Annotated in this window: 50 protein-coding genes; 30 read left to right on the forward strand and 20 right to left on the reverse strand. The window is 38.9% G+C overall.

Going from position 1 to position 57671, the window contains the following annotated elements:
- Positions 1-480: 480 nt before the first annotated feature.
- The 3 genes from prfA to HCG49_RS06540 all read left to right on the forward strand — a co-directional run bounded on the left by prfA (position 481) and on the right by HCG49_RS06540 (position 3308).
- Positions 481-1557: a peptide chain release factor 1 gene (gene prfA / locus HCG49_RS06530; RefSeq protein WP_168468738.1), complete on the forward strand. Its 1077-nt coding sequence runs from the start codon at positions 481-483 to the stop codon at positions 1555-1557.
- 7 nt (positions 1558-1564) lie between these two features.
- Complete coding sequence (gene pyrF / locus HCG49_RS06535; RefSeq protein ID WP_168468739.1) at positions 1565-2386, forward strand: orotidine-5'-phosphate decarboxylase; 822 nt, start codon at positions 1565-1567, stop codon at positions 2384-2386.
- A 145-nt stretch (positions 2387-2531) separates the two neighbouring features.
- Entirely contained in the window at positions 2532-3308 is a 777-nt protein-coding gene (locus HCG49_RS06540) for an alpha/beta fold hydrolase (RefSeq protein WP_168468740.1), read from the forward strand.
- A gap of 366 nt (positions 3309-3674) precedes the next feature.
- On the opposite strand, the gene HCG49_RS06545 is transcribed toward HCG49_RS06540, so the two are convergent.
- The 5 genes from HCG49_RS06545 to purU all read right to left on the reverse strand — a co-directional run bounded on the left by HCG49_RS06545 (position 3675) and on the right by purU (position 12514).
- Positions 3675-5159 carry a RagB/SusD family nutrient uptake outer membrane protein gene (locus HCG49_RS06545; protein ID WP_168468741.1) on the reverse strand — a complete coding sequence of 495 codons (1485 nt, stop codon included), beginning with the start codon at positions 5157-5159 and terminating at the stop codon, positions 3675-3677.
- Between the two features lie 21 nt (positions 5160-5180).
- The gene (locus HCG49_RS06550; protein ID WP_168468742.1) at positions 5181-8387 is read right to left on the reverse strand and encodes a SusC/RagA family TonB-linked outer membrane protein; all 3207 of its coding nucleotides are present in this window, start codon (positions 8385-8387) and stop codon (positions 5181-5183) included.
- Between the two features lie 543 nt (positions 8388-8930).
- Complete coding sequence (locus HCG49_RS06555; RefSeq protein ID WP_168468743.1) at positions 8931-10469, reverse strand: helix-turn-helix domain-containing protein; 1539 nt, start codon at positions 10467-10469, stop codon at positions 8931-8933.
- A 437-nt stretch (positions 10470-10906) separates the two neighbouring features.
- On the reverse strand, positions 10907-11608 hold the full coding sequence (locus HCG49_RS06560; protein WP_168468744.1) for a DUF4197 domain-containing protein: 702 nt from the start codon (positions 11606-11608) through the stop codon (positions 10907-10909).
- Positions 11609-11662: 54 nt separating this feature from the next.
- Entirely contained in the window at positions 11663-12514 is an 852-nt protein-coding gene (purU, locus tag HCG49_RS06565; RefSeq protein ID WP_168468745.1) for a formyltetrahydrofolate deformylase, read from the reverse strand.
- Positions 12515-12658: 144 nt separating this feature from the next.
- Between purU and HCG49_RS06570 the strand changes: the two genes are divergently transcribed.
- Complete coding sequence (locus HCG49_RS06570) at positions 12659-16117, forward strand: methylmalonyl-CoA mutase family protein (protein WP_168468746.1); 3459 nt, start codon at positions 12659-12661, stop codon at positions 16115-16117.
- Positions 16118-16592: 475 nt separating this feature from the next.
- On the opposite strand, the gene HCG49_RS06575 is transcribed toward HCG49_RS06570, so the two are convergent.
- Positions 16593-16985, reverse strand: coding sequence for a hypothetical protein (locus HCG49_RS06575; protein ID WP_168468747.1), 393 nt, complete (start codon positions 16983-16985; stop codon positions 16593-16595).
- Between the two features lie 116 nt (positions 16986-17101).
- Between HCG49_RS06575 and HCG49_RS06580 the strand changes: the two genes are divergently transcribed.
- On the forward strand, positions 17102-17560 hold the full coding sequence (locus tag HCG49_RS06580) for an Lrp/AsnC family transcriptional regulator (RefSeq protein ID WP_168468748.1): 459 nt from the start codon (positions 17102-17104) through the stop codon (positions 17558-17560).
- A gap of 248 nt (positions 17561-17808) precedes the next feature.
- Positions 17809-19224, forward strand: a complete 1416-nt coding sequence (locus HCG49_RS06585) for an alpha/beta hydrolase (protein WP_168468749.1) — start codon at positions 17809-17811, stop codon at positions 19222-19224.
- A gap of 82 nt (positions 19225-19306) precedes the next feature.
- On the opposite strand, the gene HCG49_RS06590 is transcribed toward HCG49_RS06585, so the two are convergent.
- On the reverse strand, positions 19307-20503 hold the full coding sequence (locus HCG49_RS06590; RefSeq protein ID WP_168468750.1) for an MDR family MFS transporter: 1197 nt from the start codon (positions 20501-20503) through the stop codon (positions 19307-19309).
- Between the two features lie 121 nt (positions 20504-20624).
- On the opposite strand from HCG49_RS06590, the gene HCG49_RS06595 reads away from it, so the two are divergent.
- Complete coding sequence (locus tag HCG49_RS06595) at positions 20625-21269, forward strand: DUF1684 domain-containing protein (RefSeq protein ID WP_168468751.1); 645 nt, start codon at positions 20625-20627, stop codon at positions 21267-21269.
- 48 nt (positions 21270-21317) lie between these two features.
- On the opposite strand, the gene HCG49_RS06600 is transcribed toward HCG49_RS06595, so the two are convergent.
- The 3 genes from HCG49_RS06600 to HCG49_RS06610 form a co-directional block, all read right to left on the reverse strand.
- A complete protein-coding gene (locus HCG49_RS06600; protein WP_168468752.1) occupies positions 21318-22340 on the reverse strand; it encodes an outer membrane beta-barrel protein in 1023 nt (340 codons plus the stop codon).
- Positions 22341-22462: 122 nt separating this feature from the next.
- Positions 22463-23713 carry an ammonium transporter gene (locus HCG49_RS06605; RefSeq protein ID WP_168468753.1) on the reverse strand — a complete coding sequence of 417 codons (1251 nt, stop codon included), beginning with the start codon at positions 23711-23713 and terminating at the stop codon, positions 22463-22465.
- A gap of 33 nt (positions 23714-23746) precedes the next feature.
- Entirely contained in the window at positions 23747-24085 is a 339-nt protein-coding gene (locus tag HCG49_RS06610) for a P-II family nitrogen regulator (protein ID WP_168468754.1), read from the reverse strand.
- 1163 nt (positions 24086-25248) lie between these two features.
- Here HCG49_RS06610 and HCG49_RS06615 point away from each other — a divergent pair.
- The gene (locus HCG49_RS06615) at positions 25249-25635 is read left to right on the forward strand and encodes a nucleoside triphosphate pyrophosphohydrolase family protein (RefSeq protein ID WP_168468755.1); all 387 of its coding nucleotides are present in this window, start codon (positions 25249-25251) and stop codon (positions 25633-25635) included.
- Between the two features lie 213 nt (positions 25636-25848).
- Here the strand turns inward: HCG49_RS06615 and HCG49_RS06620 are convergent, their stop codons facing one another.
- Positions 25849-26913, reverse strand: coding sequence for a branched-chain amino acid aminotransferase (locus tag HCG49_RS06620; RefSeq protein WP_205764354.1), 1065 nt, complete (start codon positions 26911-26913; stop codon positions 25849-25851).
- Between the two features lie 105 nt (positions 26914-27018).
- Between HCG49_RS06620 and HCG49_RS06625 the strand changes: the two genes are divergently transcribed.
- The 10 genes from HCG49_RS06625 (at position 27019) to HCG49_RS06670 (ending at position 36626) form a co-directional block, all read left to right on the forward strand.
- Complete coding sequence (locus HCG49_RS06625; RefSeq protein ID WP_168468756.1) at positions 27019-27522, forward strand: DUF4920 domain-containing protein; 504 nt, start codon at positions 27019-27021, stop codon at positions 27520-27522.
- A 1-nt stretch (position 27523) separates the two neighbouring features.
- Positions 27524-28189: a tRNA (5-methylaminomethyl-2-thiouridine)(34)-methyltransferase MnmD gene (gene mnmD, locus HCG49_RS06630; RefSeq protein WP_168468757.1), complete on the forward strand. Its 666-nt coding sequence runs from the start codon at positions 27524-27526 to the stop codon at positions 28187-28189.
- 113 nt (positions 28190-28302) lie between these two features.
- Complete coding sequence (locus HCG49_RS06635; protein ID WP_168468758.1) at positions 28303-29265, forward strand: TIGR01777 family oxidoreductase; 963 nt, start codon at positions 28303-28305, stop codon at positions 29263-29265.
- A 137-nt stretch (positions 29266-29402) separates the two neighbouring features.
- Complete coding sequence (locus tag HCG49_RS06640; protein ID WP_168468759.1) at positions 29403-29975, forward strand: nucleotide exchange factor GrpE; 573 nt, start codon at positions 29403-29405, stop codon at positions 29973-29975.
- A gap of 9 nt (positions 29976-29984) precedes the next feature.
- Positions 29985-31112, forward strand: coding sequence for a molecular chaperone DnaJ (dnaJ, locus tag HCG49_RS06645; RefSeq protein ID WP_168468760.1), 1128 nt, complete (start codon positions 29985-29987; stop codon positions 31110-31112).
- Between the two features lie 307 nt (positions 31113-31419).
- Positions 31420-32355 (forward strand): ABC transporter ATP-binding protein, encoded by a 936-nt coding sequence (locus HCG49_RS06650; protein WP_168468761.1) that lies wholly within the window; start codon positions 31420-31422, stop codon positions 32353-32355.
- Positions 32348-33685: an ABC transporter permease gene (locus tag HCG49_RS06655; protein WP_168468762.1), complete on the forward strand. Its 1338-nt coding sequence runs from the start codon at positions 32348-32350 to the stop codon at positions 33683-33685. Before HCG49_RS06650 ends, HCG49_RS06655 begins: the two co-directional genes overlap by 8 nt.
- Before the next feature lies 1 nt (position 33686).
- The gene (locus HCG49_RS06660) at positions 33687-34583 is read left to right on the forward strand and encodes a mechanosensitive ion channel family protein (RefSeq protein ID WP_168468763.1); all 897 of its coding nucleotides are present in this window, start codon (positions 33687-33689) and stop codon (positions 34581-34583) included.
- Entirely contained in the window at positions 34573-35451 is an 879-nt protein-coding gene (locus HCG49_RS06665) for a DUF6268 family outer membrane beta-barrel protein (protein WP_168468764.1), read from the forward strand. The genes HCG49_RS06660 and HCG49_RS06665 overlap by 11 nt, the downstream gene beginning before the upstream one ends.
- Positions 35452-35462: 11 nt before the next feature.
- Entirely contained in the window at positions 35463-36626 is a 1164-nt protein-coding gene (locus tag HCG49_RS06670; protein ID WP_168468765.1) for a sigma-54-dependent transcriptional regulator, read from the forward strand.
- A 54-nt stretch (positions 36627-36680) separates the two neighbouring features.
- On the opposite strand, the gene HCG49_RS06675 is transcribed toward HCG49_RS06670, so the two are convergent.
- A complete protein-coding gene (locus tag HCG49_RS06675) occupies positions 36681-37373 on the reverse strand; it encodes a hypothetical protein (RefSeq protein ID WP_168468766.1) in 693 nt (230 codons plus the stop codon).
- A gap of 296 nt (positions 37374-37669) precedes the next feature.
- Between HCG49_RS06675 and HCG49_RS06680 the strand changes: the two genes are divergently transcribed.
- From HCG49_RS06680 to HCG49_RS06690, 3 genes are all read left to right on the forward strand, one after another.
- Positions 37670-38548 carry a PPK2 family polyphosphate kinase gene (locus HCG49_RS06680; protein WP_168468767.1) on the forward strand — a complete coding sequence of 293 codons (879 nt, stop codon included), beginning with the start codon at positions 37670-37672 and terminating at the stop codon, positions 38546-38548.
- A complete protein-coding gene (locus HCG49_RS06685; protein ID WP_168468768.1) occupies positions 38545-39918 on the forward strand; it encodes a M20/M25/M40 family metallo-hydrolase in 1374 nt (457 codons plus the stop codon). Before HCG49_RS06680 ends, HCG49_RS06685 begins: the two co-directional genes overlap by 4 nt.
- 189 nt (positions 39919-40107) lie before the next feature.
- Positions 40108-41040: a peptidylprolyl isomerase gene (locus HCG49_RS06690; protein WP_168468769.1), complete on the forward strand. Its 933-nt coding sequence runs from the start codon at positions 40108-40110 to the stop codon at positions 41038-41040.
- An 883-nt stretch (positions 41041-41923) separates the two neighbouring features.
- Here the strand turns inward: HCG49_RS06690 and HCG49_RS06695 are convergent.
- From HCG49_RS06695 to HCG49_RS06705, 3 genes are all read right to left on the reverse strand, one after another.
- Positions 41924-42115 (reverse strand): cold-shock protein, encoded by a 192-nt coding sequence (locus tag HCG49_RS06695; RefSeq protein WP_026812084.1) that lies wholly within the window; start codon positions 42113-42115, stop codon positions 41924-41926.
- A gap of 419 nt (positions 42116-42534) precedes the next feature.
- A complete protein-coding gene (locus tag HCG49_RS06700; RefSeq protein ID WP_072763013.1) occupies positions 42535-43173 on the reverse strand; it encodes a peroxiredoxin in 639 nt (212 codons plus the stop codon).
- 139 nt (positions 43174-43312) lie between these two features.
- Positions 43313-43876 carry a thioredoxin family protein gene (locus HCG49_RS06705; RefSeq protein WP_168468770.1) on the reverse strand — a complete coding sequence of 188 codons (564 nt, stop codon included), beginning with the start codon at positions 43874-43876 and terminating at the stop codon, positions 43313-43315.
- Between the two features lie 200 nt (positions 43877-44076).
- Between HCG49_RS06705 and HCG49_RS06710 the strand changes: the two genes are divergently transcribed.
- Positions 44077-44382 carry a phosphoribosylpyrophosphate synthetase gene (locus HCG49_RS06710; protein ID WP_168468771.1) on the forward strand — a complete coding sequence of 102 codons (306 nt, stop codon included), beginning with the start codon at positions 44077-44079 and terminating at the stop codon, positions 44380-44382.
- Positions 44379-44717: a tRNA-binding protein gene (locus tag HCG49_RS06715; protein ID WP_168468772.1), complete on the forward strand. Its 339-nt coding sequence runs from the start codon at positions 44379-44381 to the stop codon at positions 44715-44717. The genes HCG49_RS06710 and HCG49_RS06715 overlap by 4 nt, the downstream gene beginning before the upstream one ends.
- A 116-nt stretch (positions 44718-44833) precedes the next feature.
- On the opposite strand, the gene HCG49_RS06720 is transcribed toward HCG49_RS06715, so the two are convergent.
- From HCG49_RS06720 to HCG49_RS06730, 3 genes are all read right to left on the reverse strand, one after another.
- Complete coding sequence (locus HCG49_RS06720; RefSeq protein ID WP_168468773.1) at positions 44834-47359, reverse strand: M14 family zinc carboxypeptidase; 2526 nt, start codon at positions 47357-47359, stop codon at positions 44834-44836.
- Between the two features lie 769 nt (positions 47360-48128).
- Entirely contained in the window at positions 48129-48500 is a 372-nt protein-coding gene (locus HCG49_RS06725) for a PUR family DNA/RNA-binding protein (protein ID WP_168468774.1), read from the reverse strand.
- Positions 48501-48579: 79 nt separating this feature from the next.
- Positions 48580-50334: an ABC transporter ATP-binding protein gene (locus HCG49_RS06730; RefSeq protein WP_168468775.1), complete on the reverse strand. Its 1755-nt coding sequence runs from the start codon at positions 50332-50334 to the stop codon at positions 48580-48582.
- Positions 50335-50516: 182 nt separating this feature from the next.
- Between HCG49_RS06730 and nusB the strand changes: the two genes are divergently transcribed.
- From nusB to yajC, 3 genes are read left to right on the forward strand one after another with little or no spacing between them, the layout of a single operon-like run.
- A complete protein-coding gene (gene nusB / locus HCG49_RS06735; RefSeq protein WP_168468776.1) occupies positions 50517-51464 on the forward strand; it encodes a transcription antitermination factor NusB in 948 nt (315 codons plus the stop codon).
- Between the two features lie 42 nt (positions 51465-51506).
- Positions 51507-51980: a DUF1573 domain-containing protein gene (locus HCG49_RS06740; protein WP_168468777.1), complete on the forward strand. Its 474-nt coding sequence runs from the start codon at positions 51507-51509 to the stop codon at positions 51978-51980.
- Between the two features lie 9 nt (positions 51981-51989).
- The gene (gene yajC / locus HCG49_RS06745; RefSeq protein WP_168468778.1) at positions 51990-52277 is read left to right on the forward strand and encodes a preprotein translocase subunit YajC; all 288 of its coding nucleotides are present in this window, start codon (positions 51990-51992) and stop codon (positions 52275-52277) included.
- Between the two features lie 173 nt (positions 52278-52450).
- Here yajC and HCG49_RS06750 read toward each other — a convergent pair whose 3' ends face one another.
- Positions 52451-53047 (reverse strand): YdeI/OmpD-associated family protein, encoded by a 597-nt coding sequence (locus tag HCG49_RS06750; protein WP_168468779.1) that lies wholly within the window; start codon positions 53045-53047, stop codon positions 52451-52453.
- A gap of 12 nt (positions 53048-53059) precedes the next feature.
- Complete coding sequence (gene pepT, locus HCG49_RS06755; RefSeq protein WP_168468780.1) at positions 53060-54286, reverse strand: peptidase T; 1227 nt, start codon at positions 54284-54286, stop codon at positions 53060-53062.
- 73 nt (positions 54287-54359) lie between these two features.
- Between pepT and HCG49_RS06760 the strand changes: the two genes are divergently transcribed.
- The 4 genes from HCG49_RS06760 to HCG49_RS06775 all read left to right on the forward strand — a co-directional run bounded on the left by HCG49_RS06760 (position 54360) and on the right by HCG49_RS06775 (position 57563).
- Entirely contained in the window at positions 54360-54776 is a 417-nt protein-coding gene (locus HCG49_RS06760; RefSeq protein ID WP_168468781.1) for a hypothetical protein, read from the forward strand.
- Positions 54777-54859: 83 nt separating this feature from the next.
- A complete protein-coding gene (locus HCG49_RS06765) occupies positions 54860-55900 on the forward strand; it encodes a quinone-dependent dihydroorotate dehydrogenase (protein WP_168468782.1) in 1041 nt (346 codons plus the stop codon).
- A gap of 136 nt (positions 55901-56036) precedes the next feature.
- A complete protein-coding gene (locus tag HCG49_RS06770) occupies positions 56037-56663 on the forward strand; it encodes a LysE family translocator (protein ID WP_168468783.1) in 627 nt (208 codons plus the stop codon).
- A 33-nt stretch (positions 56664-56696) separates the two neighbouring features.
- Positions 56697-57563, forward strand: coding sequence for a hydroxymethylglutaryl-CoA lyase (locus HCG49_RS06775; RefSeq protein ID WP_168468784.1), 867 nt, complete (start codon positions 56697-56699; stop codon positions 57561-57563).
- The last annotated feature ends 108 nt before the right edge of the window (positions 57564-57671 follow it).

Genomic DNA, 57671 nt, shown 5'->3' on the forward strand with positions numbered 1-57671 from the left:
ACTTATCTCCTGCCTTAAGCATCCCTACATCCCCCTTAGGCCCCCTTCAAAGGGGGAATACACGTTTTTAAACCAGAACGAGTCAACCTAAATCAGGGACGTACACTATTGTTAACTGCTAATTGATTATTGTTAATTGAAAAGCGTTAGGGATCGCAGCGGCATCCCCGCAGCAGCGCAAGGGATATAGCGTAGAGCCCGCCCGACGAAGGAGGGAACGCCCAAATCATTGTAAAATTTAACCTGTCTATTTGGTATGTAAAGCCAAAAGTGAAAATTTCCCTTTACGAGATAAGTTGTTGCTTTCTTGAGCCTTCCCTTGCCGTAAGAATCGAAAAAAAAACTATGCTTGTGCCAAGTTTACAAGAATAAAACACCTCTTAAACTTGGTCGTGTAAAAAAATTGAATCCATCTGCTCAATCAGATATGTTGAGTTGTTCAAATTTATCGTAAATTCGCAGACCAAGTGTAGATTGCATATGATAGATAAATTAAACATAGTAAAACAACGTTTCGATGAGATTTCAGATCTTATTATTCAGCCTGATATTATTGCTGATCAGAAGCGGTATGTTGCCCTTAATAAGGAATACAAGGATCTAAAAGAACTGAACGACAAAAGAGATCTTTATTTAGAGTTTACCAATAATATTGCGGAGGCAGAGGAGATTATTGCCGATGGTAGTGATGCCGAAATGGTAGAAATGGCCAAAATGCAATTGGAAGAAGCTAAGCAAGGCTTGCCCAAGTTAGAAGAGGAAATTAAACTTCTATTAATCCCTAAGGATCCGGAAGACGCTAAAAACGTCGTGGTAGAGATCCGCGCGGGTACTGGAGGAGATGAGGCCAGTATTTTTGCGGGAGACCTTTATAGAATGTATACCAAATATTGTGAGTCTAAAGGTTGGAAAACCAACGTGATAGATTTAAGTGAAGGAACCAGTGGAGGGTATAAGGAGATTCAATTCGAGGTCAACGGAGAAGATGTCTATGGTACCCTAAAATTTGAAGCAGGCGTACACCGTGTGCAAAGGGTTCCCCAAACAGAAACCCAAGGAAGGGTACATACCAGTGCCGCAACGGTAATGGTGTTGCCAGAAGCCGAAGATTTTGATGTTCATATTGAGCCTAAAGATGTGCGAATAGATTTTTTCTGTTCCTCAGGACCAGGTGGGCAATCGGTGAACACAACCTATTCTGCCGTGCGTTTAACACACGTCCCGACCGGATTGGTAGCCCAGTGCCAGGATCAGAAATCACAGCATAAAAACAAAGAAAAGGCATTTAGAGTATTGCGTTCGCGCTTGTACGATCAGGAATTGGCCAAAAAACAAGAAGAAGATGCTGCAAAACGTAACTCCCAGGTAAGTAGTGGTGACCGTTCTGCGAAAATTAGAACCTATAACTATCCGCAAGGAAGGGTGACGGATCACAGGATTGGACTTACCCTATACGATTTGCAAAATATTATTAATGGCGATATTCAACGTATTATAGACGAATTGAGTTTAGTAGAAAATACCGAGAAATTAAAAGAGGCCTCAGAATTATTCTAATTTATATATGACGGCGCAGTTTTTAACAGAAGAAATTCGTAGAAAGGAATCATTCCTTTGTATCGGATTAGATACCGATTTAGATAAAATACCAGCATATCTTTTAAAAGAAGAAGATCCTATATTTGCCTTTAACAAGGCAATTATAGATGCTACCCATCATTTATGCGTGGCCTATAAGCCCAATACTGCATTTTATGAGGCGTACGGTATTAAAGGCTGGCAAGCCTTGGAAAAGACTATAAATTACCTAAATGAAAAGTATCCGGAGATCTTTACCATTGCCGATGCAAAACGTGGCGATATAGGCAATACCTCTACCAGATATGCAAAAGCCTTTTTTGAAAACCTAGGGTTCGATTCCGTGACCATAGCACCTTATATGGGGAAGGATTCGGTAGAACCATTTTTGGCCTTTAAGGATAAACATACCATACTATTGGCATTGACGTCCAATATGGGAGCTTTCGATTTTCAGACCAAACAATTAGAAGATCAAGAGTTGTACAAAAAAGTGTTGCAGACCTCCCTGACCTATGAAAATTCGGAGAATTTAATGTATGTGGTCGGAGCTACCAAAGCAAGTTTCTTGACAGATATACGAAAAATAGTTCCTCAAAGTTTTCTGTTGGTTCCCGGTGTTGGGGCGCAAGGTGGCAGTTTGCAAGAAGTATGTAAATACGGCATGAGTGATAATGTTGGCTTATTGGTAAATTCTTCCAGAGGAATTATTTATGCCTCTAACCAAGAAGATTTCGCAGCGGCAGCAGCTAAAAAAGCTTTGGAATTACAAAAAGAAATGAGCGAAGAATTAAAAAATAGGAACTAGTTTAGGTTTTCTATTGTAATTCTCCAAAAATTCGGGCTTTCCCGCTTCCCTTTATATGGGGCATGGGAAAGCTCGAAAATTTTTTATATTAACCATCCCTACTGGGTGTCATATAGTTTTCTTAGATCAAAATGAAACCTAGCTATTGTTAAGTTATACGATACATAAACATCAAACCCAAACGCAATGGGTAACCTTTGTGCACGGGGCTGGAGGTAGCTCTACTATTTGGTACAAGCAGCTGCGAGAGTTTAGAAAACACTTTAATGTGTTGCTTTTAGATTTAAGGGGGCACGGGAATTCTAAAGTGCACCTAAAAGATGCTTTTAAGGACAAGTATACTTTTGACAATATTACCCACGATATCATAGAGGTCATCGATTTTGAAAATATTTCAAAGTCACATTTTATAGGGATTTCACTAGGGACAATTTTAATACGGAATTTGGCCGAAAAACACCCCCATAGGGTAGACCGAATGGTGATGGGAGGGGCTATCATGAAATTAAATTTCAGATCCCAAGTATTAATGCGATTGGGAATCATCTTTAAATCGGTCATTCCATATCTGTGGTTGTACAAGTTTTTTGCTTTTATGATTATGCCCAACAAAAATCATAAAGAATCGCGATTGCTGTTTGTGCGCGAGGCGAAAAAACTATATCAAAAAGAATTTATCCGATGGTTTAAACTCACCTCGGAAATAAACCCATTACTTCATTTCTTTAGAACGGTAGATATCAAAATCCCAACCTTGTACGTTATGGGTGCAGAGGACTATATGTTCTTGCCTACCGTAAAACAAGTAGTGCAATCCCATCGCGCATCTTCTCTTGTGGTGGTCGAAAAATGTGGGCATGTGGTCAATGTAGAACAGCCGCTGTTCTTTAATGATACCGTTATTCAATACCTACGGTCTTAAACCAAAGACGATAACTTTTATTTTATATAATTAGTCCTTGTATCTTGTAAGTAATAGGAGAAAGCTGATACATTCTTTATAACCCCTGTTAGGATGTCATATACAATGCTTAAAGGAATTGTTATAAAGTTGATCTAAACAGCGTTAGAACTTTTCTAAATAGCTTGGTTAGCGTAGTAATAGGTTTTCAAGCAATGTATAATAAGTCTTATGACTTCTTTCAAGATGATCAAGTATCCCAATCATAAGAATTAGGTAATAAGAATACTGCTTTTTTGGGAAAGAGTTTTAGGAAAGACAATAAAAAACGCCCATCAAAATAATATTCTGATGGGCGTTTGTATGGCTACAATAACCTTTTAATGCTTATTGGCTAATGTTAGGGTTGTTTTGGATTTCACTCTGTGGAATATCAAAACTTAAACGGTCGTCGTTGTAAGGAATGCTGGTTCCGGCAGAAGAAAGATGGTTAGGGCCACGCGTAATGGTAGCCTTATTTCTCTTCATCGCCAAATAGCTTTTTCCTTCACCCCAAAGTTCAATTCTTGTTTGTAGGTAAATTTCATCCAATAAAGCTTGTCCGCTTAATAGGTCTACATAAGCTGTTTCTAGCTCAGAGTCTAAACGCTCCTTAAGTAAAGTCTTAAGTGACGCTCTTGCACCAGCTTCGTCTCCAGATTTTGCGGCAGTTTCTGCATGTAGCAAATACATTTCTGCAATTCTCATATAAACGTAATCCGTAGTAACACTTCTTTGACCTCCAATTTTACGCTCAGGAGCATAGAATTTACCAGTTGGATATAAACGGCTAATATCTTCAGTAGCATCTTGGTCCTCAAACTGTGCCTTTCTAACATCATTCGAAGGGATCGCTGCATAAAGGTTCTCATCGATTACCTTAGGATCTCCTGCCCAAGTATAACTATAGGTAAAAAGGTCCATTTGTCCCCACCAAGAAACAAGATCTAAATCGTTGTCCAAGGTTAGGTCAACTCCCCACATCCATCCAGAAGTAATTACATCGTTAAAACCGCCAGTAACTTCTTCCTTGCTCATAAGGGTGTAGTTCCCATCTGTAATAACTTTATTGGCTACTACGGCAGCTTCGGCATTCTTGCCAATAGCGGCATAGGCATAGGCCAAAAGACCACGGGCAACATCTTGGTTGACTTCATTCTTGGCAGTTCTAGAAAAGCCTTCAAGAAGGGTTACCGCTTCGTTTAGGTCTGTAATGATCAAATCATATACCTCTTGCGCAGTGCTTAACGGCTGGTTAGGAGTGTTGGTGTCTGTATAAATAGGTAAGATTGCATCTGAAGCTTGGTAACCCTGTGAGAAATAGTTAGCCAAATAGAAATATGCATAAGCCCTCATTGCTTTGGCTTGTCCCATAGTTTGCTCTTCATCAGTAGTTGCAAGCTCTGCGTCGTTGCCACCTAAACCATCTATAACAATGTTAGCGGAAAGGATAATTCTGTAATAGAACCTCCAAACCTTATAATTGTTAATGTTGGTGTAGTCTACTGTAGAAGTCATGTCGGCCAATGTACTGTACCATCCGTAGGTAGTTCCTCCTAAAACCATGTCGGAAGACAACATATCACCATAGATATCATACCCCTTTTGACCAAAATCGTCATGATTTAAGTCAGTACCGCCACTTCCTGTTTTAAACATAGTAGCATATATTCCTCTAAGACTTGCTTTTCTAATATCAGAGTTTAAGTCCGAGGCATCTATAATTTGATCTGAGGATATAAACTCAGTTGGCTTTGTTTCCAAGTAATCATCGCTACAGCCTAATGTTAATAGGCTTGTAGCAAGAATTGATATATATAATTTAGATTTCATAAGTTGTTTCAATTTTTAAAATTAAAATTTAGCTCTTACTCCAAAAGTTACAGTAGATAATGGAGAGTATCTGTAACGATCAGAGGTTCCTGCCTCATCCGTTGAAGGGTTAAATCCTTTTCTTTCAGATAACAACCAAAGGTTGTCTCCAGAAACCCAGAAATTTAGGTTAGACATCCCTATTTTTTCAACATACATCTTTGGAATGGTGTACCCCAAACGGATATTGTTTAGGTTTAAGAAATCGGACTTGGTAATAAACCTTGTTGAAGAAGAAACTACGTTTTTGTCGTAGTCACTAGAAATACGAGGTACATCCGTAACATCTCCTGGTTGTTGCCATCTGTTTAGGATGTCTGTATGCCAGTTATTTCCACCTGCTTGATCGTTACTCATTAATCCGGCGTAAGCAGCATCATAAGCATACCCACCAACACTGTATAGGAACTGAGCGCTTAAGTCAAACCCTTTATAACCGGTACTTAGGTTAAAGGCACCTCTTACCGTAGGAATGGCCGATTTGCCAACGTATTTCTGTGTTGCTTCGGAATAAGTTTCGGTGGTAGCCATAGAAAGTGCATTAGCTCTTTCTGGGTACTGGGCTACATAATCAGCCATAGAAGAAACTCTTTCGGTAGCTTGCAGTTTTCCATCATTGTTTTCATCGAAATAGTATACGTTCCAGGTACTTACCCCAGTGTCTGTATTTACACCTGCATATTCCCTTGTATAAAAATCGTATAGAGAATGCCCTACAGACCTACCAAAACGACCGTCGATATCAATGATTTTTTGTTCACCCGTAGTTGGTTCAATAGGCATTTTTGTCATTTCATTGTCTAAGAACTCTCCGTTAACAGATAAGTCAACATAGAAATCGTCTGATTTTACAAGGTGAGCTGTTACGTCAAATTCCAATCCTTTGTTGCGCAATGCACCGTCGTTAACTTTAATTAAAGCATATCCTAATGAAGGTCCATTTCTTCTGTCAAAAATAAGGTCATCTGTATTCTTAATGTAATAATCTACAGCGACATCTAAAAAGCTTCCGATACCGAATTCAACTCCAGTTTGGAACATTTTAGAAGTTTCCCACGTTAAATCAGGGTTTCCTTTAGAATCAAATGACAATGAAATTTCATCGTTTAAGTTTTCAACCTCAAAAAGATCGTACCCAGGGTAGTAACCAACACCACCTTGCTCACCAATAAGACCGTAACTTGCCTTTAACTTTAAATTGCTAAATAGGTCTTGGTTAAGCATGAAATCTTCATTGATAACGGCCCAAGCAGCACCTATAGAGCCAAAAGTACCCCATTTGTTCTTTAAGAATCTAGAAGATCCATCTCTTCTTACCGTACCAGAAACAAAGTATTTGTTGTCATAGTTATAGTTTAACTGGCCAAAATAACTTTCCAAAGTGTAATCTCTAGTGTAAGAACCGGCTGGTGAAGAAACCACCGCATTGTTAAGTTCGGTTCCAAAAGGATCTACCAACTTTGTCTTGTAGGCATTAAGATATTTTCGCTCCCATGAATTGTTTTCATGAGCAACCAATGCTTCTACACTATGGTCATCAAATTGCTTTTTAAAACGCAATAAGTTTAACATGTTATAGGAGAAAACTTCTGTTTTGGTTTTGTAGATAGAACCACCACTTGTGGAGCTTGGGCCATAGAAGGGGCCGTTTTGCTCATCGTAAGAACTGTTGTAATACTGAGTCCCAAAGCGGTTTTCTAAAGTAAGGTAGTCCGTGAATTTAATATCCAATGAGGTGTTGAAGTTAATTTCATGGTTCATTCTATTCTGAACACTGTTCTGTGCATCTGAAATAGCATTGGTAAGTCCACCAAAACCTCTTCCTTGTCCGTAATCGTACACATTTCCTCCATAATATGGATCAGGAATGGTGTTGCCCTCGGCATCTCTTAAAAATAAAGGGTAGATAGAAGGAATGTTATCTACAAACCAGAATACACTTCCAGAATCCTCAGATTGACCACCGTTATTAGTTTCAGAAACGGTATAGCCTAAATTCATAGAACCGTGCAACCAATCCTTCACTTGGTGGTTTACATTTAAACGGGCAGAATAACGCTCGTAGTCAGAGTTGATAGAATATCCTTTGTCATTTAGGTAACCAATAGAACTAAAATAGTTGGTTTTGGCATTACCTCCACTAATTTTTAGGTTGGCCTCTGTTCTGTTTGATGCTTGGAAAGCGTAATCTTCCCAGTTTTCTGGATTGTATTTACGGGTAACCCCATCTCTTACCATTCCTGTCGCTGGGTCTATCAATTCACCACCATTGGCAACATTCCACATATTGTAATTAGCGCCTACACCTGCGCTTGTGAAAAGCCTATCGTTCGCATAAATTGCCGCATTAGCTTCATCACGACCAAAAGAAGCGCCTCTATTCTTAAGAGCTTCCCAGCTTAAGCCAATATACTGCTCTGGAGATTTAATAGTGCTGTATCTTGGTAACAAGCTAAAGTTTTGGCCAGTTTTGGTTTCTACTTCTATATAGTCGTTTCCGTTTTTACCTTTTTTAGTGTTGATAACTACCACACCATTCGCTCCACGAGCACCAAAAATAGCAGTTGCAGAGGCATCTTTAAGAATAGTAGTAGAAGCAATATCACTTGGGTTTAAAGCGCTGATGTTACCAGAATATGGTACACCATCTACAACATATAAAGGGTCTCTGTTTCCGTTTACAGAACCAAAACCTCTAATACGGATGGTCGCTTCGGAACCAGGCTGTCCAGAAGTGTTGATGACACGAACACCTGCAGACTCACCGGTTAAGGCTTGTGATACGTTGGAAACACTTTTACGATCCAATAATTCAGAATCTATCTGCTTCACAGAACCTGTAAAAGATTGCTTGGTAGAGGTACCGTAACCAACTACAATAACCTCTTCTAATGCCTGGGCATCTTCTTCCATAACAGCATTAATGGTATTGCTGTTCCCTACGGCAATAGTAAGGGTTTTTTGTCCTACATAGCTAAAAGATAAGGACTGGCCTACACTCGCTTTAATGGTATAGTTCCCATCAAAATCAGACTGGGTACCGTTAGTAGTACCAACTACAAGAATGTTTACTCCTGGCAGTGGCAAACCAGACTGGTCGGTAACATTACCCGTAATTGTTTTTTCCTGAGCCATCATCACCAATGACACGAGAAATAATTTTAAGAATAAGAAATACTTAATTTTCATAAAAATTAATTTGAGTTAGTTAAACGCTTTTTTTTGGGTAAATATTGACTATTTGATTTTTTTGGATAGCTAATTCAAATAAAAAGCCATAATAAACGTTGGTTTATTAAAAGTCTAGTCAAAGGCCCCAACCTTCAAATAAACTATAGATGTGTTGATTTTCACTTACTCCCGACCAAAATTTACTCGATACAGACGTAGGTTAACTATACAGAAGGTTTTAAGGAGCTGTTATATAGGGTGTTGTGTTAAGATGTAAGAGTTTTGTAAAAATTAATATAATATTAACTTTAAATCATTAGATGGCTAGTTTCTCCGTTCTTTGAATGCGTTCTTAAAGGTGAGAGGAAGTGTTAGGAATGGAAGAATAAGATTTAAAGGTTAGAATGAAGTATGGTTGGAGGAGAGTAAAACTCTCAGGTCTTGCATCTATGAGTTAAAGGGGGGTGCTGAAGGTGTTAGAGTAATTGGAGGTGTACGTTGGGTATCAATTCTTTCCCTTTGCTCTTGTTGTGGTCTACGGGGCCTCTAGTATTAATGAAGTTAACCGTTTATAATAATATCGCTTGTTTGCTCTTTTATATATTGAGAAGGAGTCATTCCTTTTCTCTTTTTAAAGGCTTTGTAAAAAGATACTTTGTTGTTGAAGCCAGATTCGTAGATTAAATCGGTGATCAAGTCTATTTGATAGTCATTTTTCTCAATAATGTTTATGGCTTCCTGAACCCTAAAATCATTAATGAATTCATAAAAGTTCTTTCCAAATTCCTGATTGATGACCTGGGAGAGGCTATACCGGTCTGTGTTTAGGTTTTTTGCCAATTTTTCTAAGGTAATGGTATTGTCTAAGTATACCTTTTTATTTTCTATCAGCTCTAATAATTGATGACTAAGGGTTTCAATCATAGCTTCTGTCAATCCAGAATTTTTGTATTTTACCTTGGGAGTGGTTTTTGGTTTTAACGCTTCAGTTTTAGTAAGGATTTCTGGTTGAATAAACAGCATAACAGCACAGACACCGATAAAAAGGGAAAGCAGAATAGCCCCAATATATTTAGAGATATAGTTAAAAGACGGAATCTCCGCAAAAAGGGCACGGCTAAATACAATTAATATGATCGCAGCTAAAAATGAAATCGCAAGGATAAACCATTTCTTGTTAGAGAAGTTAAGGCTTTCTTTATGTCCCTTATACAACCTGACTAACAATATGAGGTATAGCGTACTGTGAAAAAATTTAAGATAGGCGTTTTGGATGATAAATGCCACATTGTTGCTCGGTGACAGCGGTGAATTAAGGCTATCCGTTATGTTAATATGAATTAATAGTAGTAAACAAAAAAATACAAATACACCATAGTGTTTTGTGATTTTCATGGTATTGCCATTAGAGGTAATGTTTAATTTTTTTCGGATATATAGATATAAGGAAGGTGCCCAAATATAGAAATGAATATTAAAGAAAAACTCTTTTGGGGTATAGTTAAATTCCTTTATCCAATACATTGATAGCTCGAATAACATTATTGAAACACCAAACAAAAATATTGCTAAAAAAATATTGTGCGTATTTACTCTTTTGTGGTTTATAAGCAGTTTGCCTGCCAAGAATATACCACTGATTGCAAACACAAGAAATATGTAGTTTAATAAATTTTCCTGAGAAGAATTGTTTTGCTCTTCAAGCTTAGCCAGGTTTTCCACTGGATTGGCGGAACTCCCAAGTAGATGGTGGGTTGCTTGGATTTGATTTTTTAAATCGGCGCTGTTCCTCGCGAGCTGGTTAATGGAATCTACTGCAAGTTTGCTGGCGGCGAAGTATTTTTGAAAGGACGCAGACTTGTCATAGCCCTTTAAGTTAGCCGATAACAAAAAGGCATATGCCTCGTTGTAATTCTGATTTTTGTATGCACAAACGCCTATCTTAAAGCATTCTTCTGAACTTAATGCTTCAATATCGGTAGATAGCAATTCGTGATTTTCTAAAATCCCGCAATCGAGATTTTGTAGATCGGCATCGGTAGACCAGCCCATTTGTACAATCGATACGAAAAGATAAAATAAATAATTCTTTAATCTCATGAGGGATAGCACTTCAGGAAGTGCGAAAATACTATTTTAAAGGGGCAGTTTTGTGATATTTTTCATAAAGGAGTGTTAAAATAAGGATAAGGTAACATAATTAAGGGAATTGGTAATAAAAAAATAGTCTTTTTCCTTTAATGGTGTAGAGGTTATAAGTAGGCTGTTACGAATAATATGAAATCAGTAAGACCAAGATCTGGTCGCAAATATGAATGAAAAGCTGCGAATTACAATTGACCGTAAAAAACACCTATGAAAAAAACCGGTGTTGCCACCGGTTCTAAACTAACTAACTTAAAAAAAACACTAACTTAAATCCTTAAAAGAAATAAGGCTGATTGTAGGCTGTATCACGACTTATTTACTTTCCTTATAATAGGAGTAACGCTATTAAAGCATATTTATTGTAATGTTTTTGTATAAAATTCTCATTATTAATCTTGTAGCGCAAAAACACGTCTTAAAATGTCGGTGGTTCTGGAAGAAGTCTTCGTCCTGATTTCTTTTTCTTCCAAAGCAATCATAGTGTAGACACCTACCAAGGCTTCTTGGGTAACATAATCTGTCAAATCCGGATTTACAGGGCTTATAAAAGGTATGTTATTGTATCTGGTAATAAGCTGGTTCCATATTTGGTCTGCACCTACCTTTTCGAAAGAATTTTTGATCACCGGACTAAATTTGTTGTATAATTCTGTCTGCGTATTATTGGTAAGATAGACGGTGGCAGCATTGTCTGCACCTAGTAAAATGTTCTTGGCATCGTTAAAGGTAATACCCTTTACGGCACTAACGAAAATTGGTGTTGCTTCTTTTACGGCATCTTCCGCAGCCCTGTTCAGTATTTTTAAACCTTCATCGGCCAAATTGGATAAGCCAATATCTCTGAGGGTTTTATCTACTTTTTGTAGTTCTTGCGGTAAGATAATCTTAACTAGCTCGTTTTTATAGAAACCATCGGTTTCGGTGAGTTTGCTTACTTGTTTGTCGATGCCTATTTCCAAAGCCTGTCTTAGCCCATTTGCAATTTCCGTATTGTTAACAACCCCTCCTTGTGGAAGGTTGTTTACTACTTGTTGTAATTCAGCGCATCCGAAGCATTGAAAAAGAACAAGACAGAGTATGATTTTTTTCATGTAGTGAGATTTATGTTAAAGATACTCAAATGGTTTTGTTAGGACATTGATTGATTAGGTAAATATGACTGTTTTGTTGTTGTAAACCATTGTTTTTCGTCGAATATGAAGCTTTACCGCCCTAGAAAGTACGATTTTTTCCAAATCCCGTCCCTTGGTAATAAAGTCTTTAATGTTATGGGAATGGGATACCGTGGTAACATCTTGTTCAATAATGGGGCCAGCATCCAATTCTTCGGTCACATAATGACTGGTAGCCCCAATGATTTTGACCCCACGTTCAAAAGCCGCATGATAGGGTTTGGCACCTGCAAAGGCCGGTAAAAATGAATGATGAATATTGATGATTTTATTAGGGTACCGATCTATGATCTTTTGTGTCACTATTTGCATATAACGGGCTAAAACGATAAAATCGACCTCGTATTGCTCCATTAGCTTTAGCTGTTGGTTCTCGGCCTCTTCTTTGGTGGCCTTGCTAATAGGGACATGGAAAAAAGGAATGTCAAATTGTTGGGCCACATATTCCAAGTCGGGATGGTTGCTTAAAATAAAAGGAATGTCAACTTCCAATTCCCCAGAGTTGTAGCGGCTAAGCAAATCGTATAAACAATGGTTGTATTTAGAGACCCATAAGGCCATTTTAGGTTTTTTAGATCCTATATATAAGCTCCATTCCATATGATAGGGCTGGGCCAGCTCTTCTTCAAATTTCTGTTTAAGGGTGCTAATGACCGGAATGTTGTTTTCGAAATCGCTTTCCAATCGCATAAAAAAGACACCGGCTTCTTTATCCACATGCTGATCGATGTAAATAATGTTGCCGCCGTTTCTATAGATAAAACTAGTAACGGTGCTAATAATTCCAGATTGGTCGGGACAGTTAATAAGGATAGTGGTTTTCAAGGGAATGCTATTTATAATTGTAAATTTAGGATTTTAGGAAGGAAGTCCCCTAGAAAAGGTATGCTTTTATAGTATTCTAAAATTAAGCGGTAGTTTTTTGTGTATTCATTAAATTGCATACCAATATTTATCCTATTATTGAATATGAAACAAATATCTCCTTACTTGCCAAAGAACAAAGTGCGTATCGTTACGGCCGCCTCGCTTTTCGACGGGCACGATGCTGCAATTAATATTATGCGCCGTATCATACAAGCAACAGGTGTCGAAGTAATTCATCTTGGGCACGATCGCAGTGTGCATGAAGTGGTTAATTGCGCAATTCAGGAAGATGTGAATGCTATTGCTATTACTTCATACCAAGGTGGGCATAATGAATATTTTAAATATATGCGCGACTTGTTGGTCGAGAGAGGGGCAGGGCATATTAAAATATTTGGCGGTGGGGGAGGCGTTATTCTTCCACAAGAAATAAAAGAGTTGATGGCGTATGGTATCACCCGAATTTATGCCCCTGATGATGGCAGAACCTTGGGCTTGCAAGGAATGATCAACGATTTGGTTAGCCAAAGCGATTTTGCTATGCCAGACTTGAGGGCAGAAGAGGTCAATAGCTTGGGACAGTTGCTTAAAAATAAAAACGAGCATATTATAGCGCGTCTAATAACCCTGGCAGAAAATAATACCGAGAAATTTTTACCGTATCGTTCGGCTTTGAGTTCTTCTGATAAAATAATTCCGGTTTTGGGAATAACAGGTACAGGGGGAGCAGGCAAGTCTAGTTTGGTCGATGAGTTGATACGTCGTTTTTTAGTAGATTTTCCACAAAAGACCATTGGGGTACTTTCGGTAGACCCTTCAAAAAGAAAAACAGGCGGTGCCTTGTTGGGCGATCGTATCCGTATGAATGCCATCGATAATAGCCGGGTGTATATGCGATCCCTCGCAACACGTCAGGCCAATGTAGCCCTGTCCAAAAACATCGGTGAAGCCCTGCAGGTGTTAAAAGCTGCCGAGTTTGATATCATTATTTTAGAAACCTCTGGAATAGGGCAGTCCGATACCGAGATAGTAGCACATTGCGATGTGTCCCTATACGTGATGACACCAGAGTTTGGGGCCGCTACCCAATTGGAAAAAATTGATATGTTAGATTTTGCTGACCTAGTAGCTATCAATAAATTCGATAAACGCGGTGCCTTGGATGCCGTGAGGGATGTGAAAAAACAATATGTCCGCAACCATGGACTTTGGGAGGCAAAACAAGACGAATTGCCTATTTTTGGCACCATTGCTTCGCAATTTAACGATCCGGGAATGAACCGACTCTATAAGGAGGTCATGGATAAGGTGGTCCAAAAAACAAAGGCTGTCTTACATTCCCAATATAAGGTGGGTATGCAGTCGGAGGAAAATATTTTTGTCATCCCCCCATCCCGTACACGCTACCTTTCTGAAATAGCAGAAAGTATCCGTGTGTATGATGCGAAGGTAAATGACCAGTCCGAAGTAGCCCAGCGCCTATATGGAATCTTTAAAGCCATAGAAGCCGTAGCAGGAATAGATACTAAGGATAATTTTGAATCGACCTTTTTATCTTCTGAATTTCAAAAGGAGACCCTTCTGCAAAAGGTAGAGAAGGAAAACGCTAAAGGGCTGCTGTCCCAATTGTTGGAAGAATTTGAAAGCCTTAAATTTACCTTGGATCCCCAATATTGGAGACTTCTTCAAAATTGGCAGGATAAGGTGCAACGGTATAAATTGCCCGAGTATAGTTTTAAGGTGCGAGGCAAGGAAATAAAAATTGCCACAAGTACAAAATCCTTATCACAATCGGACATCCCAAAAATATCCCTGCCCAAATACTCGGCCTGGGGCGATCTGTTACGGTGGAGTCTACAGGAAAATGTGCCGGGAGAATTTCCGTATACCGCCGGCCTCTATCCTTTTAAAAGGACAGAAGAGGACCCTGCCAGAATGTTTGCTGGGGAAGGCGGTCCAGAACGTACCAATAGGCGCTTTCATTACGTGAGCCATGGAAATCCGGCAAAAAGACTGTCTACCGCCTTTGATTCTGTAACCCTATATGGTAATGATCCTGACGAACGCCCAGATATTTATGGGAAAATAGGGAATGCAGGCGTGTCGGTATGCTGTTTAGATGACGCTAAGAAGCTCTATTCCGGGTTCGACCTAAGCAACGCTATGACCTCGGTAAGTATGACCATTAATGGTCCGGCACCCATGTTGTTAGGTTTTTTTATGAACGCTGCCATCGATCAGAACTGTGAAAAATATATTCATGAACACGGGCTTCAAAAAGAAATTGAAGCAAAAATAAAAACACTTTACAAAGGGAAAGAAGACAAAAGACCTTCCTATATGGGCGAACTTCCCGAGGGAAATAATGGATTAGGCTTGCTGTTGTTGGGGGTTACCGGAGATCAGGTGTTGCCCAAAGAGGTGTATGAATCCATTAAAAAGAAAACCTTAAAGCAAGTCAGAGGTACCGTGCAGGCCGATATTTTGAAAGAAGACCAAGCGCAAAATACCTGTATTTTTTCTACAGAATTTGCTCTGCGGCTTATGGGCGATGTACAGGAATATTTTATAGCAAACGACGTCCGCAATTTTTACTCCGTATCTATCTCTGGCTATCATATCGCCGAGGCCGGGGCCAACCCCATTACCCAATTGGCGTTTACTTTGGCCAACGGATTTACCTATGTAGAATACTATCTGAGCAGGGGAATGGATATTAATAAGTTTGGTCCCAATCTCTCGTTTTTCTTCTCAAACGGGATCGACCCGGAGTATGCCGTTATCGGAAGGGTTGCCAGAAAAATATGGGCCAAGGCTATGCAGCAGAAATACGGTGCCGACCCTAGGGCGCAAATGCTAAAATATCACATCCAAACCTCCGGGAGAAGCTTGCATGCCCAAGAAATAGATTTTAACGATATCAGGACCACTTTGCAGGCCTTGTATGCCATTTATGATAACTGTAATTCCTTGCATACCAATGCCTATGATGAGGCAATTACGACCCCTACCGAAGAATCGGTTAGGAGGGCCATGGCAATTCAGTTGATTATCAACAAGGAGCTGGGGCTGGCTAAAAATGAGAACCCTATTCAAGGTGCCTTTATTATCGAAGAATTGACCGATTTGGTAGAAGCGGCCGTGTTGTTAGAATTTGATCGTATTACAGAAAGGGGCGGGGTACTAGGGGCTATGGAGACCATGTACCAGCGTTCTAAAATTCAAGAAGAAAGCTTGTATTACGAAACCCTAAAACACAATGGCGAATTTCCGATCATTGGAGTCAATACTTTTTTGAGTTCCAAAGGCTCCCCTACCATTTTGCCGGTAGAAGTTATTCGGGCCACAGAAGCGGAAAAACAGGCGCAAATACAAACCTTGGAAAATTTAAAGGAAAGAAATAAGCTTCGGGCCCAGAAAGAATTGAAAGAACTTCAGGAGGCTGCGGTTAGCTCCCATAATATTTTTGAAAAATTAATGGAAGTCAGTAAAGTCTGTTCCCTAGGAGAAATAACCAAAGCCCTATTTACGGTAGGCGGCCAGTACAGAAGGAATATGTAGGTTAAACTCCAAATTTCCTTGGCTATCAGTGTTTTTTCTTGGGCGTTCCCTCCTTGAGTCGGTCGGGCTCTTGGCTGTATCCCTTGCTCCGCTGCGGGGATGCCGCCGCGCTCCCTAACGCGGGATTTCAAGGAATAGTACACAATTAGCAATGATCACTAGCGAACGAAAAATACAGTGATTTTTATTTAGCGAAAGGTGCAGATGGAACGTTGGCCTTGGCTGCTAGAGGTTTGTTAAAAAATAACAAATCCAGTGAAAAGAAAAACAAGGAACCATCAATACATCTAGAGAGTTGAAGGTTAGTCGTCGGATTGGGAAGTACAGCAATTGTTTAAATGTATCAACGTGAATATGTGGAGATGGTTTTATCTACTGATTCGAAAATGAAGCGATTTATATAAAGTGCTCCATATAGGACGCTTCAAACGTCATACTCTTAGAAGCTGTTGCTGGGTTAGTATAAAAGTGGAGCTTATCGACGAATAGATCGTCGCCATACTTTAAATAGTCTGCGGAAGCTTTTTATTTCGCTCCTTAAAAGGTTGAGGTATTCTTTTTCTTTTACCCCGTCCTTTTCTAAACCAGTACAATATGAATTAATATTTCTTATCATAATAGCTATAAAAGTCGCGCTTTTCATTCTTACCGCATAGGACTCTGATTGTTCCGCTGCAGCAATTTGTTGAGGTATTAAAATAGCGTCAGTCAATAAGGAGTCTGCAATGATATCCCTAAGACTGTTTGATTGGTAAAGTTTCAATAAATCCTTATTGTAAGATACATAGGATGCAATTTCCCTGCTCATTAGACAAAGGTCCAGAGATTTACGGTAAATAGGAATCGAACTTAGGTTTTTATATGGCATTTTTAAACAACAACTTTTTGTTATTTAAAATTACGATGAATCTAACAATCTTGTATTTGTTTTCGTTAGTAAAATTGTATATTAGATTTAGATAACAAAGTAATAAAGGTAAAAATATGTTGAATACAAAGATTGATGCCCTCAATTGGAAAATCCTAAATTTTCTACAGCAAAATGCTCGAGAATCCTTTGCGAATATTGCCAGAAAAGTTGGGTTGACGGCCCCGGCGGTAGCAGAGCGGGTCAAAAAAATGGAAGATATCGGAGTTATTACCGGATATAAGGCCGTATTGTCGCATTCCCATACCGGATTTCAATTAAAAGCCATCATTACGCTACGAGCTTTTATGGGGAAATTAAAGCCTTTTTTGGAGGCAGTAAATTCCTATGAGGAGGTGGTAAACTGTTATCGGATTACCGGAAACGAAAATATCATCATGATGGTAGTGTTGAAAGATCAGTTTCATTTGGAGAAATTTATCGATAAACTGATTCAGTATGGGGAGACACGTACCCATATCATTCTTTCAGATGTAGTTTCTAATGCCCCGATAAGGAAAAAGGAAAGCGTGTAAAAGAAATAAGGACATGTTGTTTGTTTCTAATTGGACTTATAGTCCGTAGGACAATATTCATGGAGCATTTATGTTTAGTGTGTGGAAACATGTTGGTTTAAAATGGCTGTGGGTAGCGTAGTATCCCAGAAATGAAATAGCTAACCTAGAACCCTGTACTAATTAATTATGGTTAATTCTTTAAATTAGTCTGTTAGAATTATTACATTTAATAGTAATTTGGCCAGATTTTTGTTGATAATTTCGCTATGAAAAAAATATTAATTTTCCTGTTTTTAAGTGCGGCTTTTGTCGGTGTAGCACAAGAATTGACCTTGAAAAAAGGTGGTGTTGTAAATACCGTTCCTGTTGGAACAACGGGTTCAGAAAGTTTTTCCTTATACCTACCAACCTCTTTTGAGGGAGGTAAAACGTGGCCAATAGTTTATATATTTGATTTGAACGGAAAGGGAGGGCAGGCAATTCATATGTATAGAGAAGTCGCAGAAAATCAGGGGGTAATTTTAGCAGCCTCCAATAACTTAAGCGATTCTTTGTCTACCTCCGAGAATATAGCCATTACGGGTCGGATGTTAAATACGGTGATCAAAATATTGCCGATCCAAAAATATAGATCCTACGCTTTCGGATTTGATAACGGGGCCAGGTTGGCAAGTGTGTTGCCTATTTTTGTACAAGAAATTAAGGGGGTTATTTCAGCTGGGGCGGCCTATCCAAATCTTGAACTCCTAGATAGTAAAATTCCATTTCATTTTATTGGTATTGTAGGTACTGAAGATTATTCTTACTCGGAAATGATGGCAGGGCGTAAAATGTTCGATAAATATAAATACTCCAATAACCTATTGGTGTTTAGCGGAGGACATCAATGGCCTAGTGTAGATAACCTCAATACAAGCTTGGATATATTAAGGCTTTCGGGAATGGAAAAAGGAGTTATAGAAAGATCCTCGACCTTTATTAATGATTCTTATGAAAGAAATATTCAAAAGGTACAAGCTTTAATAGCGTCCAATAAATTAACACAGGCCGAAAATTTAATGGGAGAGCTCTTGGATGTCTATCGAAACCTGAGAGAGGTAGATCAATTAAAAGATCAACACCGCTCTTTAAGGAAGGATAAACGCTATAAGACAATGAAGCGAAATGAGAAAAATGCCTTTTTAACCGAGTCATTTATAAAAGAAGACTATGTGTATTATCTAGAAGAGGACATTGTCACCTATAATTACAATAATTTGGGATGGTGGAATTACCAAATGGGAGAGCTTGCGAAGTACCAAAAGAGTAAAATTCTTGCGGAACAAGAAATGGGGAAACGGTTGCTAAACTATCTTAATCTACTTATCGAAGTAAATATACAAACACAGGAAGAAACAAAACCAATAGATCAAGAAGCCTTAAGTTTATTGTGGATGTTAAAAACCATTACGGATCCCGATAACTACGAGTATTACCTTCGGATTATTTCTAATTCAGCCAAAATAGAAGACTATGGGACGTCATTATTTTACTTGGAAGAATTGCTCAAAAAAGGATATACGGATAAGGAGGCTTTGTATGCCTTGGAAAATACGGCGCTGCTACGAATTACACCTGAGTTTAATGAAATTGTAGCCAAGTATTTAAAAGAGGCTCGCTACGACAATATTCAGGAGGAATAGGGTGTTCATCTAGGGCAAGGACTCTCGGTCTTTATTTTATATAGAATGCCAATGGTTTTTTTCTGCAGGGATGATAATTGAATTAGCGTTTGACCAACTTTCTTAGTATTAATAGCAAAACAACGCCAAGGGTGCAAATAAAGGCGGTCCCGTACCAAGTAAACTCATAGCCGTTGCTGGCAATAGAGCGCATACCCAAGTTATGGGCAAATACATGGGATAAGGAAAAAGCCATACTATAAAGAGCCATATACTCCCCTTGATTACCGCGTTTTGCCCGTTCCATGGCATAGGCGTTCGAAAAAGGAAAGGCGATCATTTCTCCCCAAGTCATTAAGATCATTCCAAAAACCAACACTCCGGTAAATGGGGGTAGATTAAAGAATATAAAACTGATGGCTACCAATAGCAGGCCTATGATCATTTTAGAACTTTGGGACCACGGTCTCCCTTCTAGGTATTTTATTAAGGGCATTTCGAGAGCAAAAATCATGAAGCCATTCATGCCTAAAAGTAGCCCAATCTGGAATTCGCTTAAACCGTGAACGTTGTTGTAGTATACTGGTACCGTGGAAAAATATTGCACAAAAGCAAAGCCAAAAAATACCATGGCCAGGATAAAAAGTAAATATTGCAGATCGGTATAGGCCGATTTTGGCATATCGTTTTTGACGTTGTCCAGAGCTTTCGATTTTTTAGGGTTTAACACCAATAACAATAGAAGGGCAGCTAAAATACAACTGAATCCATCTATCCAAAATAAACCGCTATAGCTCATGGTGGTGATAATGATACCGCCAATAGCTGGGCCTGCAGAGAACCCTAAATTTATAGCAAGGCGGATAAGGGTAACCGATCTGGTCTTGTTCTCCGGTTTGCTGTAGGCAAACAAAGCAACAAATACAGCAGGCCTAAAAGCATCGGCTATTATCATCAGTATAAAAATGCCGGCACATACGCTCCAAAAACTAGTAAGAAATTGTATTCCTATAAATAATACGCCTGTTAGAAACAGGCTGCCCAGCATCACCTTGTAATAGCCTATTTTATCGGTAAGCTTCCCACCGGTCCAATTGCCAATAAGAGATCCCAGGCCAAAAGAGGTCATAATGCTGCCCACCTGGGTAAGGCTAAGGCCTAGATTATCGGATAGGTAGAGCGATAAAAAAGGGATTACCATGGTCCCCGCTCTATTAATGAGGGTTATTAAGGCTAGCCACCACACTTCCTGTGAGAGTCCCTGAAAAGAGTGAATGTAGTTTTGATAGATTTTTTTCATAGGAAATAGCACTGCAATAAGATAGGTGCTCGTAATTAAAAAAGAGTGGCAATTTTTATAGAAAGAGGGTAAAATTAGGTAAAAAAATGCTATGTTGTGGGCAAGAATAAAAAACTAAACTATGTGGCGTTTGATTTTGTTGTTATTGCTAATAACAGTGGGTTGTAAAGAGAAAAGGTATCATGATTCAGCGGTAGAAAATACGGTAGTATTACAGGCCGAATCCTTGCAGGATGTACTGCAGTTTCAAAAGAATTTGAATGAGGAGTTTAAGAACCCTAAAAGCTCGCCCTTGCCAGATAGAATCCGGAAAAATTTTGAAAGTCTCGATTTTTTTGAGCCCGATACTTTATATAGGGTAACTGCTACCTTTACAAGGACGCCCGAAGCTTTACCGTTTTTAATGCCTACCAGTACTGGCCTAAAATCTGAAGAAGTGGTGTATGGTACGCTAACGTTTATGTTGGAAGGTCAAAAACATCAATTAGAGGTGTATCAAAATCAGGAATTAAAAGAACAAGAGGGATTTGAAGATTATTTGTTCCTTCCTTTTTCAGACATCACCAATGGGGAGGAAACCTATACTGGTGGCAGGTATCTAGATATGAGGATCCCAAAAACAGATACGGTGGTAATCGATTTTAATAAAGCTTATAATCCGTACTGTGCTTATAATTCAAAATATTCATGTCCTTTGGTGCCAAGGCAAAATAGGCTGAATGTTGCAATTTTGGCGGGTGTTAAGGCTTTTAAAAAAGATAAATAGAAAAATACCCGACACATTGCCGGGCATTCAACCAAAAATCAACAGGTATTAAAAAGCGTATATCGCCGCAATGAGAAAGGAAGATAGGTTTTTTGAGCTTGTTGCATCCCGATCCAAAAATGCGTCGTCAGAGGCGCTATCCAATCTTATTTCAGGCTTAATGGTCAGGTTTTCAATGTTGTAGCTTGCGGTGAGTGTTAGGGCAAAAACGCTAGCGTCTTCAACATCGGTACCTATGGCGCCATAAGCACCGTTTTCTACAAAATATTCTCCCCGTAATCCCATGGTCAGGTTTTCCGTAGTGGCCAATTGCGGGTAAAGGGCAGCACCATAAAAACCAATGCCGTCATTATCTTGATAGGCCGCATTAATTCCGAGATAAAAATCTTCCGTGACCGTTATACCGCCAGTATAATCTATTTCAAACCCTAGGCTAGCTTTGTTGTCATAATAAAAATTCAAATATTGTCCGGAATATCCTAGTTGTGCTCCAAAGGAATAAGCTCCGGTCATATTATTGTTTACATCCGTAACGTTCATAAAAGCAAGCATCAGGCTGAGTTCCTCGGTTAAAGAAAAATCGGCTTTTAAGCCCAGATGGGAAAAAGGACCATAAGAGAATAAATAGGAGGTACTATAATTAAAGTTGGCTGTTGGAGAAATGACTTCATATCCTAAAAAGGTATTAAATCGGCCGGCAGTAAGTTTTATATCGTCGGTTACATTCCAATAGGCATACAACTGGTTGATTTGATACCCCCCGGAGGCCTCATCGCCCTTAGGGCCAAAAACCAAATCGGCTACCGCGCCGGTTTTTTCGGTTGTATAAGCAACTATGGCATTGGCCATCCCCAAGGCAAAGCCGGTTTCGTTGGCAAAAGAGGTGCCCGGAGATTGTAGGATTTTGTCCGAGGCACTAAGGTTGGTTTTGTAATAGGCATCTATGCTTCCGCTAAAACTTATTTTCTTGTCCTTGGTTTCGTTTTCTTGGGAAAAGGAGGTAAAAGTGGAGAAAATAGCTATGGAAAACAGAAATATTTTCACGAAATTTGTATCTGTAATCATTTTCATAATTCAAGAGTTTAGGACCTCATTTGAGGGAGTGAATGATTAAAATTGAGTTTCAACAGTGAAAAAGGTTATTAACGGAGCGTTCTGCAAAACGCTCCGTTTCCTTTTTATTTAGTAATGATTTAGTATTGGTTGAGTCTAAAATCGGCATAGGCATCCATTCCGTGTTCGTGGATGTCCAATCCTTCAACTTCTTCTTCTTTAGTGACTCTTATGCCCGATAGTTTTTTAATGGATATTAGGATAATAAAGGCGCTAATAGAGCAAAACAGTCCGATAATCGCTACCCCTGACAATTGATAAATGAATTGGCTTAATCCTGCCTTGGTCCCCAAAAGACCTACGGCCAAGGTTCCCCAGATTCCGCAAATAAGATGTACGGCAACGGCTCCTACAGGATCATCGAGTTTCAGTTTATCTAAAAGGGCTACGCCGTATACGATAATTATTCCTGCTAAAAACCCTATCGCGATGGCTTCTGTCGGTCCCATCAGGTCGGCTCCTGCCGTAATCCCAACGAGTCCTCCTAGAATACCGTTGAGCATCATGGTAAGGTCGTAGTTTTTGTGTTTTAGGGTAGAGAATATAAAGGCTCCTGCCCCTCCTGCGGCTGCGGCCAAGCAGGTGGTCACCAAAACGATAGAGGTAGCTGCCGGATCTGCCGATAGTACCGAGCCTCCGTTGAAGCCAAACCATCCCATCCAAAGAATAAGAACACCTGCGGTGGCTAAGGGAAGGTTATGTCCTGGAATAGCATTGGCTTTTCCATCCTTGCCAAATTTACCAATACGGGGCCCTAATAGGTAAATTGCGATCAAAGCAGCCCAACCTCCTACGGAATGTACTAGGGTAGAGCCTGCGAAATCATGGAATCCGCCATTCTCGCCACCAAGAGTCGATAAGAAGCCGCCTCCCCATTGCCAAGACCCTACAATAGGGTAAACAAGGCCTACGTAAAAAAGGGTAAAAATCATGAATCCGCCTAGTTTAATCCGTTCGGCTACGGCCCCAGAAACAATCGTAGCGGCCGTTGCGGCAAACATGGCTTGAAAAAGAAAATCGGTCCAATAAGTATAGCCTTCATTATAGGCGAGGTCTAAACTGCCATCGGCAAGTATTGGTGCCTCCAAGCCTAGCCCGGCAAAACCCAAATAACCATTGAAAGCGCCAGGATACATAAGGTTAAAACCTCCTAAATAATATAGAAGTACTCCAAGGCATATTATAAATATATTTTTAAAAAGGATGTTTATAGTGTTTTTTTGACGGGTAAGTCCAATTTCTAAAAGTGAAAATCCTAGGTGCATGAAAAATACAAGTGCTGTGCATATCATCATCCAAACGTTGTTCGCGGTAAATAATCCTGTGTCCATATCGTACAGTTGTTTATTGATTAATAAAAAAGGTTAGTTGATTCCAGCGTGTCCGCTTTCTTTCGTTCTTATCCGGTAGGCTTCTTCAATGTCCGACACAAAAATCTTCCCATCGCCCACGTTTCCGGAATAAGCAGTTTCTAAAATGGTGTCTATTGTTTTTTCTAGGAAATCGTCTGATACTACAATAGATAAATATCTTCGCTGTATGTCCGAGGTGCTGTATGAAATACCACGATAAACATGTCCTTGTTTTTCATTTCCAACGCCTGTTACGTCCCAATAACTAAAAAAGTTAACTTCAATTTGATGTAGTGCATCCTTGACTTCGTCAAATTTGGACTTTCTGATAATTGCTTCTATTTTTTTCATAATTGAGAATTGTTTTTTGTAAATATATGATAAAATGAAGTTTACCCCCTCATAAAATAGGGGTGTGGTATTAAAAAATACACATAATGCAATTTATACCCTGTTAAATTATGGGTATGAACGATATTAATATTTATAAATAATAATTTTAATATATGTTTAACGTTCTGTTTGAGTGTATTTCTTAGCTTTTTGTATAAAAACAAGAGAAGATATGAGAGCTATATTTTATAAGTCACTGATATAGATGAGTGTGCTGTGGAGACTGCTATGGAATTTTGGATATAGTTACAGGTGTGTTTTGAAAATGCTCTCTGGTTTGTATGATCAGCGCTATAGGCGGCCGGTCTGGTTTAAGGTAAAAGAAAGTGTTGGCAGAAGTCTTCAATACTGATAGGAAAGCATAAAGGAGGTGTTTTTTAATTCACACAAATGTTTTTTTGGCGGTTCCCGTAGTTTTAATCCGAACTTATTTTGCGTTAGGGACCGCGGCGGCATCCCCGTAGCGGAGCAAGGGATATAGCCAAGGGCCTGACCGACGAAGGAGGGAACGCCCAAATTAAAATGCTAAAAAGGATAAAGAAGTGTTATTTAATGCACTCAAGTAGGGAAATCTACTTAGGAAAAGGGGAGCTTGTGGTTAAAGTTGTATAGGAAAAATGAAGGAGGAGTAAGGCGTTTTAGTTGGTAAAAGACCGGTGCCGATGTTGCGGTATGGCTAGCTGAGGTGCCGTCTTATTTTGAATTGGAATTATAACTGATTAAAAATAGAAGGGTATTAATACTTATTAAAGCCGATAATATAATTAAAAAAGTCACCATGAAAGTTTGCTTATTAGTGTAAAATGCAAACTTACGATTTTATTCCTTAAAACTGTACGAAAAATCCTAAAAAACTGTATAAAGGCAATTTTGTACTTCCTATTTGTGGACTTATTGTTTTAGGAAAAACTTAATTATAAAAAGAATGATGATAAAAGAAACGAAGGTTAAGGCTATCCATTTGATGCCTTTATAGTTCTTTAAATGAAGACTTTTGTCCTTGTTGTAAGCAAAAAAGGTGATGATGACGAAGGCTATAAAAAAAAGGCCGGCGAAAATTAATTGACCTGTACTGAACATATTTCTATTTTTACGCAAAGCTAACTTAAATATAAGTAATAATGAAAAGTAAACTAGAGGCGGTAGCATTATTTCACAAGTCTTTTGGCTTGGGAGTGTCCAATGAGATGAAGGCTAATTTGGGGAAGGAAAAAAACATCCTACGGTATAATTTAATGGACGAAGAAAATAGGGAATACTTAGAGGCTGCCGAAAACAACGATCTAGTAGAGGTGGCAGATGCCCTTGGCGATATGCTCTATATTTTGTGCGGGACCATTTTAGAGCATGGAATGCAGCATAAAATAGAGGAGGTTTTTGAAGAGATACAGAGGAGTAATATGAGTAAGCTAGGTAAGGATGGGAAGGCTATTTATAGGGAAGATGGAAAGGTGTTAAAGGGACCAGATTATTTTAAGCCCAAAATCTCTGAAATCTTGGACAGATAAGGTTAGCCTGTGGGGAGTTAGAAATTGCTGGCTAGTACGGCAGCGATCTTATAGGTATTGTGGGTTGTAGTGTTGCAACTACTTAGAGCCCGTATTGTATTAAAACAGTCGTTTTTTTGGAAGAAAGGCATAAAAAAAGCAATCTGTTGTTTAGGCAGATTGCTTTTAAAGATTTTTTGTCTTCGGAAAATTTTTCACGAAGGTATTAGTGGATTACAATTTATATCTCCATCCAAATTTATCCTCTACTTTGTTGTATTGAATGTCAGTAATGCGTTTTTTCAGTAAGGCTGCATAGCTGTTTTCCAATTCTGGTAAATCGTAGTCTTGGTTTCTGTATCCAAAACCTGAAATCGGAGAAATAACGGCTGCGGTTCCGGCGCCGAACATTTCTTTTAAACTTCCGTTTTTGGAAGCTTCTATAACTTCGCTAACGGTAATTTTTCTAACTTCTACAGCGATGTTTTCGTCCTTGGCGATTTCTATGATACTCTTTCTAGTGATACCGTCCAGTATTCTATCGCTAGTAGGGCTAGTAATAAGGGTGTCGTTAATACGAATAAAAATATTCATGGCTCCCGCCTCTTCTATATATTCATGCGTGTTATCATCTGTCCAAATCACTTGGTTATAGCCTTTTTCTACCGCTAATTGAGTAGGGTAAAATTGTCCGGCATAATTTCCTCCGGCCTTGGCAAATCCAACACCGCCATTGGCAGATCTAGAATAGGTCTCTTCTATCAATACCTTTACCTTACCTGCAAAATAAGAGCCAGAAGGGGCACAGGCAATGATTAATTTATACTCATCGGCAGGAGAGGCGTGAAAACCTTTCCCGGTAGCAAATATAAATGGTCTAATATATAAGGAGCTTCCTTCCGAAGTGGGAATCCATTGCTCGTCTACTTTTAAAAGCGCTTTAAGCCCTTCCATAAAGTAATCTTCTGGGATTTCTGGAATAGCAAGTCGCTTCGAGGAAATGTTAATACGTTTGTGATTGTCCAATGGTCTGAACAGCCAAACTTTTTTCTCACTATCCTTATAGGCTTTCATACCTTCAAAGACAGACTGGCCGTAATGAAATATTTTGGCAGAAGGATCTAGGGATATTGGCTGATAAGGGATGACCTTAGGAGTTTCCCAAGCACCATTTTTATAATCGCAGACCATCATATGGTCTGTTAAAACCTTTCCAAAAGCTAAATTGTTAAAATCTACCTGATCAATCTTAGACGTTTTAGCCTTCTCTATCTTTATAGCATTTGCAATAGTATCCATGAATTTATATTTAAAAGAATAAAATTAAGCAAATAACCTCATTAGGGCTTCTTTTTTTCTTTAAAATTGACCAGTTTTGTATGGAGGATTTAAATATTGACAAATATGAAGTTTTTTAACATATTGATTGTGTTTTTGTGCTTGTTTGTATCTTGTAAGGATCAGAAAAATAAGATCGAAAAGGTTGGTACGGCTTTCGAGCAGGGGAAGTACGATGTTTTTGGCACGAAAATAAATGCTGTAAATGCCTTATCGCCCTCCATAATGTTTCAAAAATATCGAGAATTGGAAGTTTTGGATACTTTAGCGCTTCAGTTTACCGCTAGGGTTGTGGATGTGTGCCAGGCAAAAGGATGTTGGATGACCCTTGCATTGGACCAAGGTGAAGAGGCTATGGTGAAATTTAAAGACTACGGTTTTTTTATGCCTAAGGATATTACCGGGAAGGAAGTAGTGGTCAATGGAAAGGCTTTTATAGAAGAGATGAGTGTTGATGATCAACGGCATTTTGCAAAGGATGCCGGTAAATCGAATGCCGAAATTGCTACAATCACCGAGGTGAAAAAAACCTACGGGTTTGAAGCGGATGGGGTATTGCTAATAAAATAATGTGAAAAGAAAAATTATTACCACAGGGGATGGGTCTAAAACCATTCAGATAGAAGATTGGAACGAGCAGTACCATTCTGTACACGGTGCCGTACAAGAGGCATATCATGTGTTTATTAAAAATGGGCTGTCCTTATATCAAAATAGGGAGCTGGCCATCTTGGAAATAGGCTTCGGAACCGGGCTGAACGCTTTTATAACCCTTCTCGAGGGCCAAAAGCAAGGTTTGGAAATAATGTACCAGGGGGTAGAGGCGTATCCGGTATCGCCAGAGGAGGTGACGGAATTAAACTATGTGGCGCAATTAAAGGCTCAAGATTTTGAAAATGAATTGTTGTTGATGCACAACTCCCCTTGGGAAGAGGCTTGTGATATCACCGATAATTTTACCTTATTAAAACAACAAAAGGATTTTAAAGATATAGGCGATTCCAATGCCTTCGATCTGATATATTTTGATGCTTTTGGTGCCCGTGTTCAGCCAGAACTTTGGACAGAGGAGATTTTTACAAAAATGTTCCAAGCGTTAAAACCAGAGGGTGTTCTAGTGACCTATGCGGCCAAAGGCAGTGTCAGAAGAGCTATGCAGGCGGTTGGTTTTATAGTAGAGCGTTTGCCTGGGCCTCCAGGGAAAAGAGAAATGTTAAGGGGACAAAAAAAACAATAAAGGTGCCTTCTTAATTATTAAGGTAACTGTTTATTGTTAAACCTACATTAAAGTCCGTATCAACGACCATTAATTTCTATACCTTTATTTAGAAGGAACTCGAATGTATAATTATGAAAATTTTAATAGCGGGCGCAACGGGATTGGTGGGGAGCGAAATTGTAGCCTTATGTCAAGAAAGGAATATTCCAGTGAGTTACTTAACCACTTCAAAACAAAAAATAGTTTCCCGTGAAAATTACCAAGGGTATTATTGGAACCCTAATAAGGGTGAAATAGACCTAGAGTGTTTTAATGGGGTTACCTCCATCATAAACTTGGCGGGTGCCAATATTGCCAAACGCTGGACTCCCCTTCAGAAAAAGCGTATCCTTAACAGTAGAATAAATGCCTTAAGGACCTTGGCAAATGGATTCCAAAAATTAGAAAGCCATACTATAGAAGGGTTCGTTTCTGCTTCTGCGATCGGGATTTATCCAGACTCTATTGCTCACTATTACGAGGAGGACGAAACCGAGGTCGATGATAGTTTTTTAGGCAAAGTAGTCTTTGCTTGGGAGAAGGAAGTAGATCGGTTTAAGCAGTTTAATATCAATGTAGCTAAATTAAGAATAGGCTTGGTGATGTCAGGTAAAGGCGGAGTTTTGACAGAAATGGCGAAACCTATCAAATATTATGTAGGGGCACCTATGGGTTCTGGGGAGCAGTGGCAGTCTTGGATTCATATTCATGATTTGGCACGTATGTTTCTTCATGTGTTAGAAGAAAATATAACTGGGGTTTATAATGCAGTGGCCCCGAATCCGGTGACCAACGTAAAGCTGACAAGGGAAATAGCCAAAGTCTTGGAGAAGCCGTTGGTGTTACCCAACATCCCGAAGCTGTTTATGCGTATAGCGCTGGGAGAAATGGCTTATTTGTTGTTTGTCAGTCAAAGGGTTAGTAGTAAAAAAATAGAAGAATCGGGTTTTGTCTTCGATTATCAAAATATATGTAGTGCCTTGGAGGGTATTTATAAGGAGAAAACCAAGCAGTATAAGGGAGATGCTTGTAGTGATCGGGAATATGCCCCTTAAGACTTTGTCCGTCATATTTATAACAAAACATCCGCCATTGGCGGATGTTTTGTTATAAAGTTTATGACATTATGACATTTTTGAATAATTGGCAGTACTTTTGCCATTCCAAAACAGAGTATATAAATGAATTTTAAATGAGCAACGAGAATAAATCAGAAGCGATGGAAGATGAGGTTTTGAACAATGTTGAAAATCAAGAGCTTAATCAGGAGGATCAATCTGTGGAGGAAGAAACCGTAGAAACCGAACCAGCGTTGAGTGTAGAGGAACAATTACAAGAAGACCTGAACAAGGAGAAGGACAAATTTCTACGTCTTTTTGCTGAGTTCGAAAACTATAAAAAGCGTACTTCCAAAGAAAGAATGGATTTGTTTAAAACGGCGGGACAAGAAGTTCTTGTTTCTTTATTGCCGGTACTAGATGATTTTGAAAGGGCTATGAAAGAACTTGCCAAATCTGACGACAAGGAAATGGTGAAGGGAGTAGGGCTAATCCAAAATAAATTAGTAGATACTTTAAAGGCCAAAGGTCTTCAAGATATTGTCGTTAAGCAAGGCGATGATTTTGATGCCGAGATTCACGATGCTATTACCCAGATTCCTGCACCGAACAAGAAATTGAAGGGGAAGGTAATCGATGTCATAGAGAAAGGATTTAAACTAGGAGATAAAATCATACGCCATCCAAAAGTGGTTGTTGGAAATTAAAAGTGTTTTATGAAGGAGGATTATTATGATATCTTAGGCATTGGTAAAAATGCCACAGCAGCAGAAATAAAAAAAGCATATCGTAAAAAAGCAATTGAGTTTCACCCAGATAAGAACCCTGGGGATTCTAAGGCAGAAGAAATGTTTAAAAAGGCCGCTGAAGCCTATGAAATATTGAGCGATGCCAATAAGAAGGCTCGTTACGATCAGTACGGTCATGCCGCATTTGAAAACGGCGGCGGATATGGCGGTGGTGGTTCTATGAACATGGACGATATCTTCAGTCAGTTTGGTGACATCTTTGGCGGTGCCTTTGGCGGTGGCGGTTTTGGTGGTTTTTCCGGATTTGGCGGAGGAGGCGGACAGCGTCGTGTAAAAGGTAGTAACCTACGGATTAGGGTGCGATTAACCTTGGACGAAATAGCCCTTGGGGTAGAAAAGAAGGTAAAGGTAAAACGAAAAATACAGGCAGAAGGCGTAACATATTCTACTTGTAATACCTGTGGCGGTAGCGGACAGGTAGCAAAAATTACCAATACTATACTAGGTAGAATGCAAACCGCAGCAACTTGTAGTAGTTGTGGGGGAAGTGGACAGACGATCGATAAAAAACCTAGTGATGCAGATGCCCATGGATTAAAAGTTTCCGAAGAAACCGTTAGTATTAAAATACCGGCCGGAGTCGAAGAAGGGATGCAGCTTAAAGTTCCTAACAAAGGAAACGATGCCCCAGGAAACGGAGTGCCAGGTGATTTGTTGGTCGCTATAGAAACCGAAGAACACCCTACCTTAAAACGTGAGGGTAATAACCTGCACTACGATCTGTATATTAGTTTTTCAGATGCCGTTTTAGGTACTTCTAAGGAAATTGATGCCATAGGCGGAAAAGTGAGAATTAAATTGGAAGCAGGAATCCAGTCGGGAAAAATACTTCGCTTAAGAAGCAAAGGTATTCCTGATCTTAACGGTTACGGCCAAGGAGATTTATTGGTTCATGTAAATGTTTGGACGCCAAAAGAGCTTAATAAGGAACAAAAAGATTTCTTTGAGCGCATGAAAGGCAATGATAATTTTGAGCCTAGACCAGAGAAGTCCGATAAATCTTTCTTCGAGAAAGTAAAGGATATGTTTTCTTAAGGTGCTAAATAGAAAACTAAAATAAAGAATATAGAAAAGAATTAATGTTGAATATCCAATATTGGTATTCTTTTCCACAACATTTTTTTTCCCATCCTTGATTCGTTAAGGGTGGGTTTTGTTTTTTATAGGGTTTTGAAAGTTGTGGGTAGTGCTTAATCTGTTCATCTAGAGTACTTTTAATTCTTTTGCTATAAGTGTCAGAATCTTATAAAAAGGGAAGTCATTGGTTCTTTTTGTGTTTAATAAATCTTAAAAACTAAAAACACTTAGAGCGCAATTCTATATCTTTGATAAAATTGCATTCATGGACAATATATTGGTCGCTAGAGAGGTTTCCAAACAGTTTGGGAAGCACATTGCTCTTAATAAAGTTTCTCTAGAAATCCCCAAAAACAGCATCTATGGCTTGTTGGGGCCCAATGGGGCAGGGAAAACTACCTTAATAAGAATTATTAATCAAATTACCTATCCGGATCAGGGGAGCGTCTTTTTTGATGGAAAACCCTTGGAGTCCAAGCATGTCGCTATGATAGGGTATCTGCCAGAAGAACGAGGGCTGTACAAAAGTATGAAGGTAGGGGAGCAAGCCCTGTATTTGGCACAATTGAAGGGGCTGTCCAAAACTGAGGCCAAAGCGCGCTTAAAGTATTGGTTTGATCGTTTGGATATAGGCGATTGGTGGCATAAAAAGGTGCAGGAACTCTCCAAAGGAATGGCCCAGAAAATCCAATTTATCGTAACGGTATTGCACCAGCCAAAACTCCTAATATTTGACGAGCCTTTTAGTGGTTTTGATCCTATCAATGCCAATATTATAAAGGATGAAATCCTTCAGCTCAGGGAAAATGGAACATCCATAATTTTTTCTACCCACAGAATGGAATCCGTAGAGGAATTGTGCGATTATATAGCCCTGATTCACCGATCTGAAAAAATATTGGACGGAAAACTGACCGATATCAAACAAGCGTACAAGAATAATATTTTTAAAGTAGGATTGGGCCTGAAAAATGTCAATGGACTCTTAGAGGATCTCCATGACAATTTCCAGATTCTACATTCGGAGTATATCGAAGATGGACAACAATTAAATTTTACGGTTCAACTGCCAAATAGTGATACCGGGGCGTTATTGGCGAAGCTTTCGGGCAAGGGCAACCTAAATAATTTTACGGAAACGATTCCTTCTACCAACGATATCTTTATTCAAACAATACAAAATAAAAATCTTTATGAGTAAACTGGCACTCATTATAAAGCGCGAATATTTAGCGAAAGTACGCAATAAGTCGTTTGTCATTATGACCTTCTTAAGTCCTATCCTAATGGTAGGAATGATTGTACTGATCGCCTATCTGACCAAAATTAATGATGACGATATAAAAACGATTGGGGTGCTTAATGAAAGCCCTTATTTTACGAACAAATTTAAAAGCAATGGTCCTATTTCCTACCTCGATTTTAGGGAAGTGAGTTTAGAGTCGGCCAAGGACTCTATTGTAAATATGGGTTTTTATGGCTTGTTGTATATTCCCGATGCCTCGGATATGGAAGAAGCTGCCAGCGCCTCTTATTTTTACACCCAAGATGCCCCTGGCTCTTCGATAATCGATGTCTTGGAAACTGTTTTTACAAAACAATTAAGGCTGCAAAGGCTACAGGATTTAGGGGTTTCCGTAGCAGATTTTGACCGGGTAGACCACAATTTCGATATCAAAACGGCCACCTTTGCCGGCCAACAAAACCTAAAGGGACTCAATGAAATAAAAGCCTTTATCGGTGGTGCCTTTGGCTACCTGATTATGATGTTCATTATCATATATGGCGGCTTTGTTATGCGTAGTGTCATTGAGGAAAAGACCAGTAGAATTATAGAAGTTATTATTTCCTCCGTAAAACCTTTTCAGTTAATGTTGGGAAAAATCATAGGTACTTCCTTGGCCGGAATTACACAATTTGCCATTTGGATCTTTTCGGCTACGATTTTATTGGGGGTTGTTATAGCGGTTTTCGATATAGATCCTTCGGCCCTAAATGCTGGTGCAGAAAACGCCCCGGGTTTTTCCGGTGCCGCTGCCTATGCTTCTACAGCAGACAGTACCATGCAATTGTACGCCAATGAATTATTTAAAATTCCGTGGGCAATGCTTATAGGTTTTTTTATGGTGTATTTTGTCTTGGGCTATTTTATTTATAGCTCTATCTATGCAGCCATTGGGGCGGCCGTGGATAATGAGACCGATACCCAACAGTTTATATTTCCTATTATTTTACCCCTGATGCTGGCTATTTATGTAGGTTTCTTTTCAGTGTTCAATAATCCACATGGTCCTATAGCGGTAGGGTTTTCATTATTTCCCCTGACCTCTCCAATAGTGATGTTAATGCGCTTGCCAGGTGGCATTGGAGAAGGAGGAGTTCCTCTTTGGCAGGTGATCACTTCTATTGGTTTGCTGATAGGGACTTTTATAGGAATAGTATGGTTGGCCGCTAAAATCTACAGGGTGGGGATTTTAATGTATGGAAAAAAACCAACCTATAAGGAACTTTTTAAATGGTTAAGATACTAGTATGGAAAAAATTCGTGACTTTTTTAAAATTATCAAGGATGTTTTAACCTACCCCATCGTCAATGGGGAAAAAGTTGATATTACGGCCGGTACTTTTTTAACGATCATCATTGCTGTTGTGGTCGTTACTTATTTATTGAAAATTGTTCATAAAGTAGTGACTTCCAAGTTGCCGGAAGAAGATAAAAATAAGTTTATCAGTATTTTTGGGTTTCTAAAATACCTTTCCTATATCATGGTTATTTTGGTGATCCTGCATTCATCTGGGGTTAACCTAACCGTTCTGCTTACTGCATCGGCAGCTCTTTTTGTAGGTTTGGGTTTTGCCCTTCAATACCTGTTTCAGGACATTATATCTGGTATATTGATTATTCTTGACCAATCTTTGCACGTAGGCGATATTATAGAAGTAGACGAAAAGGTAGGTAGGGTTTTTGAAATTCGCCTAAGAACTACCAGAGCTCTTACAAGAGACGATAGGGTCATTATTATTCCTAACCATAAATTCTTAACGGACAGTATTTATAATTATACTCAAAACAGTAAAATAACAAGGGAATCCGTGAAGGTAGGGGTGGCCTATGGCAGTGATATCGATTTAGTGACCAAATTATTGTTGGAAGTAGCCCAGGAACAAAAAGGTGTATTAAAAACCCCAAAATCCTTCGTGTTATTCGAGGATTTTGGAGATTCTTCGCTGTTGTTTTCTATAAATTTTTATACCTATGATAGTTTTGGAGAACCCAAAATTAAGAGTGCAATGCGCTATAATATGGATGCCAAATTTAGGACTCACAACATTAGTGTTCCCTTTCCTCAAAGAGATCTACATATTATTCAACAAGGTCCGTTTCAACATATTCCAGTAGGAAAAACAGCAAGTAATAATGAAAATTAATTTATATTGGCTTGGCTGGCTACTATTGTTTTTAGGAGCTTCAGTTAGGGGATTGGCACAAACGCCCGATGTGTTTAGGTCAGAATATATGTTGATGCCTAAAAATGATGCGGAGGCCAAACTATCTCGGCTAAAATTAGTATTCAATATGCCAATAAAAGTAGGGGGGAGTGACCTGGTTATTCTTGGAAGTGAATACAATATGATGAATTACGATTTACTTCGAGAAACTTCCTTTGACAATGAAAAGTTTGAAACCTTTCATGTAGTAGATTTCAACATGGCCTATGTGATGCAGCACAATGCGGACTGGCGCTTTGTTGGAGTAATAACCCCAAGGCTTTCCTCTACACTGAACAATAGGCTTGGGCAGGGAGATTTTTCTGTTAACGCAACCATAGGGGCCATTATGGATAGGCCGAATATAGAAAAGCCAACTAGGTTGGTACTAGGGGTTGCCTATAATTCTAGCGTTGCCGTAAGGATTCCGTTGCCAGTGGTTTATTACGAAAAAAGATTTCATCCCAATTGGGCATATGTCATCGGTGCTCCCAAAAGTGGTTTAAAGTATTATTTTAATGACAAACATATGTTGCAAACAGAATTTATTTTGGATGGATATTATGTGAATCTTCAAAATACGATCATCCTTCCAGAATCTGGTATAGCCTCGTCTATTTCTACCTCGGCCGCCTTGGCAGCTGTAGGGTATCAGTATACTATAGCTAAAAATATGTTCGTGTATGGCTATGTGGGGCATACTATGTTTCAGGATGGAGTATTGAGAGATTCAAATAGAAACGAAATTTTTACCTTAAACGATGCGCCAAGTTTGTATTTTAGGAGTGGTTTTAGAATAGGAATATAATAAAAAAATGTATGTCAAGAATATTGGTTATCGAGGATGAGGCTGCTATCCGCAGGGTGTTGGTTAAAATCCTTAGCGAGGAAAACGAAAGTTATCATGTAGAAGAGGCCGAAAACGGATTTATAGGCTTGGAAACCCTAAAGAAAGATGATTTTGATCTAGTGCTTTGCGATATAAAAATGCCCAAAATGGATGGGGTAGAGGTGTTGGAAGCAGCTCGAAAAATAAAACCGGAAATTCCATTTATTATGATTTCTGGGCATGGCGATTTGGAAACTGCTGTAAATACAATGCGTATGGGGGCTTTTGACTATATTTCCAAGCCGCCAGATTTGAACCGATTATTGACTACGGTACGCAATGCCTTGGATAAAAAGGAATTGGTAGTAGAAAATAAAATACTGAAGAAAAAGGTGGGTAAAAACTTTGAGATGATCGGAAACAGCAAGGAGATTTCGGCCATCAAGGAGATGATAGATAAGGTGGCGCCTACCGATGCCAGAGTGCTTATTACAGGCTCTAATGGAACCGGAAAAGAACTGGTAGCACACTGGATACATCAAAAAAGTGAACGTAATTCCTTTCCTTTTATAGAAGTGAACTGTGCTGCAATTCCGTCGGAATTGATAGAAAGCGAATTGTTCGGGCATGTAAAAGGTTCCTTTACCTCTGCGGTCAAGGATAGGGCCGGAAAATTTGAAGCCGCTCATAAGGGGACTATTTTTTTAGACGAAATAGGCGATATGAGTTTGTCTGCCCAGGCCAAGGTGCTGAGGGCGCTGCAGGAAAGTAAAATTTCACGGGTAGGTTCGGATAAGGATATAAAAGTAGATGTCAGAGTGGTGGCCGCTACCAATAAAGATTTGAAAACCGAAATAGAACAAGGTAGGTTTAGGGAAGATCTTTACCACAGATTGGCCGTTATTTTGATAAAAGTACCTGCCCTTAACAACAGAAGGGACGATATTCCGGTGTTGATCGAATATTTTTCCGAAAAAATAGCCTCAGAATTGGGGATACCACAAAAGATATTTTCCGATAAAGCTATTGTTCTACTAAAAGGCTATGACTGGACAGGAAATATTCGGGAACTTAGAAATGTGGTCGAACGCCTTATTATATTAGGTGGCAATGAAATTAGTGAAGAAGATGTAAAACTCTTTGCCAGTAAATAAAGTTACCATTTTATATAATGGCAAAAGAATATTGGCCACTCGGGGAAATTATAATTAATCCTTAGCACAATTCCGCAATTGCTCCAGGGCTTTTGCGGCAATTTTTTGGGTTTCTAGATTGTAGTATTTTTTACTTTCGGTAATATTGGGAAGCAACAACTGCTCTTCGCAAATTTTAAAGATATTTTCGGCAAAGGCACGGGCCTCTTTACAATCTACATTGATGACCACCCGCTCCATGGACTCCTTGAATCGCAGTAACGACAAGTCTATTTTTGCCTCGATTAATTTCCTGTTAGGCATTTTTTTTGCCTTATTTTCTTCCAAGGAAGTTATGGTATTCAGGGCAATAACGTCATTGCTAAATTGGCTGTCATGAGCATCGTGCTGACTTAAGGCTTCTACGCTAGCGTGTATATTATCCAAGGCCTTGTTCAATAAAATTCGGGCGCCTTCCAGACTACTGGTTTTTGTGGCGTTTTTAAGGTTATTAGCACTTTCTTTAACAAGATCGATAGCAAACTCACAACCACAGTCGGTTAATTGGGGATCTGATTTTGTGATACCATTTAAAGCCTTGTAAGCATAATATTTGGATAAATTAATGTCTTGTGCCTGAATAGCCTTTTCTGTTTGTGTCTGAATAAAACCAAGGTTGGAGCCAGCGTATTCACAGGCTTTTGTTGTCTTAAAAGCCGAAAACAGAACAGTAATGGTAGATATGATTATTATTACGGTTATTTTCATAGCGTAGGTGTTAAGCAGTGTTATTTTGGGGGATAACAAATTAAAGATAGGCTAGTTTAGTAGTGATTCTTCAATTTATTCGATAAAATCGAGCTTTATTCCGTAATGATGGACGAAATAAGGAAATTACAAGGAATAAAGGAATAATGGTTAGCCTATGTTGGGGCAACTACTCATCGGTGACGCTGCCTTCATAAAGTTGTTCTTTGCTAATTCACATATGGTTCGGATATATCGGGATAATTTTGTATTTTTTTGTTTCCTAACAGGCCATTCCATGGCTTTAAAACCTATCCATGAAAAATCCATTAGCTTCAGAATTTAAGGTCACTGAACCAATAAGCTTGTCAGGCTTAGAAACCAATGATGATTTAGAGGCATCGCCTAAAAGATTACGTAAAACCCTAGAAAGTGTCAGGGTAGAACTCGGAGAGTTTCAGGATGTAATGTATGCCCATGCAAAATACAGTGTGCTTATCTGCTTACAGGGCATGGATACTTCTGGGAAAGACAGCCTGATTAGGGAGGTCTTTAAGGATTTTAATGCCAGAGGAGTCGTGGTGCATAGTTTTAAGGTGCCTACGGCATTGGAATTAAAGCACGATTATCTTTGGCGGCATTATATAGCGCTTCCTGCCAAAGGGAAATTTGGAGTGTTTAATCGTACCCATTACGAAAATGTCTTGGTCACTAGGGTGCATCCCGAGTATATAATGGGCGAACATATTCCTGGAATTAATAGCACGGAAGACATCGATGAAAAATTTTGGAAAAAACGCTTTGAACAGATTAATAACTTTGAACGACATATAGCAGAAAACGGTACTTTGATCTTTAAATTCTTTCTGCACTTATCCAAAGAAGAGCAGCGACAGCGATTGCTGCGAAGGTTGGCATTAAAGAAAAAAAACTGGAAATTTTCTCCGGGCGATTTAAAGGAGCGTGCTCTTTGGGATCAATATCAGTTTTGTTATGAAGAAGCTATAAATAAAACCTCTAAACCACATGCCCCATGGTATGTAGTTCCTGCCGATAATAAAAAAGCAGCTAGGGTTATTGTGGCTTCTATTTTATTGGAAGAGTTAAAAAAATACAAAGATATAAAGGAACCGGAATTGGATGAAAAAATATTGGCTAATTTAGAAGATTATAAAAAACAATTAGAAGCCGAATGAAGCAATTACTGGTAATATTAGTACTCTTATCCACACAAATTAACGCACAAGATCGAGACGAAAAACAAATAAAAGCCCTTTACCACCACGCCTTGACAGAAGGCAGTGGTTATGGTTGGTTACATCATTTGTCTACTAAAATAGGGGGGAGGCTCTCCGGATCCCTACAGGCGCAACAAGCTGTAGAATACACGAAATCCCTTTTAGATAATATGGGCCTTGATAAGGTTTGGTTGCAGCCGGTAAAAGTTCCAAAATGGGTGAGGGGAACGCCCGAGTTTGCCTATATAGAAAGTGCTCCCGGTATTACGAACAATGTAGCGATCCGTGCCTTGGGCGGGTCGGTGGCCACCCCTTTTGGCGGACTAAAAGCCGAGGTGATCGAAGTGAAAAGTATCGAAGCCCTAAAGAACTTGGGGAGAGAAAAGATCGAAGGGAAAATAGTATTCTTTAACCGCGCTATGGATCCTAGTCTTATAGATACTTTTCAGGCTTATTCCGGATGTGCAGACCAACGTTATTCTGGGGCCGCGGAAGCCGGGAAATACGGGGCTGTTGGGGTGATCGTCCGTTCTTTAAATTTACGATTGGACGATTTTCCGCATACAGGGGCCATGAGCTATGGCAATACCCCTGTAGCCGAAAGGATTCCGGCAGCCGCCATTAGTACCAATGGGGCCGAGCTATTAAGTACCACCTTAAAATTGAACCCCAGCATTAAATTATATTTTAAACAGAATTGTAAAAATCTTCCTGATGTAGATTCCTATAATGTCATAGGAGAAATTAAGGGAAGTACCCATCCCGAAGAAATAATTGTTGTAGGCGGACATTTAGATTCCTGGGATTTGGGAGATGGTTCACACGACGATGGCGCTGGCTGCGTACAAAGTATGGAGGTGTTGCAGTTGTTTAAAGCAACGGGATACAAGCCTAAACGAACCATAAGAGTGGTGTTGTTTATGAACGAAGAAAACGGATTGCGAGGCGGTACTGCCTATGCCAAAGAAGCCTTTGCCAAAAAGGAACGGCATATTTTTGCCCTAGAAAGCGATTCGGGCGGATTCACACCACGCGGATTCACCATCGATGCCAATGAAAAGAATTATGAGCAAATACTGAGCTGGAAAAACCTTTTTGAGCCCTATCTAATTCATTTGTTTCAAAAAGGATACGGAGGAGCAGATATTGGCCCCCTAAAAGACGATCGTATTGTTTTGGCAGGCTTACGTCCGGATACGCAACGCTATTTTGACCACCACCATTCTGATAATGATACTTTTGAACACGTAAATCAGCGCGAATTGCACCTCGGTGCTGCTACTATGGCCAGCTTGGTGTATTTAATCGATACTTATGGGATTAAATAACGAAGGCTTTCCCAAGTGAAAAATAAAAGGCCAGCCTTTTCTAGTAAACGGGGAAGGGGTGCCGTAACCCACTGATAGTCAAATTAAGAACGAATAGAAAAAATAAGGCAAAAGAGAAGGGCTTAGCGTGCAAGTCTTTTTAAAAAGAAAACAAATCCTTATCTTTGCCCGACAATTAAAAATAGCGATATGCAAGACGGAATTTACGCAAAATTCAATACTTCAAAAGGAGAGATAACAGTAAAGCTTACCCATGATAAGACCCCAGGAACTGTAGGTAATTTTGTGGCATTGGCAGAAGGAACTTTAGAAAATAAGGTGAAGCCTCAAGGAACACCTTACTATGATGGATTAAAATTCCATAGAGTAATTCCAGATTTTATGATCCAAGGAGGTTGTCCTCTTGGAACTGGTACAGGTGACGGTGGTTACAAGTTTGACGATGAGTTTCATCCAGAACTTACCCACAATGGTCCAGGAGTACTTTCTATGGCAAATGCGGGTCCAGGAACTAACGGAACCCAGTTTTTTATTACTCATATCGCTACCCCTTGGTTAGATAACAAACATACTGTTTTTGGTCATGTTACCGAAGGACAAGATGTTGTTGATGCTATTAAGCAAGGCGATAAAATAGAAAGTCTTTCTATCGAAAGAGTTGGAGCAGAAGCTGAAAAATGGAATGCAGTGGAGGCATTTCGTACTTTTGAAGGATCAAGAGAAAAAAGATTGGCCGAAGAGAAAAAAAAGATATCTGCAGAATTAGATAAAGTAGCTGCTGGTTTTGATGAAACCGAAAGCGGATTGAGATATAAGATTATTCAAAAAGGAAACGGAGCAAAATCGGTTAACGGGAAAGAAGTTTCTGTTCATTACGAAGGTTCTTTGTTAAGCGGAAAGGTTTTTGATTCATCATACAAAAGAAATGAGCCTATTAGCTTTGAATTAGGAGTTGGTCAGGTAATCCCAGGATGGGATGAAGGAATTGGCTTATTGCAAGTTGGTGATAAGGCTCGTTTTGTGATCCCTTCACATTTGGCATATGGAAGTGCTGGTGCTGGTGGAGTAATTCCTCCAAACGCGACCTTGATTTTCGATGTAGAATTAATGAAAGTAGGATAATAAATTTCCACTTATATATTGTTAAGGCCCTAAGAAATTAGGGCCTTTTTTTATACCTAATAACCAGAAAACATCGGGTTTAGATAGATAAAGGGTCTTCCTGTATTCTAGAAAGTTCAGGCGAATATGTAGCGATGATGTACCTTGTGCAAGTAGTAGCCAACGCTTGGGCTCCCTTCTAGGAAAGGATAATTCATAAAGGAGAGGTAGGTGTTTTTCTTTATTCAATGCTTATTTTTCAAAAGGAAACATGGCATAAGTGTTATTTAATGATGCGTTAGGGATGGCGGCGGCATCCCCGCAGCGGAGCAAGGGATATAGCCAAGAGCCCGACCGACGAAGGAGGGAACGCCCTAATAAAATATAGGGATATTTAGAAAATTAGGGGTACGCTGATTGCACAGTGGAAGGCCTTACCCATTTGAAAGAATTTAATGTGGGAGCTGTTTTAATGGATTAAAAGCAGTGGCATTACAACTTTAAATTTGGCACATAGCGTGGCTGTGGGAAAACCCAAAGCTGAGGAGGGACTTTTTAGTTGTATGATCTATAACAGAGAGCGCTTGCCGTCTATTATCTTTTTGTTTTGTTAAGACTTAATGCCAATAGGGCAATATTAATAATCAACAAACACAACAAGATGGTGAAAAATGTTGTCATAATAAATAGTAATTATTGGGGGGAGGTTATGTTTCTTTTCTTTCAGATGCAATAGAAGAATATTGGTTGCGTCAAAAGAAGAATTATAATAGGAAGAATGTTTCGATTCCGGGTTAAAAGGCTTATAATAGAATGCTTTATCGGTAATAAAAGGTATAGAAATAAAAAAAGCCCTTCCAAATGGAGGGGCTTCTATCTTTTAAAAAAAGTTGTACCGTAATTATTAAATCACTTTTACATTTACTGCGTTCAATCCTTTTTTACCTTGTTGTAGTTCAAATTCTACAACATCACCTTCACGAATTTCATCGATTAATCCAGAAATGTGTACAAAATGATCTTCGCTTGAGCCTTCTTCAGTGATAAATCCAAAACCTTTAGAATCGTTGAAGAATTTTACTGTTCCTTTATTCATTATAAAAAATTAAAAATATTATATTGGGACAAATATAAAACATAATTATTTAACTCAATGATTTTTTGATAGTTATATTTAAATAATTAGTAATAAAAGATTTTTTAAGGGAGTAGTATTATACGGTAAGCCCCTATTAAATAACGTAGTTACAAAGATTTAGGTGGCCTCTAATCTTTTTTGTCACCAGCTAAGTTTTGGCTCAATATAACCCTTTAACCTCTTCAATGTGGTAAAAATAGGTCCTAAGGCAAGTTATAGGTCATCAAAATTGACCCTATAAATGGTTTATTAAGGATGGGGTAGGGCCACAATGCAAAAAGCGTTGGGGATAAAGGAATTTAAAAAGCCTTCCCATTTGAAACAAGAAGGCTTTAAACACAAAATTAGAAGATACCTAGGATATCAGCAGTTAAAATTTAGATATTAGGTTGTGGTGTCATTCTTAAATAAGGCTTTACCTCTTCTACTCCTTTAGGGAATATTTTTTTAGCATCTTCAGTGGTAATAGCTGGACTAACCACAACTTTATCTCCGTGTTTCCAGTTGGCAGGTGTAGCCACTTTATGATAAGCGGTTAACTGTAAAGAATCTATTACTCTTAATAGTTCATGGAAATTACGACCCGTAGATGCAGGGTAGGTAATCATTAGTTTAACGGTTTTATCTGGAGCTATGATATATACAGAACGCACGGTTAAATTATCATCCGCATTAGGGTGTATCATATCATAAAGAGTAGAGACTTTTTTGTCTTCATCGGCTATGATAGGAAAGTTTACGGTTGTGTTTTGGGTTTCGTTAATGTCTTTGATCCATTCGTTATGCGATTCCTTGCCATCTACACTAAGGGCAATCATTTTTACATTACGTCTATCAAACTCATCCTTAAATTTGGCTGCAGATCCCAATTCTGTGGTACAAACAGGTGTAAAGTCTGCAGGATGAGAAAACAAAATTCCCCAAGAGTCTCCTAAATAGTCATAAAAATCAATCATGCCTAAAGAGGTGTCCGCGGTAAAATTTGGAGCTAAGTCGCCCAATCGTAATGTTGCCATTGTAAGTTGTTTTAAGGTTTAAAATATATAGTCTATAAAATTAGTAGATTAAGCTTGTAATCAAATTTTATAAAGGTTAAAAATGTATTAAAATTTTATTGTTTGGTTTTGGTTCAAAGGCCTAAAAGTAAAACCTGGTCTATTTGGCTTTCTTCCATTTTATATTGCAGCCCATGCTTGGTTTTTGAACTTCGGATATGGCGGTGCCATCAATAAGGGAATCCATGGCCTGTTTGAGATCTTGGCCGGTAACGGGAATTTCGTTTCCTGGTCGCGAACTGTCATACTGGCCCCGGTAAACCAACAGCAGTTTAGGGTCGAATAAATAAAAATCGGGCGTACAAGCTGCATCGTAAGCCTTGGCTACTTCCTGGGAACTGTCATAGAGATAAGGAAAGGTGTAGCCTGCTTCTTGACTAACCAAGGTCATTAATTGAGGGCTGTCTTGCGGATAGTTTTCTACGTCGTTGCTAGAAATAGCAATAAAATTGATGCCTTTTGGTTGATATTTCTTGGCTAGTTGGCTTATGCTGGCATTGAGATGTTTTACAAAAGGACAGTGGTTGCAAATAAACATGATCACCGTGCCCAGACGTCCTTGTAGTTCTGATAAAGCTTTGTATTCATTGGTAGTGGTGTCCAGTAGTTTAAAATCTGGTGCTTTCGTGCCCAAAGGCAGCATATTGCTAGGAGTGTTTGCCATAATTAAAGGGTGTTGATACAGTTGTTAAGATACAAAGTTAAAAGATATTTAATTTATTTGTGTCCCGTCCCAACATTAGTTAATTTAATGGTCAATATAAGTTTTAAATTATCAAATGAGCATGGCCGAAAACTGATCGCAAAGGCGAATTCTGACATGCGAATTCCATAAAATCGATTTAATAACCATAATTTTTGTATATGAATAATATGTATTCTAGTTTATCCGTGGCCATTAACGAACTTAAAAAGGAAGGGTATACAGAAGACCTTAACCTTTGTGGCAAGGGGATAGAAAATAAAAAACTCAAGCGAATGTATGCCGCAAAAGATTTTAATGTGGTACAATACTTTCGTTTCGAAGGAATGACCAACCCTGGAGATAACGCCGTTTTATATGCCATTGAAACGACTGATGGCGACAAAGGATTATTGGTGGATGCCTATGGCATGTATTCCGGAAATATTTCCAAAGAATTAATCGAAAAACTTAAAATTTCAGAATGAGCGATACTATTGCCTGGCCCGACTTTGCAAAGGTCGATATGCGTGTTGGTGCCATTATAGAAGTCAAGGATTTTCCCGAAGCCCGTAAGCCGGCTTATCAATTGGTCATAGATTTTGGTCCGGAAATAGGGGTCAGGAAGTCTTCTGCTCAGATTACCGATCGCTATTCAAAGGAGGAGCTTGTGGGAAGGCAGATTGTGGCCGTGATTAACTTTCCAAAGAAACAAATTGCAAATTTTATGAGCGAATGCCTTGTTCTAGGCGCGGTAGAAGGGCAGGATGTGGTGTTATTAGAGCCAGGGGCACAGGTGCCAAACGGGCTTAAAGTCTCTTGATAAATATTGTCAAGGAGCCTAGGTGAATATTGGGATTTTTTAGTCTCATAGGGATGTCAAAAAAAAATCCCCTGCCAAAACAATGGAGGGGATTTGAATATGATGTTAGGGTGGTGTTACATGATTTTACCAAAAAAGATGGCGTTCATCAATAATTTATTGGTGCCGTACCAAAATCCTCTGAAATTGGTATTATCGGTAAAAACAATTACCCGGCCCTTGCCCATTCGCTGAACCTGAAAAGGGACACTGTTCTTGATCAGCGCAAGATTTTCTTCCGAGATATAACCGCTCAATAAAGGCGTGTTGGTGTACTTTATGGGGTTGTTAAAACTCTCCTTATCGGCTTCTATATAAATATTGGTATTTCTAAATATGGGAAGCTGTTCCTTTTGGTAGCCAAAATTAATGGGGTGGGAACGGTCCAAGCTTGTTTCAAATATGGCGCCCCCAGTAATTTGGGCTCCTAAGAAATCTTTCTTTTGGCCAAAGCTAATATTTTTAGCCACCAAGGTGTCCTTCTTGAATGTAAGTTTTATAAATTCATTTTTAGACAACCATTCCGTGGCATTTCTATAGCCTATAAGTACTCCGCCATTTTGTACCCACTGTTTTAGTTTTTCATTGCCATTTTTATCCAAGCCATGCCCACGACTGCCGTTGGGTAAAATAATAGCCGTGTACTTGGCCAAATCTATGCGGTTAAAATATTCCGTATCTAATTTAGTGAGTTTTATATCGTAACGTTGATCTAACAAATGCCAGATTTCTCCGGCGTCATAGGAGGTGATGCCGCTGCCTACGATCATGGCTATCTCTTGTTTCTTAAGGGGCTCAAATTCATTACTGCCCAAATCTATTCCCTTTGTCAGACCTGTTTGTACGGCCACCATGTTTACCTTACTGTCATTGGAAATTTTCTTTAATACCGCATAGAGCTCCTTACTGTCAAAACGCTGGTTTTGGACCGGTATCATAATGGAGCCGTAATCATATTGTTTGCCTTCCACAAAGAACGGTTGCTTGGCTACCTTAGCTCTGATCCCCATATTGAGGATGCTATTAAGCGCTTTTGGGGTGTAGTATTCGTGCCATTCGAATAAGTAGGCATAATTGCTTTCCTTTTCAATAGTGGTCGTCAGCGGGGTTAATTCGGTGATTTCTTCTCCGGCATAGTTCATGGAGGGCACTTCGGTATAATCAACATTAAAGGCCAACGGAAATGTCCAAGCCGAAATATCGTAAAAAAGACTGTCCGTAAACTGTGTTCTTTTTTCGAACATGGCCTGGACCAAACGATAGTTCTTTTGTTGGGTAGGAATCACAAAACTACTTTCCTTTTTATATGCTTTTCCGCCAAGGGTTACATCCTTGTCCAGGGCGTGAAATTTAATTTTATGACGGTGAAGGATTTCGGCCAAATGCCATGTTTTGGCAGCATCTTTTGTATCCCCAAAAATTAGTGCCTTCGTTTTGTTTTTTTCAGCTTCCTCCTTTGCCGTCTGATAAAAATCGCGCTGATAGGCCAATATTTTTGGGCGCATATTTTTTGCCGCTTCAATGGTCGAAAGGGCCGTGGTAAATTGGTTGCGAATGGTAAAAGGAAAACTTAGGAGTCCGTTTTCGCTTTCCTGAAGGTGCCCACGAGAACTCCCTTGTTCGAACAAAATACCAATGCTGCCGTTTATATCGGGGAAGGTAGATCCTTTACCGTAGAAATAATCGTCAAAATTTTCTTCGGAATAATATAAGGAGCCAATATTATCCAAGGCCTTAGCGTGGTAAGTGCCTATTTCTCTGGTAAGCTCCTGGTTTAATTTCGGGGTCAGGGGATGTACCCGGCCAGGAACTCCCGGTTGAAAGAAAAAGGTAGAATTGGTGCCCATTTCATGGTGGTCGGTGAGAATATTGGGCATCCATTTGTGAAAGCTAGCTATTCTGGCCCTACTCTCTGGTAGCTGAACCGGAAGCCAATCGCGGTTCATATCAAACCAATAATGGTTGGTGCGCCCTCCTGGCCAAACCTCATGAAATTCCCGATCGTTAGGATCAGAAACTAGATTTTTACTCTTGTTGGAATTGGCCCAATAGGCAAATCGTTGCAAACCGTCCGGATTAAAGGAAGGGTCGAGTAAAATAACCATGTCCGCTAGCATAGCCTCCATTTCTGGACCTTGAGCAGCAGCTAAATAATAGGCATAGGCCAAGGCGGCATTAGATCCGCTGGGCTCATTTCCGTGAATAGAAAAACCTTGGTAAACCACTATAGGCATAGTGTTTACGTCATGTTTTTTGTTAAAATTTTCGGTAAGATCAAGATGCTCCTTTCTTATGATATCTATGTTTTTATGGTTGCTCGGACTTGTTACCGTAGCCAATACGAGAGGGCGGCCTTCAAAGGTAGTCCCCCTGTTTTCTAGGGTGATCCGGTCGCTCGCCTTGGCCAATGCCTGCATGTAAAAAAGCAGCTTGTCATGAGTAACATGCCATTCACCTACTTCATGGCCAATAATGTCCTTGGGGGTAGGGATAGTTGGATTATAACTGACATTGTCCGGTAGGTAATAATCTAGGGTAGGTGTTTCCTGGGCCGTCAGATTTTGCAAAACGGCCAATAGTAAAAAAACAATGGTTTTTCTCATGGGCTAGTAAGTTTTATCGATTTAAAAGGGTTTATAATGGCAAATACTAAATGCGGCCTAAAAGATACCATAAAAGATATGGAAGGCAAATGAAATGTGGTTTCTTCTAGTTCTTTAATGCCGTCCTGCCCCATTTTTTTGATACTAAATAATCTTTTTTTTTGGGCGTTCCCTCCTTCGTCGGTCGGGCCCTTGGCTATATCCCTTGCTGCGCTGCGGGGATGCCGCCGCGGTCCCTAACGCGGTAATCAATCAGAAATTATGTACGTCCCTGATATAGGGTGACCACAAAAAGTGGAAAACTATGAAAGCAAATATACAGCGTATTCGCAAGCGGCGTAAATACTCGGAAAAATTCAGAAAGCGCCTGGTTTAAGAATTCGATAAAGGCAAGTTTAGTATTCCATAATTGGTGAAATTTCATGGGGTTATTCTTGCGACCAATTATCGGTAGATCTATAAATTCTCTACCTTTAACGAAACCGGATTTAGATTTATAGAGGTGAAAGACAGAAGCAGCAAAAAGATGAAAGAGCTTTGTTAATGAATTTCCCTGATCCCTAATCATTAGGCTATTCCGTTTTTAGATAAGTTGTATTGGCCGGTAGTCTCGCGATTTGGAGGGAGAAAAACTTTTTTGGGATAGGTAGATCCCGGAATTTGCACCATACACCTAACATATAGGGATGGAAGGAATTTTAGAAACGTTTTAAAATAAAAAACGACCCTTTGTAGAAGGGCCGTTTTAAGGTATGTTGTCAATAGAAGATTAAATATCATCGAAGTTTACATCTGTAAAGCTATCTGTAGAAACGATAGGGTCATTGTCAGTAAGCTCTTCCTTTTTAAAATCTTTTTGATGGCGTTCCGAGATCACTTCAGAACCTTTTTCATTAATAATATAATCCATCATTTCATCTAAGTTCTCTTTAAAGGCTGTGAAGTCTTCTTTATATAAATAAATTTTATGTTTTTTATAGTGAAAAGATCCATCGTCATGTGTAAACTTCTTGCTCTCCGTAACCGTTAAGTAGTAATCTCCTGCTTTTGTACTTCTAACATCGAAAAAATAAGTTCTCCTTCCTGCTCTTAAAACTTTTGAGTATATCTCTTCTTGGTCCATTAAATCTTTTTCGCTCATTTCGTCTAGTGTCTAGTTAATTTACTTAGATATATATATGTCAAAAGTGGAAAAAAAAACCTAATCTAACAACATTTTTTTATTTTTCTTTCTTTGAGAGTTGATTCTTATATAATTCTTTATAATATCCTTGAACAGAATTCAATTGATCGTGTGAGCCTTCCTGAATTAATTTGCCGTTTTCCAAAACTAAAACCTTATCGGCATTTTTTGCAGAAGATACCCTATGGCTTACAATCAGGGTAGTTTTATCTTGGGATTCCTTTTTAAGCTGATTTAATATTTGTTCTTCGGTTTCGGTATCTACTGCAGAAAGGCAGTCGTCGAAGAGATATATTTGCGGGTTTTTTATCAATGCCCTAGCAATGGATACACGTTGTTTTTGTCCCCCACTAAGAGTAATGCCACGTTCTCCTAGAACTGTGTCGTATTTTTTGGTAAAATCCATTATGTTTTTATGGACCACGGCTTTTTTGGCCACTGCAACAATTTCTTCATCGGTAGAATTTTCTTTTCCAAATTTGATGTTGTTTTTAATGGTATCGGAAAAAAGGAAGGCGTCCTGAGGGACCGCACCAATCGCTTGGCGCAAGTTCTTTAAATTAAGGTCTTGTATGGGAACGTCATCGATCAAAATAGTTCCGGCATCAATATCGTATAATCGGGCAATAAGATCTAAAATAGTAGACTTTCCCGATCCGGTCTTTCCGATAATTGCAACAGTCTCTCCTTGGTTTATGGTAAAGGAAATATTGTTAAGGGCAGTAATATTGGTGTCCTGATAGGTGAAGGAAACATTTTTAAATTCTATTTTACCCTTGATAGGGGTGTCTTTGGTCGTATGACTAACGATGGCAGGTTCTTCTTTTAAGAACTGGTTGATTCTTTTTTGGGATGCTTCTGCCCTTTGTACAATAGAGGTAACCCATCCAACAACGGCTACCGGCCATGTAAGCATATTGACATAGAGAATAAACTCGGCTATAATCCCCACAGATTCTATTTCTCCATTTATATATTGCTGACCACCCACATAAATAACAAAAATGTTACTGATCCCGATCAACAAAATCATTAAGGGAGAAAACCAAGCATTCACCTTGGCCAAATTCATGCTCTTGTCTTTTCCCTCATTGGCCAACCCTTTTAGTTCGGCGTTTATTTTAGGTTCAAGGGCATAGGCTTTGATCACAGAAACACCAGAGAATGATTCTTGGGTAAAGGCAGACAATGTCGATAAAAACTCCTGTACTATAGTGGAGCGGTGATGGATTATTTTGCTGATGACATATATTAAAACAGAAAGGACAGGTAGTGGTAATAGTGCATAAAGGGCTAGGGTAGGAGCCTTGATAAACATTAATGGGATAAGGCAAACAAAAAGCGTTAAGGTCTGAATACCGTACATAATGGCAGGACCACCATACAAGCGTACCTGATTGACATCTTCACTAATCCTGTTCATTAAATCGCCGGTGCGGTTTTGTTTATAAAAATTGAGGCTTAAACGCTGATAGTGTTCAAAAACTTCATTTTTTAAGTCGTATTCAATGTAGCGCGAAACATTAATAATGGTTTGTCTCATTAAAAAGGTGAAAAAACCAGAGAGTATGGCCGCCCCCACAATGATAAGGATGTATTGTAAAAGAAGGTCCTTGGCCTCTGCTTGTAAAAGGTCGTTCTTTATAAAATCTTCGACAACTTCGATGGACTTTTTGACATAGGAGGGCATGACCAATTGAAATACCCGTGCCACTATGGTAATAAAAATACCAACAAGGAGTTTAAACCTATATTTTTTAAAATATTTATTGAGATGTTTAAGTTCTTTCATCCGATCGGAAACTGGAAAACTGAGATTATAAAATGCAATTCTACAAAGATAGTAGTTTGCTGCTAAAACAAATGTTATAAAAGCCATAAGATAATCGACCCAAGAGTAGTAGTGATTAAAAAATATAATCTTATTTTTGTAGCCGAAAAGATTTAATATATTTCACTAAAAGTTCTTTAACAATGCTTACAAGAAGGCACATAAGAGTAAAAGTTATGCAATGCATATATGCATTGACACAGGCAAAAGATGATTCGCTGAAAAAACAAGAAAATTTTTTGCAGGCAAGCATTGATAATATGTATACCCTATACCTGTTAATGTTTAGTCTTTTTATAGAGGTTCATGAAAGGGCTTCAGACCAAATCAACCTTTCGTCCAAAAAATATTTGACGGATGCTGCCGACAACTTACCCAACAAAGAAAAATTCCTAAACAACAAATTATTGCTTCAGATCGTAGGCAATAAGTCCTTGTCCGATGAGTTGGAAAATCGGAAATTGAACAACTGGTACTTAAACGAAGAGTACGTTAAGATTATCTACAAAGAAATTATCGAGAGCGAGCTATATCAAGAGTATATGGCAAAGCCAAGCAGTACTTACGAAGAAGACAAAAAGTTGATTTTGGATCTTTTTAAGAATATTATCGCACCGAACGAAAAAATCTATGAGTATTTCGAAGACGATAAATTAACTTGGGTAGATGATATTCCTATTGTAAATACCTATATCTTAAAGCAATTGAAAAAAGTTAAGGAAAGCGATCTTCCTTCTTATTTTCTACCACCACTTTTAAAGGATAGTGAAGATTTGGAATACGCCAATAAATTACTGACTAAGACCCTTTTGAACAATCAGAAGTTAGAAAAGGAAATAGAGGGGAAAACACCTAATTGGGACAAGGATAGGATTGCCGATATCGATGCTATATTATTGAAAATGGCCATTTGCGAACTTTTAAATTTTCCGTCTATCCCAGAGCGTGTAACCATCAACGAGTTTTTGGAAATCGCTAAAGAATATTCTACTCCAAAAAGCAGTATTTTTATCAATGGAATTTTAGATAAATTGGTGAAGGAATATATGGACGAAGGAAAGCTTAAAAAAGTAGGAAGGGGTCTCTTGTAAATAAATAATCCTTAATTTTACAACAACTAAAAAATATTAATTATGAAAAGAATATTCTTAACATTAAGTTTTGCTTCTGTATTAGTGCTTTTTTCTTGTAAGGAAAATGCATCTAGTAAAATTAATGCTGAAAATGTTGAGGTGGCCGCAGATAGGGATGCTGCCGCAAAAAGCTTACCTGTGATGAGCTTTGATAAAGTAGAACATGACTTTGGTTCTATTGAACAAAACAGCCCGCAAGAAACAATTTTTACCTTCACAAATACCGGTGATGCGCCTTTAATTCTTACAGACGCAAAAAGTAGTTGTGGATGTACTATACCAGAATATCCAAAGAACACTCCAATCGCACCAGGAGAGACTGGTAAAATGGTAGTGAAGTTTAATGGTGCTGGTCAGAACCAAGTAACAAAAACAATTTCTGTTTCTGCAAACACTAGTAAAGGAACAGAAACCTTAAGAATTAAAGCATTCGTTAACCCTAAAGGAACAGGCGCATTAGGACCTGTTAAATAAATTAAAATTATGTTAGAACAATATCCTTATCTTCCACTTGTATTGATGTTTGTGGTAGTTTATTTCTTTATGATCGCTCCACAAAGAAAACGTCAAAAACAAGAAAAGAAATTTGCCGCAGAATTAAAAAGGGGAGATAAAGTAATTACCAAAAGTGGTATGCACGGAAAAATTTTCGAATTAAATGATAACGATTTTAGCTGTGTATTGGAAACGATGGCAGGTAAAATTAAATTTGATAGATCTGCTATTTCTATGGAGTTGAGCAATAAATTGAATGCTCCAGAAAAAAAGTAATTACTATTTTTTGTAAAAATATAAAAAGCACTGACCTTAGGTTGGTGCTTTTTTAGTTTATACAGCCTGTGGTCCGCTAATTTTTATAGGGCTACTAGAGTTCTGTTGATCCCTATCCGAGGATCAAAGTGTATTAATGATTGCTGATGGCCAAATTCATTAGATATAAAAGCCTAATTTTTTCGATACCCATCGTGTAGGCCCAGTCCCTCTAATAATTTAGGGGTACATTTTTCCAGTCTAGCGTGTTTTGTTTTTTCTTGTTTTGCTTCGCTAACATATTCGCAGTACTCCCTTTGTTTGTATGGGGGCAGTTGATCGAAGTTCGTTCGCAATGTTGGATTGGAATTTAAAAGAGTTGTTAGCAACGGAGGAACTGTAATGGGTTTTTTCTTTTGTGGGGCTAAGCTCAATCCTTTTTTCTGATTGTCTATGGCTTCTTGTATATAGGCTGCTACTGTACGGGCGTCTATTTCCTCTAAAGCATAGAATTTCCAATGGCGCATGGCTTTGGTTACGCCTTCCTGCGCGTTTTCCAATACTTTAACGGGGTCTGATAAAAAGACCCCGTTATAAAACCATATTCCAAAATAGGACTTAAACGCAATGATACCTAATACATTTTTCTTGTCCAGGGTATACACCGGACAGCTCCATTTAAAGGATTCTTCCAGTTCGGTTTTTAGGACTATTTCTCGCAAAAGAGCAATGCCCTCTGTAAAGGGGTGCTCCTTTTCGTAATAGCTTTCTATCTTTTCCTGGACTGTCATATCATTACGCCCTTAGTTTCTTTGAGCTGTAAGTTCGCATATTTTTACAATAACATCAACGGCTTTTTGCATACTTTCTACGGGAACATATTCGTATTTGCCGTGGAAATTATGTCCGCCGGCGAAGATATTTGGGCAAGGTAGGTTCATATAGCTCAATTGAGAGCCGTCGGTTCCCCCTCGAATTGGTTTTATGATCGGAACTATATCTAGAGATTCCATTGCTTCTTTGGCAATATCTACAATATGCATCACCGGTTCTATTTTTTCACGCATATTAAAATATTGGTCCATGAGCTCTATTTGGATGTAGTCGCCATGGCGCGTATTGAGTTTTTGCGTTATTTCCTGCAGCAATTGTTTTCTGGCATTGAACTTTTCCATGTCATGGTCTCTGATGATAAGTTCTAATTCGGCATGCTCTATAGTACCATTGATATGGTGCACATGAAAGAATCCTTCTCTAGCCGTCGTTTTTTGGGGGACTTCATCAGCAGGTAATAGGGACATAAATTCGTTGGCTATGGAGATGGCATTGACCATTTTTCCTTTGGCATAGCCAGGGTGTACACTTTTACCCTTGATGGTTACCTTTGCAGAAGCGGCATTGAAATTTTCATATTCCAATTCCCCAATCTGGCTGCCGTCCATTGTATAGGCCCAATCGGCCCCAAAGGCAGCTACATCAAATTTATGGGCGCCACGGCCAATTTCTTCATCAGGAGTAAAGCCTACTCGGATATTTCCGTGCTTAATTTCCGGATGGTTGATCAAATACTCCATGGCCGTTACAATTTCTGTGATCCCTGCCTTGTCATCTGCTCCCAATAAGGTGGTCCCGTCCGTCGTAATCAGGGTGTTACCCTTGTACTGCAACAAATCTTCAAAATAATCGGGCGATAGAATAATGTTTTCTGCTTTGTTCAGTACAATATCGCCTCCGTCATAATTTTTTACCAGTTGTGGCTTTACATTGGTAGCGGTAAAATCTGGTGAAGTATCAAAATGTGAAATAAAACCAATGGTAGGTACTTGCTTGTCTATATTGCTTGGCAGTGTAGCCATGATATAAGCGTTGTCGTCAATGGTAACATCCTGCATACCGATCTGTTTTAATTCCGCTACCAGAAGATGTGCCAGCGTCCATTGTTTTTCCGTGCTGGGAGTATTGTTAGAATTAGGATCGCTTTGGGTGTCGATAGTGATATAACTAATAAATCTATCTATAATTTGTTGCATAAATATAATTTTTACACAAAAATACTGTTTATATAGTAGTAAGCGAATACTTGTTTAAGACAAATTACCTTGTATGAATTTAAACCAGACCTTCCTTTTTATAACGCTGATAGCTTCTTTTTTTTCTTTGCACGCACAGAACGATTGCGGGTTGGGAATTGGGATTGGCGATACAGATAATATTATTCAGGTTTTTCAGCTTAATGGAGAACAGCTTGCTAAATTAGAGGAGTTTAAGGCGGCTTTGGAGGGCGAAATGCGGGGCATTGAGGAGGCGGAAGTTATCCTTTTTGAAAAACATCCTCAAAGTACGGCCGAGGAATTAACTGATTTAGGCAAAAAGCACGAGGCGTTGCAGTTGCAAATGGTAGCAGTTTCCAGAAAATACGATTTAAAATTACTGGCCTTATTTAATGAAAAACAGTATGTTAGGTATATTTCCCTCTGTAAAGAAGTCTCTAGGAAACCCTTGGATTTTAAACGGGAATAAATTTCATAACTATGTTAATAAAACTACGGTATAAAGGATAGAATACTTCTGTTAGTTTGTATTTTTGTGAAAATTATTTTTACATGTACAAGCTTATAATTCGTCCTATACTTTTCCTCTTTGATCCCGAAAAAGTACATCATCTTATTTTTAATTCCGTTCGTTTTTTTAAAAAAATCGGCTTGTCCGGTTTGTTTAGATCTCTTTATGTGCTAGACGACCCTCGGTTGGAGCGGGAGTTATTTGGTCTGAAATTTAAAAACCCTGTAGGTTTGGCTGCTGGTTTCGATAAGGATGCCAAATTGTATAACGAATTAGCAGATTTTGGTTTCGGATTTATTGAAATAGGAACCCTGACGCCAAAGCCACAAGACGGAAATCCAAAAAAACGCTTGTTTCGTTTAAAATCGGATAGTGCTATTGTAAACCGAATGGGGTTTAACAACCAGGGAGTAATGACCGCTGTTGAAAACCTTAAAAAGCCCCACAATATATTGGTGGGCGGTAATATTGGAAAAAACAAGATAACCCCTAATGAGCTGGCCGTAAAGGATTATTTGATATGCTTTGATGCTTTGTTCGATTATGTAGACTATTTTGTTGTCAATGTAAGTTCGCCCAACACTCCAGGGCTGCGAGAGCTTCAGGATAGGGCTCCATTGACTGCTTTGTTATTGGATCTTAAAAAAGAAAACACCAAGTTGGCAAAGGAAAAAGGAACGAAGGAAAAACCGATCCTTTTAAAAATTGCTCCAGATTTAACGGATAGCCAGTTAATGGATATCATAGGGATTGTAAACGATACTGTCATTGATGGAGTTATTGCGACAAATACTACCATTGCTCGTGAAAATTTGAGTTCTCCAAAAGAGCTACAAGAAGAAATGGGAGGTTTAAGTGGTAAACCATTGACCAAAAGAAGTACCGAGGTAATCCGATTTCTTTCTCAAAAAAGTAATAAAGCGTTTCCTATTATAGGGGTGGGAGGTATACATTCTGCCGAAGATGCTATTGAGAAATTGGAGGCAGGAGCAGATTTAATTCAATTGTGGACAGGCTTTATTTACGAAGGGCCGGCACTGATAAAGAAAATCAATAAGGCTATTTTAAGCACTAATAAATAGGACGTATTAGTGTTTCTACCATAAGAATGCTTACTGCCTTCGCTAGGAGGTAGTAAGCAATAGAATTGCTTGGTAAGGGCTATAATTTTGAACAAGGAAAATTACGGATCTTAGATAAGCTTCAATTTTTATTAGCGTGAATTACGAAATCCTATACACCTTTGTCTTTTCTACGGCATTACTGGCAATTTCGCCCGGACCTGATAATATATATGTGCTTGTACAGAGCATGTGTAATGGGAAAAAGTATGGAATAGCTACGGTTGCCGGGTTGATGACGGGTTGTTTGGTACATGCCACTCTCTTGGCTTTTGGGGTTTCTGCACTTATCAAGGAAAACGAGAAGTTATTTTTTATTATTAAATTGTTTGGGGCCCTGTACTTGTTTTATTTGGCTTATCGTGTTTATAAGAGCAGTGGGGATATCAGCATTTCCGAGGATGGTGTGCCTAGAAAAGGATTGCTTCAATTGTATAAACAGGGTTTTATCATGAACGTTTTAAACCCAAAGGTGACCATTTTTTTCTTGGCATTTTTTCCTGGGTTTCTATTTAGTAAAGAACTGAACATGGTAGTGCAGTTCTATATACTGACTGCCATTTTTATAATAGTTTCTTTTGTAGTCTTTAGTGGGATAGCGATTCTTTCGGGAACGATAGCTACCTATATTAAGGGGCATCCAAAGCTTGGCAGTATCTTAAAGTGGGTTCAGATAATTGTTTTTACAAGCATTGGTATTTATCTATTGTTATCTGATAAATAATGCTAATTTTGATAAAGCTATTTTCTATTTTGAATGTCTGATACGGTAAAAATTATAGAATGTCCTAGAGATGCCATGCAAGGCATCAAAACCTTTATTCCTACCGAAAAAAAGGTTAAGTATATTCAGTCTTTGTTGAACTGTGGTTTTGATACCATTGATTTTGGTAGTTTTGTTTCTCCAAAGGCTATTCCGCAAATGACCGATACTGCCGAGGTACTCTCTTTGTTAGATCTTTCCAAGACAAAAAGTAAGTTATTGGCTATTGTAGCCAATGTACGGGGAGCACAGGCTGCGGCCGAACACCATGAAATTGACTATTTAGGCTACCCGTTTTCCATATCCGAGAATTTTCAGATGAGAAACACCCACAAGACTATTGCAGAATCTGTGGTAAGCTTGCAAGAAATACAAAAGATAGCCGCGGATAGTGGAAAAGAAGTGGTGACCTATATCTCCATGGGATTTGGAAACCCTTATGGGGACCCCTGGAATGTTGATATAGTAGGGGAGTGGACGGAAAAACTTTCTGATATGGGACTAAAGATCCTTTCTTTATCCGATACTGTGGGCACTTCTACCCCGGAGCAGATCGATTATTTGTTTTCTAATTTAATACCCAAGTACCCACATATTGAATTTGGCGCACATTTGCATACTACTCCTTCTAAATGGCACGAAAAGGTTGATGCGGCCTACCAGGCGGGTTGTCGACGTTTTGACGGTGCTGTCCAAGGTTTTGGCGGCTGCCCAATGGCCAAGGACGAGCTGACCGGTAATATGCCTACCGAGAAAATGTTGTCTTATTTTACGGCGAAGAAGGTAAACGCCAATGTGAATTGGATGGTCTTTGAAGCTGCTTATAATAAGGCTACCGAACTGTTTTCTGCCTATCATTAATGTGGCCAATAGACTAGCGACTATACATCCGAAAAGATTTTTACGGAGCTTATTCCTTGTAAAGATGTTGATTTATACCAGTGTTTGGAGGTTTTTCAAGCAATGCTT

The sequence above is a fragment of the Arenibacter sp. 6A1 genome, assembly GCF_012272855.1.
GTDB lineage: Bacteria > Bacteroidota > Bacteroidia > Flavobacteriales > Flavobacteriaceae > Arenibacter.

What these genes read in the sequence shown, in the direction of transcription:
- prfA (WP_168468738.1), top strand. Translation starts at nt 481, where the DNA reads ATGATAGATAAATTAAACATAGTAAAACAACGTTTCGATGAGATTTCA.
- pyrF (WP_168468739.1), top strand. Translation starts at nt 1,565, where the DNA reads ATGACGGCGCAGTTTTTAACAGAAGAAATTCGTAGAAAGGAATCATTC.
- HCG49_RS06545 (WP_168468741.1), bottom strand. Translation starts at nt 5,159, where the DNA reads ATGAAATCTAAATTATATATATCAATTCTTGCTACAAGCCTATTAACA.
- HCG49_RS06550 (WP_168468742.1), bottom strand. Translation starts at nt 8,387, where the DNA reads ATGAAAATTAAGTATTTCTTATTCTTAAAATTATTTCTCGTGTCATTG.
- HCG49_RS06555 (WP_168468743.1), bottom strand. Translation starts at nt 10,469, where the DNA reads ATGAGATTAAAGAATTATTTATTTTATCTTTTCGTATCGATTGTACAA.
- HCG49_RS06560 (WP_168468744.1), bottom strand. Translation starts at nt 11,608, where the DNA reads ATGAAAAAAATCATACTCTGTCTTGTTCTTTTTCAATGCTTCGGATGC.
- HCG49_RS06570 (WP_168468746.1), top strand. Translation starts at nt 12,659, where the DNA reads ATGAAACAAATATCTCCTTACTTGCCAAAGAACAAAGTGCGTATCGTT.
- HCG49_RS06575 (WP_168468747.1), bottom strand. Translation starts at nt 16,985, where the DNA reads ATGCCATATAAAAACCTAAGTTCGATTCCTATTTACCGTAAATCTCTG.
- HCG49_RS06580 (WP_168468748.1), top strand. Translation starts at nt 17,102, where the DNA reads ATGTTGAATACAAAGATTGATGCCCTCAATTGGAAAATCCTAAATTTT.
- HCG49_RS06585 (WP_168468749.1), top strand. Translation starts at nt 17,809, where the DNA reads ATGAAAAAAATATTAATTTTCCTGTTTTTAAGTGCGGCTTTTGTCGGT.
- HCG49_RS06590 (WP_168468750.1), bottom strand. Translation starts at nt 20,503, where the DNA reads ATGAAAAAAATCTATCAAAACTACATTCACTCTTTTCAGGGACTCTCA.
- HCG49_RS06595 (WP_168468751.1), top strand. Translation starts at nt 20,625, where the DNA reads ATGTGGCGTTTGATTTTGTTGTTATTGCTAATAACAGTGGGTTGTAAA.
- HCG49_RS06600 (WP_168468752.1), bottom strand. Translation starts at nt 22,340, where the DNA reads ATGAAAATGATTACAGATACAAATTTCGTGAAAATATTTCTGTTTTCC.
- HCG49_RS06605 (WP_168468753.1), bottom strand. Translation starts at nt 23,713, where the DNA reads ATGGACACAGGATTATTTACCGCGAACAACGTTTGGATGATGATATGC.
- HCG49_RS06610 (WP_168468754.1), bottom strand. Translation starts at nt 24,085, where the DNA reads ATGAAAAAAATAGAAGCAATTATCAGAAAGTCCAAATTTGACGAAGTC.
- HCG49_RS06615 (WP_168468755.1), top strand. Translation starts at nt 25,249, where the DNA reads ATGAAAAGTAAACTAGAGGCGGTAGCATTATTTCACAAGTCTTTTGGC.
- HCG49_RS06620 (WP_205764354.1), bottom strand. Translation starts at nt 26,913, where the DNA reads ATGGATACTATTGCAAATGCTATAAAGATAGAGAAGGCTAAAACGTCT.
- HCG49_RS06625 (WP_168468756.1), top strand. Translation starts at nt 27,019, where the DNA reads ATGAAGTTTTTTAACATATTGATTGTGTTTTTGTGCTTGTTTGTATCT.
- HCG49_RS06635 (WP_168468758.1), top strand. Translation starts at nt 28,303, where the DNA reads ATGAAAATTTTAATAGCGGGCGCAACGGGATTGGTGGGGAGCGAAATT.
- HCG49_RS06640 (WP_168468759.1), top strand. Translation starts at nt 29,403, where the DNA reads ATGAGCAACGAGAATAAATCAGAAGCGATGGAAGATGAGGTTTTGAAC.
- dnaJ (WP_168468760.1), top strand. Translation starts at nt 29,985, where the DNA reads ATGAAGGAGGATTATTATGATATCTTAGGCATTGGTAAAAATGCCACA.
- HCG49_RS06650 (WP_168468761.1), top strand. Translation starts at nt 31,420, where the DNA reads ATGGACAATATATTGGTCGCTAGAGAGGTTTCCAAACAGTTTGGGAAG.
- HCG49_RS06655 (WP_168468762.1), top strand. Translation starts at nt 32,348, where the DNA reads ATGAGTAAACTGGCACTCATTATAAAGCGCGAATATTTAGCGAAAGTA.
- HCG49_RS06660 (WP_168468763.1), top strand. Translation starts at nt 33,687, where the DNA reads ATGGAAAAAATTCGTGACTTTTTTAAAATTATCAAGGATGTTTTAACC.
- HCG49_RS06665 (WP_168468764.1), top strand. Translation starts at nt 34,573, where the DNA reads ATGAAAATTAATTTATATTGGCTTGGCTGGCTACTATTGTTTTTAGGA.
- HCG49_RS06670 (WP_168468765.1), top strand. Translation starts at nt 35,463, where the DNA reads ATGTCAAGAATATTGGTTATCGAGGATGAGGCTGCTATCCGCAGGGTG.
- HCG49_RS06675 (WP_168468766.1), bottom strand. Translation starts at nt 37,373, where the DNA reads ATGAAAATAACCGTAATAATAATCATATCTACCATTACTGTTCTGTTT.
- HCG49_RS06680 (WP_168468767.1), top strand. Translation starts at nt 37,670, where the DNA reads ATGAAAAATCCATTAGCTTCAGAATTTAAGGTCACTGAACCAATAAGC.
- HCG49_RS06685 (WP_168468768.1), top strand. Translation starts at nt 38,545, where the DNA reads ATGAAGCAATTACTGGTAATATTAGTACTCTTATCCACACAAATTAAC.
- HCG49_RS06690 (WP_168468769.1), top strand. Translation starts at nt 40,108, where the DNA reads ATGCAAGACGGAATTTACGCAAAATTCAATACTTCAAAAGGAGAGATA.
- HCG49_RS06695 (WP_026812084.1), bottom strand. Translation starts at nt 42,115, where the DNA reads ATGAATAAAGGAACAGTAAAATTCTTCAACGATTCTAAAGGTTTTGGA.
- HCG49_RS06700 (WP_072763013.1), bottom strand. Translation starts at nt 43,173, where the DNA reads ATGGCAACATTACGATTGGGCGACTTAGCTCCAAATTTTACCGCGGAC.
- HCG49_RS06705 (WP_168468770.1), bottom strand. Translation starts at nt 43,876, where the DNA reads ATGGCAAACACTCCTAGCAATATGCTGCCTTTGGGCACGAAAGCACCA.
- HCG49_RS06710 (WP_168468771.1), top strand. Translation starts at nt 44,077, where the DNA reads ATGAATAATATGTATTCTAGTTTATCCGTGGCCATTAACGAACTTAAA.
- HCG49_RS06715 (WP_168468772.1), top strand. Translation starts at nt 44,379, where the DNA reads ATGAGCGATACTATTGCCTGGCCCGACTTTGCAAAGGTCGATATGCGT.
- HCG49_RS06720 (WP_168468773.1), bottom strand. Translation starts at nt 47,359, where the DNA reads ATGAGAAAAACCATTGTTTTTTTACTATTGGCCGTTTTGCAAAATCTG.
- HCG49_RS06725 (WP_168468774.1), bottom strand. Translation starts at nt 48,500, where the DNA reads ATGAGCGAAAAAGATTTAATGGACCAAGAAGAGATATACTCAAAAGTT.
- HCG49_RS06730 (WP_168468775.1), bottom strand. Translation starts at nt 50,334, where the DNA reads ATGAAAGAACTTAAACATCTCAATAAATATTTTAAAAAATATAGGTTT.
- nusB (WP_168468776.1), top strand. Translation starts at nt 50,517, where the DNA reads ATGCTTACAAGAAGGCACATAAGAGTAAAAGTTATGCAATGCATATAT.
- HCG49_RS06740 (WP_168468777.1), top strand. Translation starts at nt 51,507, where the DNA reads ATGAAAAGAATATTCTTAACATTAAGTTTTGCTTCTGTATTAGTGCTT.
- yajC (WP_168468778.1), top strand. Translation starts at nt 51,990, where the DNA reads ATGTTAGAACAATATCCTTATCTTCCACTTGTATTGATGTTTGTGGTA.
- HCG49_RS06750 (WP_168468779.1), bottom strand. Translation starts at nt 53,047, where the DNA reads ATGACAGTCCAGGAAAAGATAGAAAGCTATTACGAAAAGGAGCACCCC.
- pepT (WP_168468780.1), bottom strand. Translation starts at nt 54,286, where the DNA reads ATGCAACAAATTATAGATAGATTTATTAGTTATATCACTATCGACACC.
- HCG49_RS06760 (WP_168468781.1), top strand. Translation starts at nt 54,360, where the DNA reads ATGAATTTAAACCAGACCTTCCTTTTTATAACGCTGATAGCTTCTTTT.
- HCG49_RS06765 (WP_168468782.1), top strand. Translation starts at nt 54,860, where the DNA reads ATGTACAAGCTTATAATTCGTCCTATACTTTTCCTCTTTGATCCCGAA.
- HCG49_RS06775 (WP_168468784.1), top strand. Translation starts at nt 56,697, where the DNA reads ATGTCTGATACGGTAAAAATTATAGAATGTCCTAGAGATGCCATGCAA.